A 57,671-nucleotide genomic window follows, 5' to 3' on the forward strand; every position below is an offset into this window, starting at 1 on the left:
GAGGACGAGGAGCGCGGACTCCTCCGCGAGCCGGGCCAGCACCTCACCCGGACGGCCCGTCGACTGGTCGGCGGTCACTTCCAGTCCGGGGTGGCGTTCACGGATCCCGGCCGCCGCCTCGACGGGGATCCGGCCGCCCCGGTGGCCCCGGCTCTCCTCCCCGAGGAAAGCGGCCCTGGCCGCCATCGGAACGGGCTCCCAGACGCTGACCAGTTTCAACGGCAGTCCGCGCAGCGCGGCTTCGCGGGCCGCCCACTCGGCCGCCGCCAGGCTCTCCGGGGAGCCGTCGACGCCGGCGGAGACGGTGCCGGTGCTGCTGGTGCTGGGGCTGGGCATGGATGCACACCTCCTGGTACGGGCGGGGATCGACGATGATCCCCTTCCCAGCATCGACGGCGGCATCCGCAGGTGCGAGGGCCACAGGTCCCGGCGGTCCGGCCCGGAGGTCCCCCGCGAACGGCCGACCGGCCCGGCCCGAAGCCTCCCGGCGGATCGCGACCACTTACCTCCCCGCACCACTCCACACCGCCGAACGGGTGAACACCACCGGCCCGGCCCGAGGCCGCAGACGCCCTTCTCGCGACCTTTCGGCGCGCTGCCGCACGGCGCGGCGACCCGGCCGGGGAAAGGCCCCACAAGGCCCCTTGGAAGGGCCTCTCGACACCCCTCTCCGAACACCCCCGATCACCCTTTGACGCGCCTCTCACCTGCGGTAACGTGAGGCAGGCCGAGCCGGTCGCCCGACCACGGCCACCGCGGCGCACCCCTGCGCGCCGTATGCCGGTATCCGGTGTTCCGGTATCAGGTGTTCCGGTATCCCCGTCAGCCAGACCTCCGTGAGGCTCCGCCATGCCCGAAACCCCCTCCCCCCGCGCCTTGTCCGACCTTCCGTACTCCCGCCATCTCACGCCCCTCGCGGGGGAACTGACCGACGGTGAGCGGCACGACCTGGACTGCGTCCGGCTCGACGGCGGCAGTTACGCCGGCCTCGACGCTCCCGGTCTGCGGCTGACGGAGTCCGCTCTCACCTCGGTCTCCTTCTCCGGCGGACGGCTCCGGCGGGCGCGCTTCAACGACGTCTGGATGCACACCGTCCGGTTCGTCGGCACGGATCTGGCGGAGACGTCCTGGCTGGACACCGAGTTCACGGCGGGTGTCCTGGCCGGTCTTGAGCTGCACGGCGCCGCGCTGCACCGGGTCGTCTTCCATCAGTGCAAGTTCGACTCGGTGAACCTGCGGGCCACGACGCTGCGGGACGTGGTCTTCGTCGACTGCCTGCTCCGGGACGCCGATTTCGCCGGGGCACGGCTCTCCGGTGTCTCCTTCCCCGGTTCCACGCTGGAGGGCGCCCGGTTCGCCGGGGCCGGACTCAAGGACGTGGACCTGCGGTCCGCTGCCCGGCTGGACATCGGCGACGGCGTGGAGTCGCTCCGCGGCGCCACCATCAGCACCCTCCAGCTCTTCGACCTCGCACCGCGGTTCGCCCACGCGCTCGGAGTCGTCGTACGGGACGACTGAGTTCGCGCGGTCAGCGCAGGCCGATCACGAGGGGGCCGCCGTCGGGGTCGCGGAGGGCCGACGGGGGGACGACGGACCACGGGACGGGCAGGATGCGGCCCGGGGCGGCGGGCCGTGCCGACCTGTACTCCGCGAGCGTCCGGCCGTCGCGGCGGAGCGCCAGTCCGGGCGCGCGGTGGTACTGGTCGGTCCACAGCAGCAGCCTGCCGCGCGGCGGTGCGGGGTCGCCGGGCCGCAGCAGGCCCGGGGCGACCCAGCGGAAGGGCGCCTCGGCCAGCAGCCGGACGCCGACGGACGGGCCGGTGAGGTCTTCGGCCGCGAGCCGGGCCGCGATCGGGGCGGCGAGATGGCGGCCGTCGAGGGCGGCGGCGTCCGCGGTGTCGACCGGATGCAGGAGGTTTCCGGCGGCGTACACGCCGGGGCGGCTGGTGCGTAGGGTGGTGTCGACCAGCGGGCCGAGGGTGCCGGGGTCGAGGTCGAGGCCGCCGTCCCGGGCGAGTTCGTGGTCGGGGATCCAGTCTCCGGTGAGAACGACCGTGTCGCAGTCGACGGTGCGGCGGGCGCCGGTGTCGAGGTGTTCGATCTCGACGGCTTCGACACGGGTACGGCCGATGATGCGGACCAGCCGGGTGCGGTGGGCGACGGGGGCGCGGAGCAGGGCGCCCGCAGTGAGGGTGAGGGCGAGGGGTGTCCCGGTCCGCCGGTGGGGGCCGAGCAGCAGGGCGACCCGGCAGCCCGCGCGGTGCAGGGCGAGGGCTGCGGACCGGCTGACGGGGTCGGTTCCGACGACGACCGCGCGGCGGCCCACGGTGCGGCGGGCGTCCAGATGGAGGGCGTTCTGGAGCTGTCCGGTGGTGAGGACTCCGGCGGGCCGGTCGCCGGGGACCAGGCGGGCGGCGCGCGGGCGTTCGCGGGCTCCGGTGGCGAGGACGACGATTCGGGGCTCGACCCGGAACCGGCCCTCGGGGCTGGTGACGTCGAGGGCGGGGCGGGGGAAGGTGCCGTGGTCCGCGGGGCCTGAGGGGTCGGGGGACCAGCCGGTGACCGTGGCACGGGTTCTGACGACCGCTCCGGCCTTCAGAGCGGCATCGGTCAGCCGCCGGGCGTAGGCGGGTCCGGTCAGCAGCCGGTGCAGATCCCGGGTCCCGAAGCCGGTGTGGTGGCTGTGGCGGGGGATGCCGCCCGGTTCGGCCTCCCGTTCGAGGACGAGGACCTCGCCGGGGATCAGGGGGGCGAGCGCGGCGGCGGCCGTCAGTCCGGCGGGGCCGGCGCCCACGACGAGGACATCGGGCGAGAGGAGGGGCGAAGGGATGAGGGGGGTGGTGCGGCGGCGCGGGCCGGTGGTGGGCGGTTGCGGGCTGCTGGTGGGCGGGGGCGGGCTGGTCACGGTCGGGGCGTCACCTCGTGGGGCGGGAAGAGCCACGGCCTCGGGCCGTCTCTTCGCGGGGCGTTCGGGCGGGGGCGGCGGGCGGCGCGGGAGCCGCCGGGGGCTCGCAACGGGCCGTACAGCCGTGTCCGCCCGTATGACCGGCCAGCATCCGTTCCACCGCCGGGCCGCAGAAGAATCCCTGGCAGCGGCCGTTCATCGCGCGGGTACGGCGGCGCAGTCCATCTTGGGTACGGGCCGGCAGCGGGGCGTGGCAGGCGTCCCGGATCTCGCCCGCGGTGACCCGTTCGCAGAAACAGACGATCTCGCCGTACGCCGGGTCGGCGGCGATCCGCTCACCGTCCCGGTAGGGGCGGACTCCGGTTTCGCCGAGGTACGGCACGGTCGGTGGCGGCGGCAGATCGGTGCGTTCCCGGAGGCCGAGTCCGCTCGCGGCGAGCGTGTCGCGGACGTGTTCGGCGATGGCCATGCTCGCGGAGAGCCCGGTCGAGCGGATACCGCCGACGAGGACGTAGCGCCGGTCGGGATCGGCTTCGATCAGATAGTCGGCGCGGCCGGTCACCGAGGCGCGCAGTCCGGCGTAGGCGGCGGTGACCTCCTCGTCGAGGAGGCGCGGCATCAGCTCGGCGCCCTTGTCGAGCAGGAAGGCGAGGCCGTCCTCGGTCGTGCCGGTGGCGGTGCGGTCGGTGAGGTCGTCGGCGGTCGGACCGAGCAGCACGTTCCCGTACACGGTCGGGGCGACGAGGACGCCCTTGCCGACCGCGGTGGGGACGGGAAGCACGATCCGGTCGACGAGCGGGCGGGCGAGCTTGTCGAAGACGAGGAGTTCACCGCGGCGCGGGGTGACGGTGAAGCGGTCGTATCCGAAAAGGGCGTCGATCCGGTCGGCGCCGAGTCCGGCCGCGTTGACGGTCCAGCGGGTACGCACCGGGCCCTGCGGGGTGCGCAGGGTGGTGATGCCGTCCGTGTCCACGGCCTCGGTGACCGGATGGTCGAGGAGGAGCACGGTGCCGCGGGCCAGGGCGTCGGTACCGAGCGCGAGCGTGGTCGTCCAGGTGCAGATGATCGCCTCGTCGGGGACGGTGAGCCCGGCGAGGGCGCCCGCGCCGAGCGCGGGCACCAGGCCGTACACCGTCTGGGGGCCGACGAGTTCCGTCCGGTGGTAGCCGTTGGCGACGGCCTTGGCCCGCAGGGCGGGCAGGGCGGCGGACTCCTCGGCGGTCCGGGCGACCAGAAGGGCCCCGGGGTACTCGACGGGGATCCCGGTCTCGCGGGCGTAGGCCGACAGCAGGGCGTGGCCTCGGGCGACGAGCCGGGACTCCAGGGTGCCGGGGCCGGCGTCGAAGCCCGTGTGCAGGATGCCGGTGTTGGCTTTGCTGGTGCCGTCGCCGAGATCGGAGCGGGCTTCGACCAGTGCCACGGACAGCTGGTGGCCCGCGAGTTCGCGGGCGACGGCGGCGCCGACGACACCGCCGCCGATCACGGCGACGTCGAACACGGGAGGGGGGACGGGGGGCGGGGCGCTCATCGGGGTGCTCCCGTGCGGAGGGACGCTTCGGCCACCGCCGTCCAGGTGGCCCGGAACTCCGCGGCCCGGTCCTCCGGCCACTCGGGCTCGTACACCGCCGACGGCTTCCAGTCACCGACGGCGTCCCGCAGGCTCAGCCCGGGGTCGAGCGCCAGTCTGGCGAGGGCCGCCGCACCGAGCGGGGTGGCGTGCGGGGAGGGGTAGACCTCGACGGGGAGCCGGGCGAGATCGGCCTGGGCCTGCATCAGGGTTCTGCTGCGGGTGAGTCCGCCGTCCGCGCGGAGCCGGGTGAGCGGGCTGCCGAGATCGGCGGCCACCAGATCGGACACGGTGGCGACCTGGGCGGCGACGCCCTGGACGACGGCGAGCACCAGATGCTCCGGACGGGTGGAGAGGGTCATTCCGGTGAAGGTGGCGGTGGCGTCGGAGCGCCACCAGGGGGCTGCGAGACCGGCGAGCGCGGGGACGCACAGGGTGCCGTCGGACTCCGCCGCGGCCATGCTGTCGAGTTCGCCGGCGGAGCGGATGAAACCGAGGTCGTGGAGCCAGCGGATCGCGGACGCCGCCGTGTACACCTGGCCGTCGACGCAGTACGGGGTACGGCCCCGGGCCCGCCAGGCGACCGAGGTGGTGAGGCCGGAGGTGGAACGCACCGCTTCGGTCCCGGTGTTGGCGAGGAGGAACGCTCCGGTGCCGTAGGTGCACTTGGCCTCCCCGGCCGCCAGGCAGCCTTCGGCGAGGAGCGCGGCCTGCTGGTCCACGACGATTCCGGCGACGGGGACCTCACGGCCGAAGGCCCGGGTGGTGCCGACGATCTCGTCGCAGGCGGCTATCCGCGGCAGGGGTTCGTCCGCGAGGCCGAACAGCGCGGTCAGTTCGGGGTCCCAGTCGGCGCGGTCGAGGTCCAGCAGCAGGGAGCGGCTCGCGGTGGCGGCGTCGGTGACGAAGGCCCCGGTGAGATGGTGCAGCAGCCAGCTGTCGACGGTGGTGACCACGCCTTCGGTGGTCAGGTTCCGGCGCAGCCAGGCCATTTTGGGTGCGGAGAAGTAGGGGTCGAGGACCAGCCCGGTGCGGGCGGCGATCAGTTCGGCGTGGTCGGCCAGCCGGGCGCACTCGGATTCGGCGCGCCGGTCCTGCCAGACGACGGCCGGGGTCAGCGGGGCTCCGGTGCCGGGGTCCCAGGCGAGGACGGTCTCGCCCTGGTTGGCGAGGGCCACGACATCGACCGGGCGGCCCGCGGCGGCGACGGCGCGGCGGCCGGTGTCGAGTACGGAGGCCAGCAGGGCGGCCGGATCCTGCTCGACCACTCCCCCGTCGGCGTAGCGGGGCCGCAGCTCCGCCTCGGCGAGGGCGAGCCCGGTGCCGTCGTGGTCCACGACGACGGCTTTGGTGCCGGAGGTGCCCTGGTCGACGGCGAGGACGACGGTCACCGGCGTGCCTCCCCGCGGGGGCGTGCGGGCGGCCCGGCGCAGGCTCGCGACCCGGGTGGCCGGGCTTCCGGGGCGGGCACGTCCGGGGTGGTTCGGCTGGGCACGGGGCGATTCCTTTCACGGTTCCGCACCCGGCCCGCGCTGCGGCGGGCCGGTGCGGGGCGGACGGAGACCACGAGGGCCACGGATACCACAGGGGCCACGGGGTTCACGGGCGGCGCGGCGCGGCCCCTGGGCGGTCCGGCTCCGGTGGCCGCACCGGCCGCCGGTTGCCGCACGCGGCGGGATCAGACCACCAGCACCTCGCAGCCGGTCCCGCCGACGGCCGCGACGAGTGCGGCGGACGCCGAACCGTCGGTGATGACCGCCGTGCAGTCGCCGGGCGCGCAGACCCGGTAGCCGGCGACCCGCCCCCATTTGCTGCCGTCCGCGACGGCGTAGACGCAGGCGCTGTTGGCCAGGATCCGCTCCTTGGTGGCGATCTCCTCGTAGTGGTAGTCCGTGACCCCGGCGGCGGGGTCGACACCGCCGCAGCCGAGGAAGGCGATATCCGGATGGATCCCGGCGAAGAAGCGGACGGTCTCCGGCCCGGAGCAGGCCAGATCGCCGCCGCGGAGCCGGCCGCCGGGCAGCAGCACCCCGGCCCGGGGCAGCGCGGACACCACCCGGGCCACCTGGAGGGAGGGGGTGACGACGGTGCCGCGGAAGTCCCGCGGCAGGGCGTGCGCGATCTGGACGGCGGTGGTGCCGATGTCGATCGCCACGATCGCGCCGTTCTCCACCAGCGCCGCGGCCGCCCGGCCGATCGCCGCCTTGGCCTCCGGATGGGAAGCGGCCCGGTCGGCGAACGACGCCTCCTCGCCGCCGAACTGGCGGACCACCGCCAGGGACGCGGCGCCGCCGCGCACCCGCCGCAGGATGCCTCTGCGTTCCATCCGGCCGAGGTCCCGGCGGACGGTCTCCGCGGACACCTGGAGCTGGTCGGCGAGGGCCTCGGTGCTGATGGTGCCGGCCCGGTCGACGACGGCGGAGATTCGGCGATGGCGCTCCGCGGGAAGCATCACGGCTCCTGACTGTTACCGCCCGTATCTGACCGGGCACGTCGGGAAGTGTGGTTTGCTGCCCGAATCCCGTCAAGGGGGTGAACGGAGTTCGGCTACCGGCGACCGTCGGAACCGGCCAACACGACCGGCCCCGGGAACCGGCGGCGGCGCGCAAGGCTCCTCCACCGGCGGCCCGCAGGCCTCCCGGGTCCGCTGCCCCCCTGCCCCCTGCCCCGCGACCGGTGCGGCGGTGCGGCGGTGCGGCGGTGCGGCCACCGTAGTCGGCGGCTCCATCCGCCGGTCCTCCGGGGTGTCTTGCGCGAGTGTTCCGCGCCCGGAATGGGTGACCGGAATGGGTGACCGGAATGGATGAGCGGTCTCTCATGGAGTATTCCGGCGGATTTCGTTGACAGTGCGCCGGGCGGCTCCTTAGCTTCCCTCAGGGGCGGCCCGTGGGACGAATGGAGCGGGCGGGCGCCCGGCCGTACGGTCCGGGCGGAAGATCGCGGGAGAATCCGGTGCAGGGGAGGCGCGGTCATGCGGAATCAGCCCACCGCCGACATCATCGAACAGATCCGGGACATTCCCTTCTATCGGGATTCGGTGGCCCGCGGCTGGTTTCCCGTTCTCGGGAAAACGGAAGTCGCCCGGGGTTTTCCGGACCGCTGGCTGACTCCCCGGGTGACGGCCGCTCTGGCGTCGGGCGAGGCCGAGTTCGCGCTGTCGGCGGGCGCGGACCCCGGCCGGCTGCCGTTCGTCCGGCCGCCTTCGTTCCCGCTGAAGTCCGCCTACCGGCTGTGGAGTACGCATCCCGAACTCGCGGCGACCTGGCGCGAGGGCTGTCGCCGGGTGTCGCTGACGACCCTTCCCGTGGGCGGGGACCTGCCCTTTTCCGCCCCGCAGCGAACACCACGAACGCCACGAACGCCGCAGACACCACGGACACCACGGACGCATCGGGCGGAGGAGCCGGACCGGCGGACGGTCCGGGTCGGGCTGCGCGTCGACCCGGAGCAGTGGGAGCGCGGCGAGGTCGCGGGCGTACTCGACGAACTCCGTTCGCAGCAGCGTCGGCACCCCCTCGGCCGCTACCACCTCGACGGCCCGGGTGCGCAGTTGGCGCATCTGGTGCGCACCGCGCACCGGCAGGGCCTGTACGAGCGGTTCCCGCGACCGGCGAGCGTGGTCACGGCGTACGCGTACACCCCGGTCAACGTCCGCCGCTATCTGGAGCGGCAGTTGGCCTGTCCGGTGGTCGACCTGTTCGGTGACGCCGAGGTCGGCCATCTGTACTCGGGCGACAGCGGCGGGCACTACCGCCCGTTCCTGGACCGGATGAGCGTCGAGTTCGCCCCGCTGGCGCCGGGCAGCGGGCTGCACGGGCTGATCGTCACCAGTGTCCGCAATCCGTATATGCCACTGATCCGGTACCGGACCGGTGACTGCGTACGGCCGGTCGGGCCGGGGACGGACGCGGCCCGTGCGGTGCGGTTCTGCGGCCGGGCGGCCGAGGTGCTGCCGACCCCTCGGGGGCCGGTATCGCAGGGCGATCTCGACGACTGCCTCGCGGCCGTCTCGCCGCGGATCTTCCTGAGTCAGCTGCGGACGACGGGGCCGCGGGAGACCCGGCTGCTGTACACGACGTTCGACGGGGAACCGCTGGACGGGGCGGAAAGTGCCCGGCTGGCGGACAGCATCGGTGAACTGACGGAATTCCGGTGCGAGATCGCGCACCGTACCCGCATTCCGATCGGCGCATCGGGGAAATACGCCTGGCTGGTACGGGAACGCTGATGCCTCTTCCGGCGCCCGCGGAAGTGCCCGGAGCGGCGGCCCCGCAATGGCCCGGCATCGCGGCCCGGCGGGGTGTTATGGTGATCGCGTACCGCATCTCATGGCGGCCTCCCTCGTATCCGATCAACGGAGGCTCTGCTGTGCCCTCTGCGTCTTTCCCTTCCACGCTTCAGGTGCGCCCCTTCCGCCGCGAGGACCGCGATCAGCTGACCGCACTCGTCAATGCCCATGCGGCCGCGGTGGTGCCCGGCGCCGGCGTCTCGGTGAACACGGTCATCAGCGGTCTGGAACGCTCCCCCGAGGAGTACGTCACCGACCCGTGGGTGGCCGAGCGGACCACCCTCGTCGCCGAGGACCGGCGGCGGATCGTAGCCGCCGCGCAGCTGCTGCGCCACCGCGACGACCCCGACGTCGGTGAGGACTACCGGGACACCGGCCGTATCGAGTGGTTCGTCCATCTGCCGTCGGACGGCGACGAGGCGGCGCGGCTGCTGGTCTCCGCCTGTCTCGCCCAGCTCGGCCGGTGGCACGTCCGGGCCCGGTTCGCCGACGGCCGGCTGCCGGTTCCCGGGGTGTACGGCGTCCCGGACGCCTGGCCGCATGTCCGGTCCGTCCTCGAAGGTGCCGGATTCGTCCACACCGGAGATGTCGAGGTGCTGCTGCTCGCCCCGGTGGCCGCACTGCCCGAGCCGGGCCCGGCGCCGCTGCCGGGGCTGACCCTGCACCGGGCGCTGGGCCCCCTCGGCACCCGGCTCGGCGCCCGCGTCGACGGCATCGAGGTGGCGTACGTCGAACTGGACACCCACCTCGACCGGCCCGAGCGGCATGCCCGCCCCGGCGGACTGGCCGATATCGCGGACCTCGAACTGCCGGACGAGCCCGTTCCGGGCCTGCCGGAGTGGCTGCTGGGCGAAGCCCGGCGCTGGCTGGAGCTGTGCGGGGTCGACAAACTGCTGACCTACGCCGATCCGGACGACGCCGACGAGGCCGAGCACATCGCACTCCTCACCGGGCTCGGCTTCCACGAGCTGGGCCGCACCGCCCGCGGCTGGACCCACCGGGCGGACTGACCCGTCGTCCGCCGGTGGTTCGGGGGCGGGCCCGCCCCCGAACCACCGGCACCAGCCGCCGCGGGCCGCCGCCTACCCGGGTGGCGGCCCTCAGTCACGACTCCCTACGGCGCGTCCGGTCCGGCGGCCAGCGCGGCCGCCGCCGCGAGCAGCTGGTCCAGGGCGCGCCGCGTGCCCGCGTCCGGCTTCGTTCCCGCGACGACGAGGCTCATGCAGAGCCCGTCGAGCCCGTTCATCACAAAGCGGGCCAGCTCCTCCGGCGGCAGCGCGTAGCTGCGGCCGCTGCGGCGCGCCACGTCCCGCAGGGCCCCGGCGGCGATCTCGGCGATCTCCTGGTGGTAGCGGACGACCACCTCGCGCAGTTCGGGGGTGCGCATGGAGAGGGCGACCAGTTCCAGCCAGAGCAGATTGAGATCGGGCCGGTCCACGAGATCGGTCCAGATCGTGTCGGCGGTGGCCCGCAGCGCCTCCTCCAGGCTGTCCGCCCGCCCGGCCGCCTGCTGCACCCCGGCGAGCAGATCGGCCGTGAGGGTCTCCAGTACGGCGCGGTAGAGGTCGGCCTTGGTGCCGAAGGTGTAGTGCACGGTCGCCTGCGCCACGCCCAGCTCGGCCGCGATCCTGCGGGTGCTGCCCGCGGCGACGCCCTCGCGGGCCATGAGTTCGATGGCCGCGGCGATGAGCTGGGGACGGCGTTCGGCGGCGGATACATGAGCCATACCGGCAACTATAGCGACATAGTCAACCACCCCAGTCGAACGACTTTGTCAGTCGACCAAGTCATGCGTATGGTGATGCGGGAAGACCGAGCAGCTCACCGAGGGGCAGGCAGATGAATCCGACCGCACTCCGTCCGGCCGTACCCGGCGCCACCGTGCCCGAGCGGGCCCGGATCCCCCTGGTGGGACATGCGCTCAACGTGCCGACGGATACGTTCATCCAGTACGCGATGCGCGAGGCCCGCGAACTGGGCCCGCTCTACAACCTGCGCTTCTTCAACGAGGACACCTGGGTCGTCTCGGGCTCCGACCTGGTGGCCGAACTCTGCGACGAGACCCGTTTCCGCAAGTCGGTGCTGCAACTGGAGGCCGTCCGCGAGTTCACCGGCGACGGACTGTTCACCGCCTACAACGAGGAGCCGAACTGGCGCCGGGCGCACAACATCCTGCTGCCCGCGTTCGCGTTCGACGCGCTCAAGTCGTACCACCCGGTCATGACGCGGGTGGCCCGGCGGCTGCTGGCCAAGTGGGACGCGGCCGCGGGCAGCCCGGTCGCGGTCGCCGACGATATGACCCGGCTGACCCTGGACACCATCGGGCTCTGCGGCTTCGGCTACGACTTCGGCAGTTTCGACCGGCGCGACGAGCATCCGTTCATCGCCTCGATGGTCCGGGCGCTGGACCACGCCCAGCGGAAGGCCGCCTTCCTCCCGGGCCTCGACTTCCTCTACGCCCGCGCCGAGAAGCGGCAGCGGAAGGACGTCGCGCTGATGAACCGGCTCGCCGACGACATCGTGCGGTCCCGCCGCGCGGCGGCGCGGACGTCCGACGGCACCGCCCCGGCCGGGGACGATCTGCTGGCGCTGATGCTGGACGCCGTGGACCAGGACACCGGCGAGCGCCTGGACGACACCAATATCCGCTACCAGATGCTCACCTTCCTGATCGCCGGACACGAGACGACCAGCGGTGCGCTCTCCTTCGCCCTCTACTACCTGCTGAAGAACCCGGCCGTGCTGGCCGCCGCGCGGGCCGAGACCGATGCCCTGTGGGGCGCGGACCCGGACCCCGACCCCTCGTACGAGGACGTGGGCAGGCTGCGGTACCTCCGGCAGGTGCTCGACGAGAGCCTGCGGCTGTGGCCGACCGCGCCCGGTTTCGCCGTGGAGCCGCTGGAGGACACCGTGATCGGCGGCCGCCACCCGGTGCGGAAGGGGCAGTCGATACTGATCCTCACGCCGATGCTGCACCGCGAACCGGGCTGGGGGGCCAATCCGGAACTGTTCGACCCGGACCGGTTCTCGCCCGAGGCCCTAGAGGCGCGCCCCGGCCATCTCTACAAGCCCTTCGGCAACGGGGAACGGTCCTGTATCGGCCGCCGGTTCGCGCTCCACGAGGCGACCCTGCTGCTCGGGCTGATCGTCCACCGCTACCAGCTGCTGGACCACGCCCACTACGCGCTGCGGGTCAAGGAGACCCTCACCCTCAAGCCCGACGGATTCACCCTGACCCCCGTCCCGCGCGAGCCCGGGGACCGGTCACGGGCGGCGGCGCCCGCGGCCGTCTCCGTACCGCGGCAGCAGACAGCCGGGGGCGGGGCGCTCCCGGAGCTGCGCGCCCCGGGGACCACGCTGACCGTACTGTACGGCTCCAATCTGGGCACCTCCCGGAGCCTGGCCGCCGATATCGCCGACCGGGGCGCCCGCCACGGCTTCACGACCGCCGTCGCCCCGCTCGACGAGGCCGTGGACGCGCTGGACCCGGAGCGGCCCGTGCTGATCGTCACCTCCTCCTACAACGGGCGGCCCACCGACGACGCCGTGCGCTTCCTGGACTGGTTGCAGGGCGGTCCCGAGGGGCTGACGGGACTGCCGTACGCCGTCCTCGGCGCCGGGGACCGCAACTGGTCCGCGACCTATCAGCGCGTGCCGGCCCTCGTCGACGAGCAGCTGCGGGCGGCCGGGGCACGACCGCTGGCCGACCGGGCCGCGGTCGACGTCTCCCTCGATGTGACCGAGGCCGTCGCCGCCTGGCAGGACCGGGTCTTCTCGGTGCTGCTGGAGCGGTACGGGGTCCCCGCGGGCGAGGCCGGGGAGAGCACGCCCGCGGGCCCCCGCCATACGGTCACGGACGCGCCGCCCACCGCGGAACCGGAGATCCCCGCGCACGACGGCATGGTCCCGCTGACCGTCGCCGGCACCGGTGAACTCGCCGATCTCACCCATCCGCTGGGCCGCTCGAAGCGCTTCCTCTCGCTGGACCTGCCGGAGGGCACGGAGTACCGCACGGGCGACCATCTGCTGGTACGGCTCGCCAACCCGGAGGCCGTCGTCGAGCGGACGGCGAAGCTGCTCGGCCTCCACCCGGAGCGGACGGTCGTCCTGAGCGCGGGTGCGGGCACCGGCGGCCGGACCGCGCTGCCCCTGGACCGGCCGATGACGGTACGCACGCTGCTCACCCACTTCGTGGACCTGGACCGGCCCGCGACCGCCCGGCAGGCCGCCGCCCTCGCCGCGCACGCGCCCTGCCCGCCGGAGCGGCAGGCGCTCGCCGCGCACGTCCCCGGCACCGACACCGTCCCCGATCTGCTGGACCGGCACGCCTCGTGCCGCCCCGGCCTGGCCGGACTGCTGGACGTCCTGGAAGCGGCGCCGACCCGCTACTACTCGGTCTCCTCCTCCCCCGCCGTCGCACCCCGCCGGGCCGATCTGATGGTCTCCGCCCATCCGGTGCCGCACCGCGACGGCGAGGGCAGCTTCCTCGGCGCGGGCGCCGCGTACACGGCCGCCCTGGAGCCCGGGGCCGTCCTGTACGGCAGGGTCTCGCCCTGCCGGGAGGCGTTCCGGCTCCCCGCCGATCCGTCCGTGCCGGTGATCGCGATCGCCGCCGGAACCGGTGCCGCGCCCTTCCGCGGAATGATCGCGGACCGGGCCGCGGCCGCCCCCGCGCCGGACCGGGCGCCGATGCTCTGCTATCTCGGCAGCGACCACCCGGACGTCGACTATCTGCACCGCGGCGAGCTGGAGGCCGCCGAGTCGGCGGGGGCGGTGAGCCTGCGCCCGGCGTTCTCGCGGGCCCCCGAACACGGTGTCCGGTACGTCCAGCACCGGCTGCTCCGCGAGTCCGCGGAGGTGTGGTCTCTGCTCGCGGCGGGCGCCCATGTACGGGTCTGCGGCGACGGGCGGGCCATGGCGCCCGCCGTCCGGGAGGCCCTGCGCACCATTCGCGCCGAGCACACGGGCGACGGCCCGGAGGAGGCCGGGGCATGGCTCGACGCGCTGATGGCTGAGGGGCGGTACGTGGAGGACGTCTGGGCGGGATGAGCCGGGACGGCGGATACGGAGGGGCCCGGTCCGTGACTCTGCCGGTCGATGACCGGCCCCTCCGTACGTTCCCGCCGCAGTGTCAGTCGCGTTCGACGTCGACCTCGGTCAGCCGGGCGAAGCGCTCCGGGTCCCGGCGGCGGATCCGGACCGCGACCGCGATCCCGGCGGCCAGCACCACGGGCAGCGGCACCAGCAGGGCCGTATTGACCGCCCCCGTACGGCCGGTGAGCAGGTCGAAGTGGACGACGGCGAGGACCGCGAGCACGGCCAGCCCGGCGAAGGCCACCAGCGGGGCGACGACGACCCGCCAGACCGACATGCCCTGCCGGTCGCGGCGGAAGAAGAACACCACGGCCAGCGCGGCGAGAGCCTGCATCACCATGATCCCGAGGACGCCCGTGGAGTTCGACCAGAGGAAGATCTCGCCGTACGGATCGGCGCCGATCAGCGCCCCGCCGACCACGATCACCAGACCGAACACCGTCTGGACGACGACCGCGGCAGCCGGGGAACCCTGCTGGGGCGACACCCGGGCGAGCCGTCGCGGCAGCAGTCCCTCACGGCCCAGGGCGTAGAGGTAGCGGGCCGCCGCGTTGTGGAAGGCGAGGGTGGCCGCGAAGGCGCTGATCACGATCAGGACGTGCATCGAGTCGGCCAGCCAGCGGCCGACGAACTGCTCGGCGGCGGTGAACGTGAGCTGGGGCCCGTCGGCGGTCCGGGCCATCGAGACCGAGGCGTCGGTGCCGAATCCGCCCATCAGCACCCAGACGCTGAAGGCGTAGAACAGGGCGAGGAAGCCGATGGCGACAAAGGTCGCCCTGGGCACGGTACGCGCCGGGTCCCTCGCCTCCTCGGCGTAGATCGCGGTCGCCTCGAAACCGGTGAACGCCCCGATGACCAGGACGAACATTCCCGCCATTCCCGCGGACGACGCCAGCACCGAGGGGTCGAAGGAGGTGGTGTCGAAGGCCTCGGTGCCCCGGTCGGCGAGGATCCCGACCTCCATCACCAGCAGCACCAGCACCTCCAGGACCAGGGCGACGCCCAGGACCTTGGCGCTGAGCGTCACCCGCAGCCAGCCGAGCACCCCCACACCGAGGACACAGAGCGTGGCCAGCGGCCACCACGGCGCCTCGGCGCCGGTGAGGTCCTCGATGGTCGTCGAGGCGAAGTAGCCGAAACCGGCGGCCACACCGGGCGCAATGAGGTTGTACGAGAGCGTCGCGAGATAGGCGGTGCCGACGCCCAGGGTGCGGCCCAGCCCGCGGGCTACGTACGCGTAGAAGGCCCCCGCGTTGCGGACATGGCGGCTCATCGCCGTGAATCCGGCGGCGAAGAAGACCAGCAGCACGCCGGAGACCAGATAGCCGAGCGGGGTGGCCGGGCCGCCGATGCCGATGGCGAAGGGGGCGACCCCGGCGAGCACGGTGAGCGGAGCCGCCGCGGCGACCACGAAGAAGACCAGGTCGGAGGTGCCGATCCGGCCCTTGGCAAGACCGTCCGTCCCCGGCGGGGGCGGTGTGGCGCCGGCGGCGGGAGCGGCGGCGCCCGGGGACGGTTCGAGAGCGGTGGGCGGTTGGTTCATCGGTGGTTCCTCAACGTGCTGACGGGCCGTCAAGAGCGGCGCTGATACGGCTCCCGGTACGGGTTTCGGGGTGGGTGGGGGGTGGGTGAGGCGATGACGATTCCCTGTCACCGCGCCGGGCCCGCCGGGCAAGAGTGCGGAAAAGAGCAGCTCACACGGCTGGAACCCAGCGCGGCGCTCAAGTTATCTGGTATACCGAATACCAATCAAGAGGTCGCGGAAGCTTTTCCCGAGTCTGCGATGATCATGTGACGAGAACACCGGAAGGGACCGGTCCACCACCGGCCCGGAGGCGAGGGAGCCAGCCATGAGCAGCAGCGGGACCACCGGCCTTCCCGCCCGTGACTCCATCGGCGGGGCCCACCTCTCCCTGGGCGGCCAGGTGTATCTGGAGGTGCGGGAGCGGATCATCGACGGCCGGTGCCCGTCGGGGCACCGGGTCGTGGAGCGGGAGCTGGCGGACGAGCTGGGGGTCTCCCGGATCCCCGTACGCGAAGCCCTCCAGCGGCTGGAGGCGGAGGGGTTCGTCACCGTCCGGGCCCGCCGGGGGGCGTTCGTCGCGCCGCTCGGTCCGGCGGAGGCGGCGGACTTCTTCGATATCCGGGAGCGGCTGGAGGCGCTGGCGGCTTCACTGGCCGCCGCGCGGGCCGATGCCGAGGGACTGCGGACGCTGGAGAAGCTCCTCGAACGCGCCCGGCGCGCTGCGGGCTCCGCCCGCCGTACCCGGGAACTGGTCTCCATCCACGCCGACTTCCACCAGCAGATCGTGGTGATGGCGGGCAATCCGCTGCTGCTGGACCTGATGGCTCCGCTGGACGGCAGGCTCCGCAGGCTGTTCAGCCTGACCACCGAGCCCGCGGACGGCACGGCGATGTGCGGGGAGCACGAGCGGCTCTACGCGGCCATCCGCGACGGTGATCCGGCCGCTGCGGAGCGGATCGCCCGCGCGCACGTCTCGGGGACGCGGGAGGCAGCGCTGCGCCTGCTCGCCGCGACCACGACCACGACCACGGCGGAGACGGCGACCACGGCGGAGACGGCGACGGCGAAGACCGACGCGCCCGCCGACTGACGCCCGGCCTCGACCCTCCGTCCGCCGACACACCATGAACTCCGAAGGAGTACACCGGCCCATGGCCCCGCACACCCCCGTTCTGTTCACCTCCGTCCGCACCCCCGACGGCCGGACCGCCGATCTGCTGACCGCCGGCGGACGGATCGCCGCCTGGGATCCGCCGACGGGCCCGGCGGGCCCGCCAGGGGGGTGCGTCACCGTCGACGCCGGTGGTGCGCTGGCGCTGCCGTCGCCGGTGGACGCGCATATCCACCCCGACAAGACGACCTGGGGCGGCCCCTGGCTGACCCGGGAGCCGGCGCACTCGCTGCGCGATCTGATCGACGGGGACGTACGCTCCCGCTCCCGGATCCCGGGCACGGCAGCGGAGCGCGCGGGTGCCCTGATGGACCACGCCGTCGCCCACGGCACCCGGGCCATGCGCGCCCATGTCGACGTCGCCCCGGTGTACGGGCTGTCCGCGGTGCACGGGGTGCGCGAGGCAGCCGACGCCCGCAAGGACCTCCTCGGCGTGCAGATCGTCGCCTTTCCCCAGCTCGGTCTGATCAGCGCGCCCGGCACCACGGAGCTGCTGGTCCGGGCGCTGTCCGAGGGGGCGGACATCCTCGGCGGCCTCGATCCGCTCGGGGTCGACGGAGATCTGGACGGGCAGCTCGGCTTCCTCTTCGGCACCGCCGTACGGGAGAACGTCCCCCTCGACATCCACCTCCACGACGGCAACCCCGACGGGGTGCGCCAGCTCACGGAGATCGCCCGGCGGACGGTCGACGCGGGCCTGGAGGGACGGGTGACGGTCAGCCACGCGTTCTGCGTCGCGGATCTTGCCGCGGAGGAACTGGCCGCCACGGCCCGGCTGCTCGCCGGGGCCGGGGTCGCCCTCACGACCTGCGCCCTGGGCGCCGATCCGGTCCTGCCGACGGGTCCGCTCACCGGATACGGGGTGCTGGTCGCCGCGGGTTCGGACGGGGTACGCGACGCCTGGTCGCCCTTCGGCGACGGAAATATGGTCAACCGCGCGCATCTGCTCGCGTACCGTACCGACGCCCGTACCGACGCCGAACTCACCGCCTGCTACGACGTGGTGGCCCAGGGCGGTGCCGCGCTCCTCGGTCTGGAACCGTCCCGGCTCGCGGTCGGGGATCCGGCCGACTTCGTCCTGGTGGCTGCCGGTTCGGTGCCCGAGGCCGTGGTGGACCGGCCGGTGCCCCGGCTGGTGGTCCGCGGCGGCCGGGTGATCGCCCGGGACGGCGAGCTGGTGAGCTGATTCCGGCGGCGGACGCGCCCGGTCAGCCGGCGGCCGTGAAGTGGGTGGTGAACCAGCGGGCGGCCGCGTCGGTGACCTGCTCCAGGGCGCCCGGCTCCTCGAAGAGGTGTCCGGCGCCGTCGACGACCAGCAGTTCGCTTGCGGTACGGAGCCGGGCGCGGGCCCGGCGGTTCGCCTCCAGCACCCACGGATCCGCGCTGCCCACGACGAACAGGGTGGGAGCCGTCACGGCGTGGAGCCGGTCCGCGGCGAGATCGGGGCGGCCGCCGCGGGAGACGACGGCGGCACAGCGGTTGCCCGGTTCGGCCGCGGCCCACAGCGCGGCCGCCGCCCCGGTGCTGGCACCGAAGTAACCGAAGGGCAGCCCGGTACCCCCGGGATGCCCGGGGGTACCGGTGAGCCGGCGGGTGGCGTCGGTGAGCCGCCCGGCCAGCAGGGGGGTGTCGAAGACATTGCCCCGGTCGACGGCTTCCGCCTCGGTGAGGAGATCGAACAGCAGGGTGCCGATTCCGGCCGCGTTCAGCCCGGCGGCCACGCGGCGGTTGCGGGGGCTGTGCCGACTGCTGCCGCTGCCATGGGCGAAGAGGACGATGCCCGTCGCGCCGGGCGGCACCGTGAGAACACCGGCCGGCTCTCCCGCTCCGGACGGGATCACCACCTCGGTGCCCGCACCGTCCGCCGCCTCCGCTGCCTCGGCCCGGATCCGGTGTGCGGCGCGGGCCAGGCAGTCGACGACTTCGGCGTCCTCGGTCTGGGCGAAGTCGGTGTAGAACTGACCGACCGCGCTGAAGCCCGGCGGGGTGAGCGGACAGACCAGTTCGTCCGCCTCGTCCCCGAGCAACTCCGTCCAGTGCGCGGGCGCGACGGGGACGGCGAGCACCAGCCGGGCCGCACCCCTGGCCCGGACGATCCGGCAAGCGGCCCGGGCCGTGGATCCGGTGGCCACCCCGTCGTCGACCACGACGACCGTGCGCCCGGTGAGCGGCTCGGGGGCCCGTTCGCCGCGGTAGAGCCGGGCCCGCCGCTCCAGTACGGAGCGTTCGTACGCCTCGACCGCCGCCAGTTCGTCGTCGCTGACCCCGCCGCTGCGGACCACCTGGTCGTTGACGACCCGGACGCCGTCCTCCCCCACGGCCCCCATGCCCAGCTCCGGCTGGAAGGGGACGCCGAGCTTCCGTACGAGGCAGACGTCCAGCGGTGCCCGGAGCGCCTCGGCGACCTCGGCGGCGACGGGGACACCGCCGCGGGGCAGCCCGAGGACCACCGGCGGGCGTCCGGCGAACCGGCCCAGTCGCTGCGCGAGGCGCCGCCCGGCGTCCCGGCGGTTCGTGTAGTGGTCGGGGGAGCGGCCAGGGGGGCGGTCGGGGTAGTCGTCGGGGTACGTACGGTGATCGGTCATGGTCCCGCTCCTTCGTACCGTCGGGGACCAGCGGCGGAGGCGGCCGGAGCGGCTCGCGCCGCGGGCCCGGAGACCGCTCTGTGATCAGTGTGACTCGCGAGACGGGGCCGGTGCCAGGCGTGCTGCGCACAGCGCAGAAGAGCGGGCGGGCAGCGGACGCGGTCCGGCCGAACCGGGGGAGCCGGTACGGACAGGCGGGTAGGAGGTCCGGGTCCGACCGGCAGGCCGGCGGCGCCCACCGCCTGACCGGCGGACCCTTCCCCCGATCCGCGGCACACCGCACCGGCCGGCGGTGGACCGCATCCGCACAGAGAAGTGTGCCCCCGGTCCGGCACATCCGCCGGACCGGGGGCACACGGCGCCCCGGCTCAGACCAGTTCGGGTTCCGGTGCCCGTTCGGCCTTCTGCTCCACCGGCTCGGCGGCCGGCACCGCCCACCGCCGCGTGGTGCGAACGTAGGCATGGATCACGGAGACCATCGCCAGGATGAGCAGCGGTCCGGACAGCCACGGGTAGTCGGCCATCGGCATCGACAGGAACCGGTAGGAGACCAGGAACGCGACGAAGACCGCCGCACCGTATCCGACGAACAGGGTCGCCGACCGGTCCCAGCCGCGGTCGAAGCCGCGCAGTCCGGCCTCGATGGTGAGGGTGAACACCACTCCGGCGACGAGGTCGAGGCCGTAGTGGTAGCCGAATCCCAGCGTCGCGGCGAGCGTGAAGATCAGCCAGAACGTACCGGCGTACCGCAGCAGGCGCGGGCTGTTCCGGGTATGGATGTAGATCACCGTGGCCCAGGCGGTGTGCAGGCTGGGCATGCAGTTGCGCGGGGTGATCTCGTCGAACGGCATCCACTGCGGGGTGGTGATCGACGGCTGCGCGTCCGGCCAGACACTGGCCAGGGCCCAGGATCCGCCGTCCGCCCCGAAGGCGTAGACCGGGCCGACCACCGGAAAGATCATGTAGATACCGGGGCCGAGCAGGCCGACGACCAGGAAGGTGCGCACCAGATGGTGGGTCGGGAAACGGCGCTCGGTGGCCACGTTGCGGAGCTGGTACAGGGCGGCGACGACCGCGGCGACCGCGAGCTGGACGTAGACCCAGTCGAGGAAGCCCGCGCCGACGGATCCGGTGGCCTCGACCATCCGGCCGACCACCCAGGACGGGCTGCCCAGGGCCTGGTCGGCGACGACCAGATACTGGTCGAGCACCTCGGGGCGGGTCTTGAAGGTGATCAGCAGCCAGGCGTCACCGGTCTTCCTCCCGGCCACCAGCAGCAGGCCCAGGCCGACGCCCTTCAGCAGCAGGATCCGCTCCGGTCCGGTACGGCGCAGGAGCGCGAAGGCAGCGACGCCCAGGATCACCCACAGCGCGCCATTGCCGGACCCCTGGTCGGCACCGAGCGGCCACCGCACCAGAGCGAAGACGATGTCGATGCCGACCGCGATTGCGAACGCGATGAACCGCTGCCGCCAGGTGAGGACCACCATCATCAGCGCCATGCTGGCGTAGAGCAGCGGTCCCGAGGCGGGGGCGAAGACCGCCTCGCGCGCCTGGGTGGTGATCGGTCCCGGCGCGCCGAAGTTCCGCGCGGCGATCTCCAGTGCGACGAGGAAGCCGAGGGCCACCACCGCCACCGCGGTCCACAGCACCGCCCGTGGCCTGCGCCACGGGCGGGACCCGTTTCCGTCTTCTGCTCGTGAAGACGCCTGAGAGGTTATTCGTATCAAGTCTCTAGCCGATTTGTTCGATTTTGACGGAACAGGTCACCTTTCGCTCCGAATAGGCATGCTTTCCGATGGCGAACGGGTGAACAGGGCGACCTTTGTAAGGTCGATCATGTTATCGAAGTACTGGAGTGCGTTCCGCTGGTCAAGAGTGGTTCTCGACACCATCGGTTCCGGCGCGGGCGGCCCGGCGGCGGAAAGCCGGGGCCGGGCCCTCCCGGCGGGGCGGGCGCGCACGCCGGAACCCGCATCCGGGAGCCGCCCGCCGAGGGGCGGGCGAGGTCACCGGGGACGGGGCCGTGGGCAGACGTACGGTACGGGCATCCGGGACGCCCGGACAGAGGTGCGGACCTCACCGCCCTCCGGAATGTCCGGATCCCTGCGTCCACCCGGGATGGACACAGGGATCCGGTACGGCGGGCGCGGGGCGCCCGTCGAGTACGCCGCCAAGGGGTCCGCTACCAGTAGTGCCGACGGCCGCCCACCTCGTGCCCGAGGGCGCCGAGCACCCAGAGCACGATGCCGATGGCGATGAGCACGATGCCGATGGTCCAGAGGACGTGCAGCCCGATGATCAGGCCGATGATCAGCAGAATGAGCCCCAGAATGATCATGGTCGCTCCTTGTGGTGTCCCCCTCAAGACAACGATAGACCCGAACGGGTGAGGGGGCCGCACACCGCGGGGAGAGGGCTCCGGCGGGCCGCCGGACACGCGAACCCCCCGGGGGCCCGGCACCGGCGGGACCCGGGCCGGAACGGGACGGGCCGGGAGCCCCGGGAGCGGCTGTACCGGCCCCTGACCGGATCGGTCCGCACCCGGACCCGATGGGGCCTGTCCCCGCCGCGGCGGGAACGGCCAGGCTGAACGGCATGACCCGTGCACTGATCGTCATCGATGTCCAGGAATCCTTCCGCGCCCGACCGCTGTGGAGGACCATCTCCGATCCGAAAATCGCGGACCGGGTGAACCGGCTGGTGCGGCTCGCCCGGACGGCCGGAGACCTGGTCGTATGGGTGCTGCACTCGGAGCCCGGCAGCGGCGACGTCTTCGACCCGGCGAGCGGTCACGTCCGGCTGATGGCCGAACTGGAGCGCCGGGACGAGGAGCCCCTGATCCACAAGACCTCGCACAACGCCTTCACCACCACCAACCTCCAGCAGCTCCTCACCGGGCACGGCGTCCGGGAGATCACCGTCTGCGGTATCCGCACCGAACAGTGCGTGGAGACCACCGCCCGGGTCGCGAGCGACCTCGGCTACCGGGTCGTCTTCGCCGTCGACGCCACCGCCACCAACCCCGTCGCCCACCGGGACGCCCCCGCGGACCTCGGCGTCGACGAGCTGCTCGCCGACCCCCGCACCCTGAGCGCCGACGAGGTCATCCGGCGGACCGAGTACGCACTCGCCGGACGCTTCGCGACCATCGCCACCGTCGCGGAACTGGAAGAGGCGGCCCTCCAAGGGGCACGATGACCGGATCGTGAGCCATATCGTCTTCCTTCTGGTGCCCGGACTCCATCTGCTGGACCTGGCGGGCCCCGCCCAGGTCTTCTCCACGGCCGCCGAGTCCGGGCACCCCTACGAACTGAGCTACATCGCCGAACAGCCGACGGTGCCCACCGCCCAGGGCCTGCCGCTGACGGCCCGGCTCGACCCGCCCGAACTCGGCCCCGGCGATCTGATCGTGGTGCCCGGCTGGCGGTGCCGCACCCTGGCCGCGAGCCCCGCCGTCGGCCCGGACACCCTGCGGCTGCTGCGGGACCACCATGCCCGGGGCGGCACCGTGGCCGGTGTCTGCGCCGGGGCCGACCTGCTGGGCCGGGCCGGGCTGCTCGACGGCCGGCGCTGCACCACCCACCACGAGGTGCAGGACGAACTCGCCCGCCGCTACCCGAAGGCGACCGTCGTCCGCGACACCCTCTTCACCACCGACGACCGCGTGGTCACCTCGGCGGGCGTGGCGAGCGGCATCGATCTCGCCCTCCATCTCCTCGCCGGGCGGCACGGCCCCACCGCCGCCGCCCACGTGGCCCAGGACATGGTCGTCTATGCCCGGCGCAACGGCGGCGAGCCCCAGGCCAGCGCCATGCTCCGCTATCGGTCCCACCTCGACGACACCGTGCACCGCGCCCAGGACCTCCTCGACGCCCGCTTCGACCGGCCCCTGCCGCTGCCCGCCCTGGCGACGGCGGTCGGCGTCAGCGAACGCACCCTCACCCGCCTCTTCACCCGCGCCACCGGCGGTCTCACCCCGCTCCGCTACCAGCAGACCCTCCGGCTGGAACGCGCCGAATACCTGATCGGCCACGGCGCGACGGTCGACGCCGCGGCCCGTGCCGTCGGCTTCGAGGATCCGCGCATGCTGCGCCGGCTGCGGGCACGCGAGGCGAGATGAGCAGGGAAGCGGGTACGGAGGGGGAGCACGGCCCGTCCTCCCCCTGCCGGGGCCCATCCCGTACGTGATACTCCTGCCGCATGGCCGAATTCCACGACTTCAACTTCAAACTCGTCGTCATCGACGAACTCATGTACCGGCGGAGGATCCTCACCCCCGCCTTCGACCTCGATGAGCGGATGCTGGCGCGGGGCATCGACATCCCCTCGGTGTACGTACAGGAGAACGAACTCGACGAGGACGTCCTCGACGAGTCACGTGCCTACTTCGAGGCGCTGGAAATCGGCGAAGAGCTGCTCGCCGGTGTCGATTCGCTCTGCTTCGACGCCGGTCTGGAGATCTACCGGCACTGCGCACCGGCCTGGGACGGCGAGGACGGACTCTTCGACGTCCGCTCGCTGGACGACCTCGCCCTGCTGCCCGGTCTGCGGCGGATCGCGGCCGTGGACGACGGCACCCTGGCCGCGCCCGGCAAATGGGAGATACTCGCGGCCCGCGGAATCAGCGGAAGGTGAGGGAAGGGCCATGACAGCGACACCGGATCAGGGCGGGGAGCTGCGGTGCGCCCACTGCGGGCGGGGCCTCGTCTGTGGACAGCCGACGGCGGGCGGACAGCCGTGCCCCGGGCAGTTCCACAGCGGCAGCGGAGAGATCCTCTGCTTTCCGGAGCAGGGCGCGGACGGGCCGCGGGCCCGGCCCGTGCACGACTGCACCTGCCGGGCCCCCGGACTCGCACCGGCCGTAACGGAGCCGGCGCCCCCACGCCCTCCCGGGGCGGACGGCACCACCGCGGCAGCGGTACGGGCCGGGCGGCCGATGACCCGCAAGGAGTATCTGGCCGCGATCGGCAAGGCCGTTCTCGGCCCGGTCGGCGCGCGGGGACCGGAACCGGACGTCGTGGTACTCCCGAACGGTGCCGGAGTCTGCGTCGTCCAGCCCGTCCGCGGTGGCGGCAAGGTGTATGTGGCGCACGACGAAACCGTCTTGTTCGCCCCTTCCTCCATGGACTTCGCCACCGGGCTCGCCGCCTTCCTCGACGGGGCCCGCACGACGCGGGAGTCCTGAACCGTGCGGGAGTCCTGAACCACGCCGAAGTCCGCGCGGGTCATTTCTTCCTGACGAAGACCGGCACCTCCGGGGAAGCGACACCCATGGGCGCCAGGAAGCCCGCTTCCAGGGTGCAGCCGAGGGCGGCGCAGAGAAAAGTGACGGTGTTGAAGACCTTGTGGGCCTGAACGAGGTCGAAACTGCCGTCGGACGTCGGGGCGAGACCGGCCCCTTCCGTCGGCCGGGCGATCACCCCGGAGGTTCCCACCAGACAGTCGGCCCAGGGCGCCGCCGTTTCATAGATCTCGTACCGCTCCGGTGAACACTCCTTCAGTGTCTTCTCCGGACAGCGTCCGGATCCGGGGCCGATCTCCAGCACCGTATCGGGCTTCGCGGCATAGACCCCGAGCGTGCGCAGCCGGTCAATGGTGGACCGGGTAGCACCGGGCGTCCCGTTCATGACGGCGTCGATATGGTCGCCGACCGACAGACCGGCCGCCTTCGCGGCCCTCGTCGTCGCCCCGAACGGAATGAAGTCGTCTAAGGGCTGTCCCGTAATCCCCGGCGGGCGCGCGACGCCAGCTACGGCACCTCGCTGCGTTGTCGGAATACCCGAATACGTCCAGTATGCGGGTACCCCTCCGCCTTGCGATGCACCGCATCTGACGCCGCGCGCTGATCCACCAGGGATTACGGGACAGCCCTTACGCCACCGCGGTTGTCGGTGCTGCGGACGATGTCGAATCCGGTACGTCCTCAAAGCCGCTTGACCCCGGCTTCACAACCGATGTTCCCCTGGTTACTGCATTCATGTGCCGGACCCCCCAGGTCGTGTAAAGCCTCGTTTTCAGCATAGGATCGCGGACGCAGCCGCGCAGCGGGACGGTGAATTCGCTCCGCGGTTCTGAACGGACCGGCGAGCCGCGGCCGAAGAATCGGGCCGCTCCCCCGCCGGGCCCCTTCGGGATACGACGAGAGGTGGGGCTCGTTGACAGGGAATCGGTACCGGCAGCAGCCGCGGACCGGGCCGGATACCGGGCCCGGACGGCGTCGGTCGGAGCCGGACGGCAGGAGCGGACCCGGCGACGGCAAACGGCCGGCCGGCGGCCCGGCGCCCGCGGTGCTGCCGCCGCCGCTGCGCGCGGTGCTCGGTCCGGTCGCCGCTCTCGGCGCGCTGCTGGTCGCCGTGCTCGGGCTCCTGTACGCCGGCCGCGACCGGCCCGGCGCGGTCGAGGAGCAGATCGTTTCGGCGGTCGGCGGTGTGCAGCCGCCGTGGCGGTACGCCGCTCTGGCCACGGACTTCCTGGCGGAGCCGGCCGGAGCCGCGGTCCTGGTCGCGGCCGCCGTGACGGGCTGTCTGCTGCTCCGGAATCTGCGCGCGGCGGTGGTCTTCGTCGTCGGCACGGGCCTGACCGTGGCCGCGACGAAACTGCTCAAACCTCTGGTGGGACGCACCATCAACGGCGAGTTCCTGTCCTATCCGAGCGGGCACACCGCCTTTCTCACGGCGTTCGCCGTCATGGTGGCGCTCCTTGCGGCGGGCCGGCTGGGCCTCGGCAGGACGGCCGGGACGCTGCTGGTGCTCGCCGCTGCGCTGGCCGCCGGTGCCGCCATGGGCTGGGCGCAGGTCGCTCTGAACGCGCACTATCCGACCGACACCCTCGGCGGGTGGGGCACCGCGCTGGCGGTGATACCGGCGACGGCATGGCTGGTGGACCGGTGGGCCGGCACCGGGCGCGGTGCCCCGGCCGCCGGAACCACCGGCGGCCGGGGCGGGGAGGATCCGCGGGAGCGCCGCTGACGACCCGTTATGACCGGCGGCGGAAGACGGGCTTCACCGCCCGGCCGCCCAGCCAGGGTGCGGGGTCGGCGGCGTCCAGGGCCTTGCGGTAGACCGCGCATGCCTGGGCCACCGCGTCGACGGTACGGTCGATATCGGCGTCGGTGAGCGCGCTGCTCACCACGAACGAGGGGGCGAGCACCCCGCCCGCGAGCAGCCGGCGCAGAAACAGGGTGCGGTACTCCTGCGACGGCTGACGGTTCTCGTCGAGGGTGGCGAAGACCAGATTGCTGGCCCGGCCCCGTACGACGATGTGGTCGCCGACGCCCATGCCCGCCGCGGCGGCGCGGACACCGGTCGCGAGCCGTTCGCCGAGGGCGTGCAGCCGTGCGGTGATGCCCTCCTCGGTGTAGGTGGTGAGGACGGCAGTCGCGGCGGCCAGCGAATGGGTCTCCGCGCCGTGTGTGGTGGACAGCAGGAACACCCGGTCGGCGGAGTGGCGCAGCCCGCCCAGTTCCATCAGGTCGCGCCGGCCGGCGAGCGCGGAGACGGCGAACCCGTTGCCCAGGGCCTTGCCGAAGGTGGAGAGGTCGGGGACGACGCCGTACAGGCCCTGGGCTCCGGCTTCGGACCAGCGGAGACCGGTGATCATCTCGTCGAAGACCAGGAGGCAGCCGTGCCGGTCGGCCAGTGCGCGGAGGCCGGTGAGGTATCCGGGCGGGGGTTCGGTGTGGGTGGCGGGTTCGAGGATCAGACAGGCCACCTCGCCCGGGTGGCGGCTGAGCAGTTCCTCGGTGGCGGCCAGGTCGCCGTAGGGGAACGCCAGGGTCAGGTCGGTGATCGCCGCGGGGATACCGGCGGACATCGGGGTGGTGCCGATGAACCAGTCGTCGGTGGAGTAGAAGGGATGGTCGCCGCAGATGGCGACCCGTGGGCGTCCGGTGGCGGCGCGGGCGAGCCGTACGGCGGCGGTGGTGACGTCGGAGCCGTTCTTCGCGAACTTCACCATGTCGGCGGTGGGCACGGTGGCCAGGAACCGCTCCGCGGCCTCGACCTCCAGGACGGACGGCCGGACGAAGTTGCTGCCACGGCCGATTTCCCGCCGTACGGCTTCGACCACGCGGGGGTGTGCGTGGCCGAGGCTGACCGACCGCAGGCCGGAGCCGTATTCGAGGTAGCGGTTGCCGTCGACGTCCCAGACGTGGGCGCCGTGGCCGTGGCTGATGACCGGGGCCAGGTTCTCGGGGTACTGGTCGTCGCCCTTGGCGTAGGTGTGGGCGCCCCCGGGGATCAGTGCGTGCAGCCGCTCGTTCGCCTGCCGCGACCGGGGCAGCCGGAGTTCTTCGGTGTCCACGCCGCCTCAGCTCTCTCGGTGCTTCAGGACTTCGGCGAGGCTCGGTGCCTCCCGGTCCCGCCGGGACACGGATACGGCGGGCAGCGGCCACGGGATGGCCAGCTGCGGGTCGTCGAAGGCGATCGTCACGTCTTCGGCCGGATCGTGCGGACGGTCGATGCGGTACGAGACGTCGGCGGTCTCGGTCAGGGCCTGGAAGCCGTGGGCGCAGCCCGCCGGGATGTACAGGGTGGTCTGCGTTTCGCCGGACAGTTCGAAGAAGGCGCGTTCGAGGTAGGTCGGGGAGTCCGCCCTCAGGTCGACGACGGCGTCGAAGACCTTCCCGTAGGAGCAGCGCACCAGCTTGGCCTCACCGGCGCCGGAGCGCAGATGCAGGCCGCGCAGCACTCCCCGGACCGAACGGGACACGCTGTCCTGGACGAAGTCGTCCGGGTCGAGGCCCACCGAGCGGGCCACGGCGGCGTCGAAGGTGCGGCAGAAGAAGCCGCGTTCGTCGGCGTACGGCACCGGCTCGAAGAGGTAGGCGCCGTCGATCGCCGGGATTCCGGTCGCTTTCATGGGGTCTCCCGCGGGGCGTGTGCGTTTTGGTGGCCGTGGACCGGGAACAGGACCGCGGTCAGGGTGGTGAACTGCTGCTCCAGGCGGCGGGCGGCGGCCAGGTTCTGTTCGGTGAGGATCCGCCGTACCGCCGCCGCTTCCCGTTCCAGCATCCGGAACTGTTCGAGCAGCCGGTCGGCGTCGAGCTCGCGGGCGGGATGGCAGTAGGCGCCGAGGCCCATCCCGGCCATCAGGGCGTCGCTTTTTGCGGCGTAGCCGACGGCGAGCGTCGGGGTGCCGGCTTTCAGGGCGCAGATCAGATTGTGGTAGCGGGTCGCGACGACGGTGTCGGCGGCCGCCGTCTCCTTCATCAGGTCGGTGAGCGAGGCCGCGTCGGCGGCGGTGACCAGTGGTGAGTCCACGGCGTCGAGGACGGCGGCGACCACCGGGGCGTCGACGGCGTCGCCGGTGAGCAGCCGGACCGGTCTGCCGTCCTCGGCCAGGGCCCGGACGAAGCGGATCGTCCCGTCGAGGTAGCGCCGGTGGATCTCGTCGGCGCGGGCCCGGTCGTCGTTGCCGCCGTGGAAGGCCATGACGCCGACGCAGACGGGACCCGGCGGGCCGGACGGGCCGGGGGCCGCGGTCCGGGGTGCGGGCAGGGCGAACGCGAGGTCCGGGTAGACCTCGTCGTGCGTGGTGTCGACGCCCATGGCCCGTATCGCGTCGCGGGATCCGGTGTCCCGGTAGGAGCGGTACGCGGCCAGCCGGGCCGACCAGCGGACCAGGGTCCGGGTGGGCCGGCTGCCGATCGGGGCGGCGCCGACGCCGACCAGCGCGGTGCGGGTGCCGGTGAGACGTCCGGCCGCGCAGAGGAGGAACAGGGAGTACGGGAAGCCCCAGGGCCGCAGCGGCAGGGTGGCCTCCAGGACGCCCATACCGGGCACGATCACCACATCGTGGCGGCGGACCCAGGCGGCGGTGCGGAAGGCGTCGACGAGTTTCCCCAGGGCTTTGGCGGCGACCGAGCCGGCGCGCGAGGCGGTCCGGTACTCGCCGCGGTACCAGTGGAGTCGCGTCGCGGGGATTCCGTACCGTGCGGTGACGGTCTCGGGTCCGCCGCACAGGGCGTCGACAACCGCCTCGGGGTGCCGGGTCCGGAGATAGCCGAGGACGGCCTCCAGCGAACCGTCGTTGCCGAGGTTTCCGGAGCCGAGCAGACCGAACACGCCGACGCGCACCGGGGTTCCGGGTCCGGGCTTCATGTCCGCCTGCCTTCGCGTCCGGCGACGAGGGCGTCGACGGAGACGGTGAGCCGGTCCGGGTCGACCGGGGCCCGGTCCTCCACCCGTTCGCCCGCGCCGGGCCGGGCCCGGCTGGCGGCCCAGGACGCCAGATGGCGGTAGCAGGCGCGCCGGTCGGCCGGGCTGAGGGGTGCCCGGCGGATCGCGGCGACGAATCCCCAGACGTACTCGGCGAGCAGCCGGGGCGTGGGGTGCAGCGGCCCGGCGCGGCGCGGGTCCAGGTTGATGCACCGGGCACGTTTGCCCGGGTTGGCGCGCTCGGCGCGGGTGGGGTGGTCGCGGCGGAAGTACAGCAGCTCGGGCACCTGGTGGAAGGGCCCGTTGAGGCCGATCTCGGCGACGAAGGTGCGGTCCGCGTGGTGGTAGCTGTCGTGCGGTGCCACCCGGCGCAGCACATCGGCCCGCATGACGCCGTAGAAGTCGTCGCCGCCGGGTTCGAAGAGCATGCTGCGGAAGCGCTCCGGCGCGTGCGGGGACGCGGTGGCGAGCCCGTACTCGTACGGCACCTTCACCCGGCCCTCGCCGTCGATGACCGCCTGGTCGGCGTGGGCGAGGATGATGTCCGGCCGTTCGTCGAGGGCGTCGACGCAGCGCCGCAGCAGGTCCCGGGCGTAGAGGTCGTCGTGCGAGGCCCATTTGAACAGTTCGCTGCGGCATTCGGTGAAGACGTAGTTGTGGTTGGGGGCGGCGCCGATGTTCCGGGGGAGCCGGAGGTAGCGGATGCGCGAGTCCTGCGCGGCGTAGCGGCGGCAGATATCGCGGGTGCCGTCGGTCGAGGCATTGTCGGAGACGACGAGTTCGAAGTCCTCGTAGGTCTGGCCGAGGAGGGCGTCGAAGGCCTCCGCGAGGTATTCCTCGCCGTTGTAGACGGGCAGGCCGATGCTCAGCCGGGGTGAGCGGGGCAGGGCGGTCATGACGTCCTCACTTCATTGCTTCACTGATGGTGTTCCGGTGGTGCTCGCGCAGGGCGGGCCCCAGTTGCAGCCACCACACGGCGGAGCTGCCGACCGTCGCCGCTGCGACGCCCCAGGCCGAGCCGGATGTGCCGGCCAGGGCCGCTCCGCCGAGTCCGCCGCCGACATAGGCGGCGGAGGCGAAGAGCTGGCAGCGGAGGCTGCGCCGGGCGGCGGCGAGAGCGCGCAGCCCGACCATGGCGCCGACGCCGAGTCCGGCTCCGGCGACGCCGAGGGTGGCGGGCACGACGAGTTCCGATGCGGAGTTCCAGACGTCGCCGAGGACGAGCCGGCCGGCCCGGTCCGGCACCAGGAGCAGGGCGGCGCCCCAGAGCAGGGCGGCGACGGCCTGTCCCGCGCCGAGCAGGAGGCAGAAGGCGCGCAGCCGGTGCGGGGCCCGGCGCAGGACCCGTGCCGCCTCGGCGACGGTGACCATCGACAGGCCCATCAGCACGGCGAGGAAGGGGCCGAGGAGCAGTTCGGCGCCCCGGATCACGCCCACCGCGCCGACGCCGACGATCGCGCCGAGGCCGTAGGCCCGGAGCTGGGCGGCGCCGCTGACTCCGACGTTCTCGACGAGGTAGCGGTAGCCGAGGTCGCGCTGTTCGCGCAGCCAGTGGCGGGCTCCGGCCGGCCGGGGCCGGATTCCGGACTGGATGCAGCCGTATCCGGCGGCCACCGCGGCGGCCGCGCCCCAGGCGAGCACATAGGCGGCGACGCTGCCCGCCCGGGCGGCGGCGAACATGGCCGGGACGAGGGCGACAGCGCCCAGCAGGTCGTTGACGAAGGCCTTGCGGCCGGTGCCCGCGGCGAAGAACGAGAACCGCCAGGCGTCCTGGAGCAGCAGCGCGGGCAGAACGATGCCGAGGGCGGCGAACGCGGTTCCGACGCGGCCGCCGACCGCCGATCCGACGGCCAGGAAGACCGTGCCGACGGCGGCGCCGACACCGAGGGCGGTGCCGGTCGCCCGAGCGGCCGCGGGGCGCCAGGTGGCGGCCGGGACCCCGCTGAAGCGGACCACCAGCGGGTCGGTGGCCAGCCCTCGGGAGACGCTGAGCACGACGCCGTAGGTGACCCAGGCCAGGCTGAACACGCCGAAGGCGGCGAGCCCGAGGGAGCGTGCCACGTAGACGCCCAGCGCGAAGTTGGTCATGCTGCAGACGGCCTGGTCGGCCAGTCCCCAGGAGAGCCGGCCCGCGACGGCCCGCCCGGTGGGTGCCGTCCGGGCGGTCGTCTTCTCCTTCCCGGTGGTCATCGGCTTCACGCCTTGATCAGTCCGGCGCCGTGGAGGGCGCCGGCCGCGACGGCGACGGTGTCGAACGGCAGTCCGGACCGGTCGGCGATGTCCAGCAGGCCGTGTTCGCCGTCGGAGAGGCTGAGCACCCAGAGCATGGCGAGCTGGGCTTCCTTGGTATCGCTGCGGCCTCCCAGCGCGTCGTACAGCCCGCGCCGGCCGAGCTGTGGTTCGCCGTAGGGGCTGAGGTTGGTGTACCGCCGGTTCCCGTCCAGTACGGCGAAGGCCTCGCGGCAGACGGCGAGGGTGTCGGCCATCGCCGCCGGGGAGACGAAGTCCGGATTGTCGGCCGAGGTGTGGTATTCGGGGTAGCCCGCGTAGGGGGTGCGGCTGAGGGAGCCCACGCCGAGATCGAATCCGGGTGAGCAGAACTGCCGTTCGTCGTAGCCGTACGGGGTGAACTCGTTGATGCGGTGGGGGCGTTCGGATGCGGTGAGGACGTACCGCATCACCCGGTCGATCTCCGCGTCGCCGCGTCTGCTCTGTTTGTACGTCAGCCGGCCCCGGTCTCCGGCGCAGGCCAGCACCAGCCCGTGCCTGACCCGTCCCCCGGGCCCCGGCCCCTCCCCCGGCCCCCCGGGAGCGGCGGCCGGTCCGCCGACCCGCTCCGCGTTCCGGGCCAGCCAGGTGATCGCGCCGATGGTGCCGGGCGCGAAGAGGAACCGGTAGGTGTAGTACGGGGTCCGCTCCGCCAGCGCCCGGGCCAGGAACACCGCCACCGCGATACCGGCCAGGTTGTCGTTCGCCAGCGAGGGGTGGCAGACATGGCAGGAGACGAGCACCTCGTCCGCGATCTGCCCGGGGACGAGGTGTTCGGCGTAGGTGAGGTGGCCGTCCGTCAGTGTGGAGTCGATACGGACCTCGTAGTCGCCGTCCGGCAGCGCGTCCAGGGTCTCCTGGGCCAGGCAGAACCCCCACTCCGGCCGGTAGTAGCTGGTGCGGTACGGCACCCAGGAGGGGTGGTCCGGCAGGGTGTGCAGATGTCCGCGCAGCTCGGCCAGGGGCATGGTCGCCGCTACGGGCACGCTGTAGCCGAGGACGTGCAGGGAGGACGCGGCGAAGTCGACGACGCGGCGGCCGGTGGCGTCGGCGATGTACGCGTCGCGGATGTTCCACTCCTGCGGCACGGTCCAGTCGAGTACCTGCGTCCCGGTCGGCACCTCGTGGACCCGGAGCGGAAGGTACTCGCCGACGATGTCGAGGGTGGCGCGCACCCCGTCGCCGGTGATGCTCCGGCAGAGCGGGTAGAGCCGCTCCACCAGTGCGTGCATCTGCTCACCGGCCGTGGCCGCGGTCACCGGCGCCACCGCAGGGTGTCGTCGACGGCACCGGCGTCGGAGGCGGCACGCAGCACCGCGAGCCGGGTGAAGCGCCGTTCGAAGTCCTCCCGGGTCAGTCCGTGTTCCCGGTAGGCGTCGGCGAGTTCGACGGCGCCCCGTTTCACGGACCACTCGCAGTCGAAGCCGGGCACGGCGGTGCGGAACCGGGAGAAGTCCACCCGGTACGAGCGGGGATCGGCACCGTTCTCCCCGGTGATCACGACCCGTGAGCCCACGACCGCTTCGGCGACCTGTGCGGCGATCTCGGCGACCGTGACGTTGTTCGTCTCGCTGCCGATGTTGAACGCCCGGTCGTGGACCGCCTCCCGGGGCGCGGTCAGCGCGGCGGTGAAGGCGCGGGCGATATCGGCGGCGTGCACCAGCGGCCGCCAGGGGGTGCCGTCGGAGAGGACGAGCACCTCGCCGGAGAGGAGGGCGTGGCCGACCAGGTTGTTGAGGACGATGTCGGCGCGGAGCCGGGGCGAGTAGCCGAAGGCGGTGGCGTTGCGCAGGTACACCGGGCTGAAGTCGCCGTCGGCCAGGGCGTGCAGATCGTCCTCCACCCGTACCTTGGACTCGGCGTACGGTGTCACCGGGCGCAGCGGGGCGTCCTCGGTCACCAGGGCGTCGCCGCCGGAGGCTCCGTAGACCGAGCAGGTCGACGCGTACAGGAAGCGGCGGACTCCGGCGTCGCGGGCCAGCCGGGCCAGCTTCACGGACGCGTGGTGGTTGATGTCGTAGGTGAGGTCGGGTGCCAGGGCTCCCAGCGGGTCGTTGGAGAGTGCGGCCAGATGGATCACGGCGTCCGCTCCGGCGATGTGTTCGGCCGTGAGGTCGCGCAGGTCCACCCGGTGGCCCGGCGGGTCGGCGGGCGGCGGGCCCAGTACGCAGTCGGCGAACAGTCCGGCGTCCAGTCCGGTGACCTCGTGGCCGGCCGCCGCGAGGGCCGGGGCCATCACGGTGCCCAGGTAGCCCTGGTGTCCGGTCAGCAGTACGCGCAAGGTTCATTCCCCCAGGTCGAGAGTGAGTTTGGTGACGGCGAACGCTTCGGCGTAGCGCGCGTGGCATTCGATGCCGCGGATCCGCGCCAGGCCGAGGAAGGCCTCCCGGTCGTACCAGGGCCGGTGGCGTTGGGAGGGGTAGTGCTCCTGGAGGAGCCGTACCTTCCGTTCGGCGGTTTCGGGTGTCAGCGGCTGGTAGGCCGACGGGCGGCCGAGGTCGCCGTCCCATTTGACGATTTCGTAGCCGAGGACGAGGTGGTCGCGGAAGGCGGTGGTCATCAGCTTCGCCAGACCGCGGTGGTCCTGGTGGGCGTCGTCGGTGCGCGGGGCCAGGACGAGGTCGGGCTCGGTCCGCTCGCGCAGCTCCTCGACGGCGGCCTTGGCCTCGTCCCAGTGGGCGGGGAACCGGCCGTCGGGCAGTTTGAGTACGGTCGGCCGCAGGTCGGCGCCGGGGCAGAAGGCGGCGAGCGCGGCCCGTTCCTCCTGCTCCCGCTCGCTGCCGCCGCCGGAGAGCACCAGTGCGTCGACGCGGATGCCGGGCCGGGCGAGGCAGATCGTCAGCAGGGTGCCGCCGGCGCCGATGGCGATGTCGTCGCAGTGCGCGCCCACCGCGACGATCCGGTCGAGGCGTTCGCCCCTGAGCCGGTTCATGCGGTCCCCACCCCGGCGGTGCCCCGGTGGCCGGCCGGGTCGGCGCCGCCGTGTTCCCAGACGGCCCAGGGGCGGTCGCCGCGGGCGTAGGCGGCGTCCAGCACGGCCCGTTCCTTGACGGTGTCGGTCGGTTTCCAGAAGCCCCGGTGCTGGTGGGCCACGAGCCGTCCGTGTTTGGCGAGGCGGGCGCAGCCGTCGGCGACCAGGTCCCCGCCCTCCGGGATGTGGTCGAAGATCTCCTGGCGGAGGACGAAGTAGCCGCCGTTCTCCCAGAGCGGGAGTTCGCTGACCGGGGTGATGCCGCCGACCAGCCCGTCCTCGCCCAGGTCCACGCAGTGGAAGGAGGACTGGGGTGGTACGACCATCATCGACGCTCCGGCGTCGCGCCGGGCGAACCGGTCGATCATCTCCGGCAGCGGGGCGTCGGAGAGGACGTCGGCGTAGTTGGCGAGGAACATCTCGTCGCCGTCGAGGTGGTGGCGGACCCGGCGCAGCCGCTCACCGATCGGCGATTCGATACCGGTCTGGACGAAGGTGATCCGCCAGGACGCGATATCGGTGGAGAGCAGTTCGGTCCGCCCGTTGCTGAGGACGAAGTCGTTGGACGTGGTCTCCTCGTAGTTGAGGAAGAAGTCCTTGATGTGGTGGGCCCCGTAGCCGAGGCAGAGGATGAAGTCCGTATGCCCGAAGTGGGCGTAGTAGCGCATGACGTGCCAGATCAGGGGGCGCGGGCCGACCATCGCCATCGGCTTGGGCACATCGTCGGACGTTCCGTTGCGCATCCGCAGCCCGTAGCCGCCGCAGAACAGTACGACCTTCATGACGCGACCTCGACTATGGAGAGTTCCGGGACGGGGAAGACCAGACGGCCGCCCCACTCGTGCACGTAGGACAGCTGCTCGACCAGTTCGTCCCGCAGGTTCCAGGGGAGGACGAGCACATAGTCCGGCCGGTCGGCGGCGATCTGTTCGGGCGGCAGGATCGGGATGCGGGTGCCGGGGGTGAACCTGCCGTGTTTGTAGGGGTTGCGGTCGACGGTGTACGGGAGCAGATCGGGCCGGATGCCGCAGTGGTTGAGGAGGGTGTTGCCCTTGCCGGGGGCGCCGTAGCCGACGACCGTCTCGCCGCGTTCGGCCGCGTCGACGAGGAACCGCAGGAGGTCTCGGCGGACCTTGGCGACGCGGGCGGAGAACTCGGTGTATCCGGAGAGTTCCTGGAGTCCGGCGGCCTTCTCGCGGGCCAGGACGTCGGCGACCGCCGGGGTGGGTTCACCGGCCGCTTCGGCGGGCCGGGCCCACAGCCGGATGGAGCCGCCGTGGGTGGGGAGGAGTTCGACGTCGACCAGGGCGAGTCCGCCGCTCGCCAGCGCCCGGACGGCGGAAGCGACCGTGTAGTACTGGAAATGCTCGTGGTAGATGGTGTCGTACTGGTTCTGCTCGATGAGGGTCAGCAGATGCTGGACCTCGATGGAGACCCAGCCGTCGTCGGCGACCAGGGAGCGCAGGCCCCGGGTGAAGCCGACGACGTCGGGAATGTGCGCGTACACGTTGTTGGCGACGACGAGGTCCGCCGGGCCGTGCTCGGCGCGGACGGCGGTGCCGGTGTCCGGGGTCAGGAACGCGGTGAGCGTGGGCACACCGGCGTCTCGCGCGGCGGCGCCGACGTTCACCGACGGTTCGATGCCGAGGCAGCGGATCCCGCGGTCCACCAGGTGCTTCAGCAGATAGCCGTCGTTGCTGGCGACCTCGGTCACCAAGGAGTCGGGGCCGAGTCCCAGCCGCTGTACGGCACCGTCGACGAAGGTGCGGGCGTGTTCCACCCAGGAGGTCGAGTAGGAGGAGAAGTACGCGTACTGCGTGAACGTCTCCTCCGGGGTGATCAGCGGCGGGATCTGTGCCAGCCAGCAGTCGGTGCAGACCCGCAGGTGCAGCGGGTACGCGGGCTCCGGCTGGTCCAGTTGGTCCGCGGCGAGGAAGCTCTCGCACGGCGGGGTCGCCCCCAGATCGACGACGCTGGCCGTCGCCGTCGAACCGCAGAGTCGGCATCGTGTCATCTACTGCCCCCATCTCCGGCTCGCGCGGGTGCCCCCGCGCGGGCCTGTCGTTCCGTTCTCCGGCGGTGGGCCTTCCCCGCCGCCGGACCGGCCCGCGATCGCGGACCGGTACTCGTGCTCCAGGCGTTTCAGCCCGACGTCCGGGCCGAAGTCCCGCTCGTAGCGGCGTCTGGCCGCCCTGCCCAGCTCCCGGTTGCGGGCCGGATCGGCCGTGATCCGGCGCAGGCGGGACGCGAGCGACGCCCGGTCGCCCGGTTGGTGCAGCAGCCCGGTCACGCCGTCGTCGACGAGTTCGGCGAAGGCGCCGTGACCGGCGGCGACGGCCGGGACCTCGGCCGCCATCGCCTCGGCGACGACCAGTCCGAAGGTCTCCAGGGACATCGAGGGGGCCACCACGGCGACCGACCGGGCGACGGCCTCGCGGCACTGCGCCGGGCCGTACAGGCCGGCGTACCGGACGTCGTCGCGTCCTGCCGCCCAGGCCGTCACCTCCTGTTCCAGAGGTCCCGCTCCGGCCAGGACGAGCGGTACCCCCACCCCGCCGTCGGCGGCGAGGGCGTCCCACGCGGCCATCAGCAGCCGGACGCCCTTGGTGTCCGCGAGCCGGCCGAGGAAGAGCAGCTGCTCGCCGGGGCCCGCCCTGCGGACGCCGGGATCGGGCACGAAGTTGTGCTTCACCACCAGCCGCTCGGGGGGCATACCGGACCGGACCAGGACATCGCGCTGGGCCGCGGAGATGCAGAAGAACCGCTCCACACCGGACCACCAGCGCCTCCGGTTGACCGAGAGGCCGAGGGCGAGCGGCACCGTCGCCGCCCGGGAGTTCCGGTAGCAGCCGTGCCGGACCGCGGGCAGCGCCAGCGGCGAGCCGACGCACTCGGTGCACAGCCGGCCGTCCCGGTGCAGGGTGCCCGGCGGGCAGACCTGGTTGTAGTTGTGCAGCGTGGCGACGGCGGGAACACCGGCATCGGCGCAGGCGGCGAGCACCGCGGGCGACAGCAGCGGGAAGACGTTGTGGATGTGCACCACATCGGGCCGGTCGGTACGGAGCCGGGCCGCCAGCTCCCTGCGTACCGCCGGATTCCACGGCACCAGCAGCGGCACCGCCGCCTTCCCCGGCAGGGAGCGGGCGGCGATGTCGTCGCTGCGCCGCTCGAACAGCTCGACCCGGTGGCCGGCCGCGCGCAGCAGCCCCACCTCCCGGTCGACGACCTGGTTCTCACCGCTCGGCTGGGCCGAGGAGTAGCGGTTGTGCACCACGAGGATGTGCATGGTCAGTTCACCTCCGGGCCCGTCGGGGGATTCGGTGTCGTCGGCGGGGTACTTCGGCCGCCGCGAGGGGCGCGGCCCCGGCGGGTGCCGCGAGCAGCGACGCGGCCAGGGCCAGATGGAGCAGATACGCCGAGGCGTCGCCGAGTCCGGCCTCGGTGTACGAGGAGATCGCCACATAGCTGATGAGGAAGATCGCGCAGGCCCTCGGCAGCGACGGCGGCCGGAGCAGCGCGACACCGCCGAGCGAGAGGATGATCGCCCCCACCAGGGTGAGCCCCATCAGCCCCTGTTCGTGGTAGGCGGCCAGCCAGCTGTTGTCGATCGGGAGCCCGCCGAACGACTTGTCGCTCAGGCCCGTGCCGAAGAGCTTCTGGGTGGTCGTCCGGGGTGCCGCCAGCAGGGCGTCCCAGACGTTGGCCCGGCCGGTGAGGCTGGTGAAGTTCTCCTGGCTCTGGCCGCGCAGGAACCACGCGCGCAGGGCGGAGGCGAACCCCACCGCGGCCACCGTGGCGCACAGCACCGTCCAGGTGAAGAAGCGGCGGGCGGCGGCGCTGGTCAGAACGAGGGAACCGACGGCCAGCGTCAGTCCGATGAGCATGCCCACCGTGGCGGTGCGGGTATGGGTGAGCGCGAGCAGGACCAGCGACGGCACGATGACGAGTGCCGCACCGGCCCGGTCGGTTCTGCGGCCCAGGACCAGCAGCACGGTGAGCCCGGTGATGACCGCGGTGTACTGCCCGATCTGCGGCGGGGTGAGCGGCCACAGGGCGCCGACCAGCCGTCCGCCGTACAGCTCGGGTCTGGCAGCACCTGGTGAGACGATCAGACCGGCGACGACCGTGCCGAGCACCGCGAAGTAGATGCGGATGTGGTAGCGGACGAACGTCAGACCGCCGTCCCACCAGCGGGTGAGCAGCCACAGCGTGCCCGCGAAGAGCGCCAGCCGGGTGCAGCGGAAGAGCGCGCCGAACCCGGACTCCAGTTGCAGGCTGGAGATCAGGCTCGGCACCAGCAGCAGGGTGAGCAGGAACACGAAGGCGCTGGGCCGGATGCGGAGCCGGAGGTTGAGGGCGAGCGCCAGCGTGAACGCGGCGCCCAGTGCGCCCATGGTGACCATCTGGATGAGGGTGCGGGGCAGCGGGAGGATGGTCTTCGCCCCGGAGGAGCCGAGGGTGTTGAGGATCAGCAGCCCCCAGACGATGCCGACCGCCTTCGGGGTGCCGGCCGGGCGCGGTGCGGGGCCGGGCCGGATGCCCGCCGGGTCCGCTCCGCCCGGCGGCCCGCCGTGCCGCAGGTCGTCCACCTCAACCACCGGCCCGCGCCGTGCCGGGTGCGGTCCGGTCGGTGTGGCCGTACAGCCGGGGAGCCCGGGTCCGTAACCCTGCCGTGCGGTCGCCGGGTACGGCGGAGCCGTGGCCGCCCCGGCACCCGGCGGCGGCCCGCCGGCGGGCACGGCGGACCCCCGCCACCGATAACGTCCCCCTCATCCCCGCGCGCCTCCCCGGCCGCCGAACCCGAGTACGGTGGTGAACTCCCCCGGCGCCCCGTCACCGCCGGCGAAGCCGCTGCCGATCAGCGTGGTGGCGGGCTCCTTGCGCCCGAAGCCGGCGGAGTACCAGCCGAGCGGCGGCCCGGTCTCGCCGCGGTGCGCCCGCCAGGACAGCTCCCCCGGCAGGTCGAGCACCGCGGACCGGTCCTCGCCGTCCCGGGTCCAGGTGAGGACCGCCCGGTTCCCCGCCAGTTCCGCGGTGATCGCAGGACCGAGGTGGAACGCCAGACGGGCGGCCCGGCGCGGGCCGCGTACCTCGTCGACCACGCGCAGCACCCGGCTCCCGGGGTCCAGCTCCACCCGGCGGCGGTGCACGGAGTCCTGGTAGCCGTCGTGTTCGGCACACCAGCGGGCCGTGTCCGCCGTCTCCACGGCCAGCACGCGGCTGCGGGCGTGCCGGGTCCACAGGAAGGGGCCGCCGGATACGGACTGGTCACCGCCGTCCAGCTCCAGGGTGTTGTGGCCGAGGGTCGACCGGAAGTACCGCCGCCATTCGGGCTGCCCGTGGTAGCAGTACGTCCCCGGGTCCGCGAGGACGTCCACCCCGTCGTGCCGGACCTCCACGGACAGGGCGTCGGCGTGGGCATGCGCCGCGATGGAGAGGAAACCGTGCGGGCCGCCGTCGCAGCGGCACCAGATCTCCCCCGTCTCCCCCGGGCCGCGCAGGATCGTCAGGCCCGCGTCCGCGAAGTGGTCCGGGCGGCTCTCCGGGCGGGTGACGGCCGGGGCCGTGGTCCGGACGAGCGCGGCCAGCAGCGGGGTGCGGACATCGGTGCCGGTGATCTCGGGCCACCAGTCGAGCCGGCCGAACACGGCCTCCCCGGTGGCCAGCAGCGAGGCCCAGCGGTCGGTGCCCGCGCCGTCCACGACCAGACCGTGGCCGTCGTCCGCGTCGCCCTGGCGCGGCGGCCGCAGCCTGCCGTCCACGACGGCCGCGAGCGCGTCGGTCATCCGCAGCAGCACCAGCCGGACGGCGCCGGGGACCGGCACACCGGCGGCGTCCGCCTCGGCCACCGCGGCCAGGCCGAGTTCCAGGACGAGTCCGTGGTACTCGGTGGCCAGCTCGCGGTTGAGGCCGGAGTCGAAGGTGTTGCTCCGCAGGTGCCGTTCCAGCGACCGCAGCGCACCGTCCCGCCAGCGCGCCGATTCGGGGAACCAGCCGAACGCGCAGGCCGCGGCGGCCTGCCCGGCCGCCTCCGCGACGATGTGGTTGTTCGCCGACGACCCCCGGCTGGGGAAGGCGGCCAGCCAGCGCTGGTGGTGCCAGATCTGGTGGAGGGCGACCGGATTGCCCTCGAAGAGCGGGGCCGCGCCGGGCCAGCCGTCCAGGAGCCGCCGGATCCACACCCAGGAGAGCAGCCGGATCCCCAGCTCGATACCGCTGATCCAGTGCACCCCGCGCAGCGGCGGGTTGGTCGCCCACCACGACCGCAGCTGTCCGGCCACCCGCTCGGCGTACCGCTCGTTGCCGGTGACCGCGTAGGCGGCGGCGAGCACCGTGAGGTACTGGTGCCGCGACGGCTCCCAGATCTGCTTGATGTCGCCGACGGCGTCCTCGTCCCGGTACGGCACATCGAAGGCGTAGCCGTCGGGGGCCCGCCGTCCGGTCTTCGGATCGTGCCACCAGTCCGGGTCGGCCAGATCGCCTCGGTCCACGCCGAAGAACTCGGCGTGCCCGGCCAGCAGCCGGTCCGCCTCGGCGACCAGGCGTTTCGCGGCATCCGGAGGTACGGCGGCGATCGTCCCGGCGGGCAGGACCGAGGTGAACCGGGCGCCCGCCGGGTGCGGGGAAGCGGGTGGCGCCGAACGCCACCGCCTTCTGCGTACCGCGTCGCCCACCCGCCCGCCGACCTCCGCCGGCCCCATCCGGGAGAGCCGCCGCAGGTACCAGCCCGCGCTCATGGTCATCGGGCCCCCGCCAGCGTCACCGGTGCGCCCCCGGAGAGGCTGACCTGTACGGCGAGGGTGGCCGCCGTGGTCGCGACCAGCGACTCCAGCGGTATCGGCATCGGTCCGCCGGTCCGTACAGCTGCCAGGAAGGCGTCCAGTTCGGCGCGCTGGCCCTTGTCCCGGGCCTTGGGCAGACGGGAGCTGACCCACCGCTTGCGGCCGTACACCGAGGCGCGGACGAAATCGTCGAGCCGCAGCGCCCGGCCGTCGGCGACCAGGTCCAGCGTCTCCTTGGGGAAGCCCGCGGGGCCGCTGGTGACATAGCTGATGGTGGCGGTGGAGCCGCCCGGGTAGCGGAGCACGACCTGGAGGTCCTCGTTGGGCGCGGCGACCGCGTACACCGAGACCGGGTCGGCGGCGAGCAGCCGGCTCGCCGTGTCGATGAAGTGCCCGCCCTCGCCGGCGAACCGCGATCCCTCGGAATCCTGCCGGAGGTACCAGCTGCCCTGTTCCAGCCGGCCCGCGTTGACCAGGTAGCGGAGGTTCGCCGGGCCGGTGCGGGGGCCGAACTGCTTCCCCGCCTCCTGGAGCAGAGGGGCGAAGCGGCGGTTGAAGCCCACCTGGAGCCGGTCGTTGCCGGACTCCTCCACCGCGGCGAGGACACCGGCCAGTTCGTCCTCGGTGAGCGCGAGCGGCTTCTCCACGAAGACCGTCTTGCCCGCCAGCAGCGCCCTGCGGGTCAGTTCGGCGTGCGAGCTGTGCCGGGTGACCACGAACACCGCGTCGACGGCGGGATCGCCGAGTACGGCGTCGAGGTCGGTGGTCGCCTCGCGGAAGCCGAACTTGCGCTGCGCGTTGGCCGCGGACAGCGCCGTCGTGGTGACGACCTTGGCGAGGTCGACGCCGTCACGCCGGGCCAGATGCGGCAGCAGCATCGACGTCGCGTAGTTTCCCGCGCCGATGAACGCCAGGCGTACGGGTGCCCCGGCGGACCGGGCCGGTGCCGGGCGTCCCCCGCCGCGGCGTACCGCCGGCACGGTCAGCTCCGGGGCGCCCGTTCCGGATGGCGGCCCGGTCCGCTGCTCCCCTTCCGTCCCGGACGCCTGCCCTGCCGGCTCCCCGGGCCCTTGTCCAGCGCCTTGTCCGGACTCGGGTCCGGCCTCGGGTCCGGCCTTCTGCTCCGGGTAGCGGAACAGCACGGCCACGGCCTTCAGCTCGCCGTCCTTCAGGCTCCGGTACGTTCCGACGGCGTCGTCGAAGTCCGCGATCCGGGAGACCAGGGGCTCCATATCGACCCGGCCGCGGGCGGCGAGGTCCAGGAAGCAGGCCAGATTGCGGCGCTCCGTCCAGCGGACATAGCCGATCGGATAGTCCCGCCCCTCCAGCTCGTACTCGGGGTCGTACCGCCCGGGGCCGTAGGAGCGGGAGAACCGGACGTCCAGCTCCTTCATGTAGTACGCGTTCCATGGCAGGTCCAGACGGCACTTGCCGATGTCGACGACCCGGCCCCGGTCCCGGCTCAGCCGGACGGCCAGCTCCACGGGCTCGTTGCTGCTGCCCCCGGCGGCCAGATACACCTGGTCCGCACCATGCCCGCCGGTGAGTTCGGCGACGGCGCCCGCCACGGCCGCCGACGCGGGATCGCCGCAGGCCACGGCGCCCAGACGGACCGCCAGCTGACAGCGCACCGGATCGGGGTCGACCCCGACAACCCGGACTCCCGATGCGGTCAGCAGCTGTGCCACCAGCTGCCCGATCAGCCCGAGGCCGATGACCAGCGCCACCTCGCCGAGCTGCGGTTCGCCGCGGCGGACGCCCTGGAGCGCGATCGACCCGACGGTGCCGAAGGCCGCGTGCCGCGGTTCGAGACCGTCCGGCACCGGCGTGTAGAGGTTCTTCGGCACCCAGTTCAGCTCGGCGTGCAGGGCGTGCTCGTTACCGGCGCACGCCACCAGATCTCCGACCGCCACATCGCCGATGCCCGTGCCGACCTGCTCGACCACCCCGCACAGCGAATAGCCCAGCGGAGTCCAGGAGTCCAGCTTGCCCATCACCTTGCGGTAGGTGGCGCCGACCCCGTTGGTGGCGACGCTCTGCACGACCTTCGCCACCTGGTCCGGCCGGGAACGGGCCTTGCCCAGCATCGACATACCGGCCTCGGACACCTTCATCAGCTCGGTGCCGGTGGAGATCAGCGAGTAGGCGCTCCGTACCAGCACCCCACCCGGCTTGCACCCCGGAACCGGCACGTCGAGCAGTGCCAGCTCACCGCTCTTGTAGTTCTGCACAACCTGTTTCACCGCAGCTCCTCTTGATTTCTACGCCGTCAGGCCGCTTGGTTCCGGCCGGAGCCAGAGGCAGCGCCGCGATACCAGTACTCAAGGGTCAGTACGTGCCAGAGATGTTTGGAGTAGTCCCGCTGCCCGGCGGCGTCCTCGGCGACGAGCCGCGCCAGCGCGTCCCGGCGCAGGAATCCGGAGCGGACGAGTACGCCGTCGTTCACCACCTCGCGGACCAGCGGGGCCAGATCCCGGCTCATCCAGGCCCGCAGCGGGGCGCTGAACAGGCCCTTGGGCCGGTACACGATCTCCCGGGGCAGTACCGACGCGGCCGCCTCCTTGAGGGCCGCCTTGCCCTGCCGTCCGGCGATCTTGCGATGGCCGGGCAGGGCGAACGCCGCCTTGACCACTTCGACGTCGACGTACGGCACCCGCACCTCGGTGGAGGCGGCCATGCTCGACCGGTCCGTGTAGGCGAGGTTCAGCCCCGGCAGGAACATCCGGGCGTCGGTGAGGCACATCCGGTTGACGAAATCGTCGAGGTCGTTGTCGTGGTAGACGTCCGCATGCTCGGTCAGCACGTCGTCGACCGTCCCGGCCAGATCCGGATCGACCAGGTCCAGCAGCTCGGCCCGGTCGTACATGGTGTAACTGCGCCGGAACGCGGTCTCCTCGGGGAGTTCGGCGAAGGAGAGGAACCGCTTGGCGAAGCGCACCGACCGGTAACCCCGGCGGGACGTGGCGACCGGCAGCCGGTCGACGGCCCGGAACATCCCCCGCCGCAGAGGCCGCGGGATGCGCTGGTAGCGCAGGGCCAGCAGATTGGCCAGGTGCTTGCGGTACCCGGCGAACAGTTCGTCGGCGCCCATGCCCGAGAGCATCACCTTCACCCCGGCGTCACGGGCGGCCGAGCAGATCAGGAAGGTGTTGATCGCCGCCGGGTCCCCGATCGGCTCGTCCAGGTGGTACGTCATCTGCGGCAGCAGGTCGAGCACCCGCGGGGCGATCTCGATCTCGTGGAGGTCGACGCCGAACCGCTCGGCCACCTGCCGGGCGTAGCGGAGGTCGTCCGGCATCGCCTCGAATTTGGCGTCCTCGGCGCGGAAGCCGATGGTGTAGGCCGAGATCCCGGGCCGGTGGCGGGCGGCCAGCGCGGTCAGATAGCTGGAGTCCAGACCGCCGGAGAGGAAGGCCGCCACCGGTACGTCGGAGAGCAGATGCCGCCGGCCGGACTCCTCGACAACAGCGGCCAGATCGGGCAGTTCGCCGCTGCGGGCCTGCTCGCGGGCCTCGGCGGCGACGTCCCGGAGGTTCCAGAACCGGCCGCGTTCCACCCGGCCGTCGGCCCGGGCCCGCAGCCAGCTCCCGGGGGGCAGCTTCTCCGCCTCGCGGTAGGCGCAGCGCGAGTCCGGCACCCAGTAGTAGAGCAGCGACGCCACCAGCGCGGCGTGGTCGACCTCCAGGGTGCCGCCGGTCACGGCGGCGAGCGCCTTGAGTTCGGAGGCGAACACCAGGCCCGGACCGCGCCGGAGCAGGAACAGGGGTTTGATGCCGAGCTGGTCGCGGGCGACGACCAGATCGCCGGTCCGCTCGTCGAAGACGGCGAACGCGAACATGCCGCGCAGCCGGGGCAGGCAGCCGGTGCCCCAGCGGCGCCAGGCCTCCAGCAGCACTTCGGTGTCGGAGGTGCCGCGGAAGCGCACCCCGGCGGCCGTCAGCTCGGTGCGGAGTTCGGGCGCGTTGTACAGCTCGCCGTTGTACGTCAGGGCGAGACCGTCCGAGACCATCGGCTGGGCGCCGGTCTCCGACAGGTCGACGACGGCCAGCCGGCGGTGCCCCAGATGGACTTCGGCGTCACCGACGGGGTGGCTGTACCGGCCCGCCCCGTCCGGTCCGCGGTGGGCGAGGACATCGGTGAGCCGGTCGGTCACGGCCTTCCCGTCCGGCCATCGGTAGGTGCCTGCGATACCACACATGTTCTAGCGCGCCTCCTGGTCGCTGTCCGGGACCACGGCGGCCGTCATGGACGGCCGTTCCGTCCGCAGCGGGGCGGTCCCGTTCTGCCGGGCCGTACGGTCCGTCCGCAGCCGGCCCGCCGGGTTCTGCCGGGCCGGCCGCTCGTCGTGGCCGCGCAGCGCGGTGCGCAGCCCGTCCCACAGCGTGCCGTCGGTCCGGTCCCGCGGATCGGGGTCGACGAGCACCACACCGATCACCGGGATGCGCTGGTCGGCGAGTTGCCGTGCCACGGTGTGCAGCCATGCCGCGCTGCCGTGTCCGGCCCGTACGACGAGCACGGTCCGGCCGCCGAGGTAGCGGAGATCGGTCCATGCCGTACCGGGCGCGACCGAGCCGACGCCGATCCGGCGCGCCTGGCCGGGCACGGAGTCGGCCTCGGCGCCGCGGACCACGGTGGGGCCGTCCGGCTGGAGGCGGCTCTTGGCCAGCTCCCGGCCGGGCAGACCGTCGACGACGGCCACCGGCCCCTCCGCCGCCAGCGCGGCGGCGACGTTCAGGGCGATGACGCTCGTGGTCCGCGGACAGCCCAGTTCCAGCAGGGACACCGGTTCCGTGGCGCTGCGCACGGCGCGGGCCAGGGTCGCGGTGAGCCGTTCATGTGCCGCGCGGGTCCTGCGGCGCTGCCACGGCAGGGCGGGCCGGCGGGGTACGCCGCGCAGCTCCGCGACGACGGAGGCGCCCAGGTTCGCCGAGATCTCCCGGCGCAGTACGGGACGGTCCGCCACGACCGTGCCGACCGCGGCCAGGCCGAGGCCGAGGGCCAGCCCGAGGACGAGTCCGATCGCGCCCTTGGTGGCGGCGGCCCGGGGCAGCGACTGCTCCACCTCGCGGGGGCCGTCCACGATCTGGGTGCCCGCGATGACGCGGGGTGTGCCGGTGCGGGCTTCGGCGGCGCGCTGGTCGAAGTCCGCGATCCGCGAGTTCAGTTCGGCCCGGCGGGCGAAGAGCGTCTCGACGTCGGCCGAGGCCTTCGGGTCGGTGCGGGCGGGCAGGGCCCCGATCGACTTGTTGACCTGGGCGAGTTCGGCCCGCATCCGGTCGCGCTGGTCGAGCAGCGCCTTGGCCTCGGCGTTCGCGCCCTCCCGCATCCGCCGGATGTGGTCCGCCACGAAGGCTTCGGCCAGCGCCCGGGCGCGGGCCACCGCCTCGGCTCCGCTACGGGCCGACACTTCGATCCGGAGCAGGTTGTTGGTCAGGCCGGTGCCCCGGTAGTCCTTCATGAAGTCCTCCGGCTTCTCGGCGGACTTCAGGGACCGGAGGGCTTCTCCGGCGATCCGGGTGGTGCCCAGCAGGGCGACGTCGGTGCGGATGAGCGTGCCGGTGTCGTTCGGCTGGTCCTCCTGGTGGGCGACCAGCACGGTGGTCACCGCGGTCGGCGGCGGCGGGAGGACGACCGCTATCGCGGTACCGGAGACGAGCCCCAGCAGAGCCACCGCCGACCAGAGGCGGCGGCGCCTGTTGACCGCCACCACCAGCGCCTGGAGGTCGAGGAGCGGGGCGGTTTCCGAAGGTTCCGGAGTGGTGCTCGTCGTCACACCGGCTCTCCCGTCGCATGGCCGCGGGCCGCGAGCGCCGGAGCGGCATCGTCCGGGCTGCGGTCGGCGGCCCGCGCGGGACCGGCCGCTACCGGGCCCGCGACGACGATGCCGACGATCTCGTGCCCGCCGTCCGCGCACGCCCCGGCGAGACCCGCCAGCTCGCCCGCGGTCCAGGTGCCCGCGCTCAGCACGACCAGGGCGCCGGACTCGGTGCCGCTGTCCGGAACCATCGGCCGGTCCACCGGGACCTCCACCACCCGCAGCTGCGGGTTGCCCCGGTCCGCGGCGTCCGCCGACGGATCGCTCCCGGCCTCGGTGACGAGCTGAGCGGCGGCCAGCCGGGCGATCCCGTCGCCTTCCGGTACGACGACGAGCAGCCGCCGGGGGGCGGGGTGCCGGTCCCTGAGGCGGGCGCAGATCCGCCGGTGGCGGATGCGTCTGCTGGTTTCGTCGCCCGAGGTCTGCGGGGTCGGTACGTCCCAGCGGGTGTCCGTGCCCAGCAGCCGCCGGATCCGGGCCCGGGGACCGCGGGGCCGTTGTGCGGAGTGGTCGGCGGGCACGTCGACGGTGCCCAGGAGCGGCGAGCCGAGCGCCGCCGCGATCTCCGGTTCGGTGCGCAGCCTGCGGTTCATCCGGGCGGCGGTGAGATGGGCGACGACCGTGAGGAGGACGGACAGCAGGGCCCCGGCGGCGATGAGCTGGACTCTCGTCGGCGGTGCCTCGCCGGTCGGCCGGGGCGCCGGGCCCATGACGACAAGGCCCCCCTTGTCGGTCGCCGACTCGGCCCGCTCCAGCTTCTCCATGGCCTCCTCCAGCGCCGTGCTCAGTTTCTGCAGCACGGTGCGGGCCTGCACACTCTCCACTGACTGCCCCGTATCGGCCTCTTTGGCCAGGTCGGTGATGCGGCGGTTGGTGTCGACCACCCTCTGCCGCAGTGCCGCGGGCGCCGTTGCCGCGTCGGTCTCGGTGCCGCCGCCCGTGATCCGCGCGGCGAAGGCGACGAACTGCTGGGCCAGCCGGTCGGCGAGCTGCTGGGCCCCCTCCGGGGTGCCGTCCGTACCCGAGATCTTGATGATGTTTCCGTCGGTGGTCTTGGCGCTCACCTGGTCCCGGAGTGCGGCGCCGCTCCCGCCCGGCCGGCCGAGCGCGGCGGCCGTGCGGTCGAGCACCGACGAACTGGTCGCTATCTCCACCTGGGTGAGGAGTTCGCGCTCCTCCCACGCCCCCGGCAGCAGTACGGACGCCGAGGCGGTGTACCGCGGCGGGAACACCAGCGACAGGCCGTAGCCGGCGAGCGCCCCCACCACGGCGAGGACGGCGATGAGCCGGCGGCGCCGGCGGAAGATCCGCCCCACCGTGGCCAGGCGTATCGTGTCGTCGCTCAACGGCGCGGCCACTTCCTTTCTCCTCTGCCCTCTGCTGTCCCTGCCACCGTCCGGGTACTGCCCGCCGACACCGGGGTCCGGCCGCGGCAGGCGGCGGTGTAGGCGGCGAGCAGCGACGCTTGGGAATTCCGCCAGGAGAGCGGTCCGCCGACCCGCTCCTGGCCGATCCGGCCCATCCGGGCCCGTCGCTCCGGATCGTCCAGCAGCTCCGCGATCAGCCCGGCGAACGCGGCCTCGTCGTTGGCCGGCGCGTAGACGGCGGCGTCACCGGCGGAGACCCGTGCCTCCCGGAGTTCGAAGGAGACGATCGGCCGGCCCATCGCCATGTACTCCAGGACCTTGTTCATGGTCGACACGTCGTTGAGCGGATTGAGCGGGTCCGGGGAGAGGCACACGTCCGCGGTGGAGAGGTAGCGGACCAGGTCGGCGTCCGGAATGCGCCCGGTGAACTGCACCTGCTCGGAGAGGCCGAGCCGCCGGGAGAGTTCCACCATCGCGTCGAAGGCGTCGCCGGAGCCGACGAAGACCGCGTGCCAGTCGCTCCGGCCCTGTTCGTCGCGGAGCTTCGCCAGGGCGCGCAGGGCGTAGTCGACCCCGTCCTGGGGGCCCATGACCCCGAGGTAGCAGAGCAGATGGGGCTTGCCGCGCTTCAGCTCCGGCTCGGCCGGTACCGGCTGGAACCGTTCGGTCGCGGGGGCGCTGCGCACCACGAAGACGTCCTCGGGGCGCCGTCCGCCACGGCGGATCGCGACGTCCCGGTAGCTCTCGTTGGTGGTGAGCACGATGTCCGCGGCCCGGTAGGTCATCCGTTCCAGCGCGCATACGGCGCGGTAGAGCAGGTCTTCGCCGCGGTCGAAGCGGGAGAGGTACAGCTCGGGTACCAGATCGTGCTGGTCGAAGACGAACCGCGCGCCGCGCCGCTTCAGCCGGAGGGCCGGCAGGAACAGCAGGTCGGGCGGGTTGCAGGCGTGGACCACATCGACCGGGCCGACCTTGCGGGCCAGCCGGGCCGTGTGCCAGAGCGCCGCTCCGTACTCCCGGAGGTAGCCGGCGGGCCCGCCGGTGGCCGCCCGTAACGGGTAGCGGTGGATCCGTACGCCGTCGATCTCGGCCGCCGGCTCCGTGTCCCGCTTGGTGCCCTGGGGGCAGATGACGTGCACCTCCCACCCCGCGTCGCGCAGCGTCGTGCACTCCTGCCACACCCGCCGGTCGAACGGCACGGACAGGTTCTCCACCAGGATCAGTGCGCGCCGGCCGGGCCGGTCGCTTCCGGCCGTGTCGTCCAACGATGTGTCACCAAGCAAGGCCTGTGTACCCCGGTTCGGTCCGGCGCGCGTGGGCGTCGGGAAGGTGGATGAGGTCGATGAGCGCCGGGCCGTCGCCGTGGGGCAGCTTCGCCAGTACGGCCGGGTCCCTGGTCCCGACCAGGCATACCTCGGCATGGTCGAGTACCTCGTCGACGGAGTCGGCGAGGAGTTGCGCGAGATGCGGCAGCCGGGTCTCGATGTACTCGCGGTTGGCGCCGAGCAGCCGGGAGAGGCTCACGTTGGCATCGTGGATCCGCAGGTCGTAGCCCTTGCCGAAGAGTCTCTCGGCGAGTTCGACGAGCGGACTCTCGCGGAGGTCGTCGGTGCCGGGTTTGAAGGAGAGGCCGAAGAGGCCCACCCGGCGTTTGCCGGTGCGTTCGACCAGTTCCACCGCCCGCTCCAGATGGGCGGAGTTGGACGGCAGTACGTTGGCGAGGATCGGGACCGCGATATCGGCGCGCTGTGCCGCGTGGACCAGGCTGCGTAAGTCCTTGGGCAGGCAGGAGCCGCCGAAGGCGAAGCCGGGCCGCAGATAGGCGGGGCTGATGTTCAGTTTGCGGTCGGCCAGGAACACGTCCATGACCTGGTGCGAGTCCACCCCGAGGGCGTGGCATACCGCGCCCAGTTCGTTCGCGAAACCGATCTTGAGACCGTGGAAGGCGTTGTCCGCGTACTTGATGGCCTCGGCCGTGGGGATCGGCACCCGGAACACCTCGCCGGGCAGGCCCTCGTAGAGTGCGGCCACCGCGTCGCCGCTCGCCGGGTCCAGTTCCCCGATGACGGTCTTGGGCGGATCGAAGAAGTCCCGCACGCTGGTGCCCTCGCGGAGGAACTCCGGGTTGACCGCGACTCCGAAGTCCACCCCGGCAGTGCCGCCGGCGCTCTTCTCCAGGATCGGGACCAGGAGGTTTCCGCAGGTGCCCGGAAGCATGGTGCTGCGGAAGACGACGGTCTGCCAACCGCCCCGTTCGGCCAGCGCGGCGCCGATCTCCTCGGTGACCCGCTCCAGATAGGCGGTGCACAGGCTGCCGTTGGGCTCCGACGGCGTCCCCACGCAGACGAGTGATACGTCGCTGCCCGCGATCGCCTCGCGGACATCGCCGGTGGCCCGTAATGCCCCGGTTCTCACGGTCTCGGCGACGAGTTCACCGATCCGCTCCTCGACCACCGGCGCCTTGCCGTCGTTCACCAGGTCGACCTTGACCTGGTTGACGTCCACCCCGATGACCTCGTGCCCGAGCCCGGCCAGGCACGCGGCCGACACACAGCCCACGTAGCCGAGCCCGAAAACGCTGATCCTCATGCCCCGTCCCTCCCGAGCGGACCCTTCCGGTCCGCGGTCCGCGCGCCCGCCGTACGGCGCGCCCTGCCCCCGCACATCAGTAGGCCCCCTGCCCGTAGACCACCGCACGCAGCGTCTTCCACAAGATCACCGTGTCCAGGGCGAGGGACCAGTCCTCCACGTACCGCAGGTCGAGCCGGACGGCCTCCTCCCACGGCAGGTCGCTGCGTCCGCTGATCTGCCACAGCCCGGTGAGTCCGGGCTTGACCAGCAGCCGCCGCCGGATGTCCGGGCCGTATGCGGCGGACTCCTCGGGCAGCGGGGGCCTCGGGCCGACGAGCGACATGGACCCGGTGAGGACGTTGAACAGTTGCGGCAACTCGTCGATCGAGTAGCGGCGCAGCACTGCTCCGACCCGGGTCACCCGGGGGTCCCGGCGGAGCTTGAACAGCAGGCCGGCGCCCTCGTTGCGGTGGACGAGACCGGCCCGTGCCCGGTCGGCCCCGGCGACCATGGTGCGGAATTTGAGGATGGTGAACTCGCGGCCGTCCTTGCCGACCCTGCGCTGCCGGTAGAACGCTCCGCCCCGGCTGTCCAGCAGGACGAGCAGTCCGACCAGCAGCATCAGCGGGGCGAACAGCAGCAGCAGGATCGCCGCGCCCATGCGGTCGACGACCGCTTTGACCACCCGGCGGCCGCCGGTGAAGGCCGGCATGCTGACCCGTAACAGCGGGATCCCGAGCACCGCGTCGACGTGCAGCCGCGGACCGGCTACCTCCATCAGTACGGGGGCGACGACCATCTCGGCGTCGCTGCCTTCGAGGTTCCAGGCCAGGCGCTGGAGCCGGTCCGGTGACCAGTGCGGGTCCGGGGTGACCGCGACGACCCGGTAGCCGTCGCGGCGGACGTGGTCGGCGACGTCCGTCAGCCGTCCGACGACCGGCACCCCGTCCAGCCGGTCACCGTCGAGCCCGAGCCCGTCGGTCGTGCAGACCGCGTCCACCCGCCAGCCGAGGTGGGGGGACTTGCGGGCCCGGGTGATCAGATCGCGCAGGGTGGCCGGGCTCCCGGCGGCGAGCACCGGTCTCAGGCACCGCCCTTCCTTCCGCTGCCGGTGCAGCCGGAGGCGGAGCAGATAGCGCACGGTCATGGTGGTGAGTGCGATCGCGGGGATCGCGACGAATATCCAGAGTTTGATGTTGCGCGAGGTGAAGGCGATCCCGCCGAGCGCGAGGACGACCGCCGCCGTGAACAGCGAGCGTCCGAGCCGGCGGAACTCCTCGGCGCCCTGACCGAGTACGGCGGGAGCCCACGCCCGGCCCATCGCCAGCGCTCCCAGCACCAGCAGTTCGGTGCCGAAGGCGAGAATGACCCACTTCTCGTGCCAGTTGGCGGCGTCCCGGGCCCCGAAGAAGTTCCCTATGGCCGCCACCACGAAGGCGGTGGACACGGTATCGCCGGCGATCACGGTACGGCGGTACCGCTCCTCCCAGTCGATCGCGGGCTCGCCGATCGCCCCGTTCGCCAGACGCTCGCGCGCCGACGGAAACGGATTGACTAATCCCCCCTGCTCCACAGAACCCCCCAGGTCCCAGCGGTTCGACGTGTGCCTCTGCTTCGCCCCCGGGAGGCCCCCGCCTCCCGCGCCGCGCCGTTCCTTCCCCCGGGAGGCCCACGCCCCCCGCGCATGACATTCCGGCTCTCCCAGCGCTGCTTGAGCAGCCCACCCCGGCGGCAGCGGACTCGTCCGTCCTGCCGTTGGGGCCTCTCTCGGAGACCCTCGTCGTCGAGGCGGGCGGAACCCGTCGGGACCCCGGGTGCTCCCCGCACCCACGGCCTCTCCAGGACTCCGGAATGGATCACCCCCACCTCCGGCGCGGGGGCCGCGATTGCGGTGGTCCGCAGCGCCGGAGCTAAAGATCATTACTGTTCGCCTGGTGCCCGAACAGCTGAAGCACGGTCAATCTAGACCATCGGGGCCGGTATGGAGAGGGGATGTGTGCAATTTGTGCTCAGCCTTTGAAACCGGATCCACCGAACGGCCATCAAAAGCAGCCGTCTCCAGTCCATCCGCACCCCTTGTGACCTGCGACGACAAAACTCCCCCCGATGATCGGCACCGGCCATCCGGAGGCTCGCGGGCAGGCACAGACCGACCATAAATTGCCCTGGGTAAAGCCTTCTTCCGAGAACACTCCGGTAAACCGCTTCAACGCGCGCCCCACAAATATCTCAGACCTCATACGTAACACCCGACGCTTCAAAAAGACGCCGGAGAACATGGATTCCCGGCCAGGGCCACGACGCTTTTCCGCCCTGCGTACGGAATGCGCTACAGGACCACTCCGCAATGACCGAAACCTGACTGTCGACAGGGCATATGACGCATGGATGCATTGTTCCCCCGGCCCTGTCACGGTTCCATGCTGGTGATCCTGCGGTGGGGAACCGGAGGACGGACTTTCGTGGGGGGAACAATGAGCGGAAACGCGAACCGGAGAACTCCGAGGCCCATGCGGGCCGCCCTGAGTGCGGCGTTCGCGGTCTGCGCGGTCACGGCGGTGCTGCCCGGCGCAGCCCGGGCCGAGCCCACCGGCCCGGCGGACTTCCGCGCCACCGCTGTGGAGAGGGTCAGTGTCGCGGTCGACGGCACCCAGGGCGACGGCGACTCCACCGGCGCCTCGATCACGCCCGACGGCTCGCGGATCGCCTTTCTGTCGTCGGCCGGGACACTGACACCGGCTCCCGGCCCGCCCCCGGGTGGAAACCGGGTGTACGTCCGCGACCAGCGGACGGCGCGCCTCATGCAGCTCGGGAACGACGGGCCGCTCGCGCCCCCGGTGATCAGCAGTGACGGCGGCTATGTCGCCTATCCGGTGCCGGTGATGCGCGACGAGCTGGTCCGCCAGTACCAGCTGAGCACGGGGCGGGCGATCGCGAAGGACTGCTCGGCCTACAACTGCCGGGTGTCCCTGGGCACCGAGGGACGCTATCTGGCCTACGGCATGCTCTTCAGGCCGCCCGAGCCCAACCAGCGCATCGAGGTGTTCGACTGGGACACCGGAACCGCCCGGACCATCGACATCATCCACAACACGCGGCCGTCCTCGCCGTCCCTCAGCGACGACGGCCGCTACCTCGCCTACCAGGACGGCGGGGAACAGGACGTCTTCCTGTGGGACCGGACCGACGGCACCCCCTCCGGCCCCATCGAGGGCCCGGGCAGGGCCGCGACCCTCGTCCAGCTCAGCGACGACGGCAGCAAGGTCGTCTACCGCTCGGGTTCCGACACCTATGTCCACGACACGGCCACCGGAACGGCCCTGCCGGTGCCGGACGTACGCGGGGTGGCCATCGATCCCACCGGCACCTATCTGCTGTACGCCCCGCACGGCACGAACGGCCCCGCGCTCACGCTGCGCGACCTGCGGACGGGCACCGACGAGATCGTCTCGAACCAGCCCGCGTCGGCCGGGACCGACGCGGTCAGCGCAGGCGGACGCGATGTGGTCTTCCAGTCCACGGCCGCCGATCTGGTGCCCGGCGACACCAACGGCAAGTCGGACGTCTTCCTCCGCACCTTCCGCTGACCGGGATACGCCGTGCCCCCTCCGGTGGACCGGAGGGGGCACGGCAGGGGTCGGGTCCGATACCGGGCGGAGATCCGGTCGGAGATCCGGGCGGAGAGCATGCCGCGGGAGTGCCGGCGCAGGGCCCTTGGCCGACGGCCGGGACAGCCTTTACTTCCGCACGCGGAAGCGGAGCATCGTGACGGCTCCCGACCGGGTGCTGCCGAGGGGTTCCAGGTCGATCCGCCCGAGGCCCGGGGGCGAGAAGCGGACACCGTCGCCGAGGAGTACCGGCAGGACGTACACCAGAATCTCGTCGACGAGTCCGCGCCGCAGGCACTGGGCGGCCACGTCGGCGCCGAGGATTTCCAGGTTCCGGCCGCCCGCGGCAGCGCGTGCCGTGGCGACGGCTTCTCCGATATCGCAGCTGAGGAAGGTGACGGCCGGGTCGGGTTCGCCGGGGGGCTCGTGGGTGAGGACGAACTGCGGTCCTCCGTCGTAGGCGGTGCCCTCGGCGGCCATGCCCTTGGCGGCGTCGTAGGTGCCCCGGCCGACGAGCATGGCACCGGTGGCCGCCATGACCTCGGGGAACGTATCCGGGGTCAGATGCTCGGCGATCCAGCCCATCGCGTGGCCGGGGCCGGCGATGAAGCCGTCCAGCGACATCGCCCTGTTCACCACCGTTCCGCCGGTGCGGACCCTCATATCGTTCATGCGCCCTCTCCCTGCACTCCGGAGACCCGGGGCCGCATCATAAGTCGGTCCCGGTGCCGGAGCCCGCAAGGCGGGCGGGGTCCGCCGGACCCCGCCGCCGGGGCTCCGTGCGCGGGCACGGTCGGCGGCGGCGGGGCGGCTTCGTTCTCCGGGATCAGCAGGAGAGGTTGGGGCCGGTCGGCACACCCAGGATCTGGGTGAAGTTCTTGTAGCGGTTGACGCGGCTCTGCACCTGGGCGGGGTGGCCGCCGTCGCATTCGAGCGCGCCGTTGATGGCGCGGATGGTCTGGGCGAATCCGGCGCCGCCGACCATGGCGTCATGGGCGGTGACCGGACCGGGGCCGTCCTGGGTGTTCCAGTACCAGAGCGCCGTCTTCATGGCGACGGCCGGGTCGGTCTCGACCAGATCGGGGTTGTTGAGCAGGTCGATGCCCAGCCAGTCGCCGACGGTCTTGTAGTTGAAGTTCCAGCTCAGCATGATCGGCCCGCGGCCGTAGTACTTGGCCTGGCCCGCGGGGCAGCCGTAGGGCTGGGCCCGGTCGCAGTAGATCGGGTAGTTCCGCTCGTCGATCTCCTTGATGTAGAACAGCCCGCCGGTCTCGTGGCTGATGTTGGCGAGGAAGGCCGCGGCCTCCTGCTTGCGCATCGTGTCGGTGCCGGTGTGGGCGAACGCCGGGAACGCCTTCATGGCGTCGGTGAGGCCCTTGTACGTGTAGAAGGAGTTCCGGCGCGGGAACATCTGGTTGAACTGCGCCTCACTCACCACAAAGCTGTTCGGGTCGGGGTTGCCGCCCGTACCGCAGGTGTAGGGGTCCCAGTAGTACGTGCTGGCGACGGGGTCGTACCCGGGGTTGGCCCGCTCCGCGACATAGATGTTGCCGTCGGTGTACTTGACGATGTCGCCCACGCGGTAGTTCTGGCCGGCGGCCCAGGCCGGGGCGATGGCGCACTCGTCCGCCGCGGCGGAGGACGGGGCGGCGACAGCGGTCGGCACCAGGGCGGTCGCCAGCAGCGAGCCCGCCGCGAGCACGGCGGCCGTCAGGGATCTCATTCGGGTTTTGAGCACGGTCCAGTGACCTTTCGTGCATCCGTGGACATGCCTGGCAGCCCCGATGGAACACCGGGGCGACCAGACACGCCGTGTGGGGGGTGGTCACGCATACCCAAGCCCGTCGGACACGGCCCGGTCAAGGTATAGACCAATGCGAGTTTTGAAACAACTGGCTTTATTCCAGAACCAGTTCACCGTGGTCACGGCCCCGGCAGCGCCCTCATCCGTGCCACGACGGGCCGTCCGCCGCCCGGACTCCGCGGGAATTCACTCACGGAAGCATCGCTTCCGGGACGCGGCGACGGAACGCCGAGGGGGCCGCCGGACAGGTGGTACGGGCCCGGCGCGCGGCGGCCGGGAGGCCGGGCCGAGCGGGAGCGGGGGAAGAGGCGCGGCGGAGCGGCCGCCTGTCCGCCGTGCGGTCCGGCGACCTCGTCACCGTACGAGCAGGAACGCCCCCCGAGGCCCGCCCGGCCGGGCCGGCTACGCCTCGCCCTGTGCCACGGCCGAGGCCCCCGCCAGCAGCAGGGTCACCAGCCGCGTGAGCCGGGGGACGAACTCGGAGGCCAGATGAGCGAGGAGGGGATCCTCCTCGTAGAGACGCGCGAGGTTCTCCGGGGGGTTCGAGGTCTGCCACTGCTGCGCCGCCATCGCGGCCGTCCCGGCGATCACATCGACCGCCTGCCCCCGGTCCAGCCACGGCAGGGCGGTGGTCAGGGTCCGGGCGATGCGGTCCACGGCGTCGAGGGTCGTCACCTTGAAGTCACGGACCTGCTGCCGGGTCACCCCGCGTTCCAGGCTGAGCTGTGCGTGCCCCAGCAGATCGCAGAAGAGGGGGCGGTCGGCGAGCGTGGCGGCGAGGGCGGTCGCGACGGTACGGGGCTCCTCGGGTCCCCGCAGTGTCTCGCCGACCGCGTCGGCCCAGTCCTGCCAGCCGTCCGCGGTCAGCAGAAGGAAGACGGCTTCCCGTGAAGCGAAGTACCTCAGGACCGCGGACTTGTGGACACCTGCCCCGGCGGCGATATCGGTGAGGGTGACCGGACGCACCCCGTCGCGCCGGCCCAGCGCGGCCGCGGCGTGCAGGATGTCCTGTCGGCGCTGCTCCTTGTGCTCCGGTCTGCGGGCGCGCTGGAACGGCGGAGTGGTCATGCAGGCACCTTAACGCGACGGGCCGGGGGGCCGGGCGGGGCGGCGGGTGGCCGGAACCGGTACCCGGGCGCAGCGCCCGCGGACCCGGTGGCCGGCGTGGGGAGCAGGTGCCGGAGTGCTTT

46 protein-coding genes (1 of these 46 cut by a window edge) are annotated in these 57,671 nt (G+C 72.7%); 12 read left to right on the forward strand and 34 right to left on the reverse strand.

Annotation, left to right across the window (positions count from 1 at the left end):
• A protein-coding gene (locus ACIQ9E_RS25625) for a universal stress protein (RefSeq protein ID WP_403710786.1) crosses the window boundary here: on the reverse strand, positions 1-336 show its 5' end (the start). The gene continues 564 nt to the left of window position 1, outside the view; the window shows 336 of its 900 coding nt (coding positions 1-336); it begins with the start codon at positions 334-336; its stop codon lies off the left edge, out of view.
• A 513-nt stretch (positions 337-849) separates the two neighbouring features.
• On the opposite strand from ACIQ9E_RS25625, the gene ACIQ9E_RS25630 reads away from it, so the two are divergent.
• Positions 850-1,518, forward strand: a complete 669-nt coding sequence (locus ACIQ9E_RS25630; RefSeq protein WP_403710788.1) for a pentapeptide repeat-containing protein — start codon at positions 850-852, stop codon at positions 1,516-1,518.
• Between the two features lie 10 nt (positions 1,519-1,528).
• Here ACIQ9E_RS25630 and ACIQ9E_RS25635 read toward each other — a convergent pair whose 3' ends face one another.
• From ACIQ9E_RS25635 to ACIQ9E_RS25650, 4 genes are all read right to left on the reverse strand, one after another.
• Positions 1,529-2,905: an NAD(P)/FAD-dependent oxidoreductase gene (locus ACIQ9E_RS25635; protein WP_403710790.1), complete on the reverse strand. Its 1,377-nt coding sequence runs from the start codon at positions 2,903-2,905 to the stop codon at positions 1,529-1,531.
• A 10-nt stretch (positions 2,906-2,915) separates the two neighbouring features.
• On the reverse strand, positions 2,916-4,433 hold the full coding sequence (locus ACIQ9E_RS25640) for an NAD(P)/FAD-dependent oxidoreductase (RefSeq protein WP_403710792.1): 1,518 nt from the start codon (positions 4,431-4,433) through the stop codon (positions 2,916-2,918).
• Positions 4,430-5,863 (reverse strand): FGGY family carbohydrate kinase, encoded by a 1,434-nt coding sequence (locus ACIQ9E_RS25645; protein WP_403710794.1) that lies wholly within the window; start codon positions 5,861-5,863, stop codon positions 4,430-4,432. The genes ACIQ9E_RS25640 and ACIQ9E_RS25645 overlap by 4 nt, the downstream gene beginning before the upstream one ends.
• A gap of 287 nt (positions 5,864-6,150) precedes the next feature.
• Positions 6,151-6,924, reverse strand: a complete 774-nt coding sequence (locus ACIQ9E_RS25650; protein WP_403710796.1) for a DeoR/GlpR family DNA-binding transcription regulator — start codon at positions 6,922-6,924, stop codon at positions 6,151-6,153.
• A gap of 519 nt (positions 6,925-7,443) precedes the next feature.
• On the opposite strand from ACIQ9E_RS25650, the gene ACIQ9E_RS25655 reads away from it, so the two are divergent.
• Together ACIQ9E_RS25655 and ACIQ9E_RS25660 are read left to right on the forward strand one after the other, a co-directional pair.
• The gene (locus tag ACIQ9E_RS25655) at positions 7,444-8,700 is read left to right on the forward strand and encodes a hypothetical protein (RefSeq protein WP_403710798.1); all 1,257 of its coding nucleotides are present in this window, start codon (positions 7,444-7,446) and stop codon (positions 8,698-8,700) included.
• Positions 8,701-8,873: 173 nt separating this feature from the next.
• A complete protein-coding gene (locus ACIQ9E_RS25660) occupies positions 8,874-9,770 on the forward strand; it encodes an N-acetyltransferase (RefSeq protein WP_403710919.1) in 897 nt (298 codons plus the stop codon).
• A gap of 104 nt (positions 9,771-9,874) precedes the next feature.
• Here ACIQ9E_RS25660 and ACIQ9E_RS25665 read toward each other — a convergent pair whose 3' ends face one another.
• Complete coding sequence (locus ACIQ9E_RS25665; RefSeq protein WP_403710800.1) at positions 9,875-10,486, reverse strand: TetR/AcrR family transcriptional regulator; 612 nt, start codon at positions 10,484-10,486, stop codon at positions 9,875-9,877.
• 113 nt (positions 10,487-10,599) lie between these two features.
• Between ACIQ9E_RS25665 and ACIQ9E_RS25670 the strand changes: the two genes are divergently transcribed.
• A complete protein-coding gene (locus ACIQ9E_RS25670) occupies positions 10,600-13,809 on the forward strand; it encodes a cytochrome P450 (protein WP_403710802.1) in 3,210 nt (1,069 codons plus the stop codon).
• 82 nt (positions 13,810-13,891) lie between these two features.
• Here ACIQ9E_RS25670 and ACIQ9E_RS25675 read toward each other — a convergent pair whose 3' ends face one another.
• Positions 13,892-15,397 (reverse strand): APC family permease, encoded by a 1,506-nt coding sequence (locus ACIQ9E_RS25675; RefSeq protein WP_403710804.1) that lies wholly within the window; start codon positions 15,395-15,397, stop codon positions 13,892-13,894.
• A 307-nt stretch (positions 15,398-15,704) separates the two neighbouring features.
• Here ACIQ9E_RS25675 and ACIQ9E_RS25680 point away from each other — a divergent pair, with 307 nt between their 5' ends.
• Positions 15,705-16,469 carry a GntR family transcriptional regulator gene (locus tag ACIQ9E_RS25680; RefSeq protein ID WP_403710806.1) on the forward strand — a complete coding sequence of 255 codons (765 nt, stop codon included), beginning with the start codon at positions 15,705-15,707 and terminating at the stop codon, positions 16,467-16,469.
• 61 nt (positions 16,470-16,530) lie between these two features.
• On the forward strand, positions 16,531-17,736 hold the full coding sequence (locus ACIQ9E_RS25685; protein WP_403710808.1) for an amidohydrolase: 1,206 nt from the start codon (positions 16,531-16,533) through the stop codon (positions 17,734-17,736).
• 22 nt (positions 17,737-17,758) lie between these two features.
• On the opposite strand, the gene ACIQ9E_RS25690 is transcribed toward ACIQ9E_RS25685, so the two are convergent.
• From ACIQ9E_RS25690 to ACIQ9E_RS25700, 3 genes are all read right to left on the reverse strand, one after another.
• Positions 17,759-19,135 (reverse strand): phosphoribosyltransferase family protein, encoded by a 1,377-nt coding sequence (locus tag ACIQ9E_RS25690; protein WP_403710810.1) that lies wholly within the window; start codon positions 19,133-19,135, stop codon positions 17,759-17,761.
• A gap of 368 nt (positions 19,136-19,503) precedes the next feature.
• The gene (locus tag ACIQ9E_RS25695) at positions 19,504-20,787 is read right to left on the reverse strand and encodes a phosphatase PAP2 family protein (RefSeq protein ID WP_403710812.1); all 1,284 of its coding nucleotides are present in this window, start codon (positions 20,785-20,787) and stop codon (positions 19,504-19,506) included.
• Positions 20,788-21,320: 533 nt separating this feature from the next.
• On the reverse strand, positions 21,321-21,476 hold the full coding sequence (locus tag ACIQ9E_RS25700) for a DUF6131 family protein (RefSeq protein WP_403710814.1): 156 nt from the start codon (positions 21,474-21,476) through the stop codon (positions 21,321-21,323).
• A 257-nt stretch (positions 21,477-21,733) separates the two neighbouring features.
• On the opposite strand from ACIQ9E_RS25700, the gene ACIQ9E_RS25705 reads away from it, so the two are divergent.
• The 4 genes from ACIQ9E_RS25705 (at position 21,734) to ACIQ9E_RS25720 (ending at position 24,323) form a co-directional block, all read left to right on the forward strand.
• Entirely contained in the window at positions 21,734-22,336 is a 603-nt protein-coding gene (locus tag ACIQ9E_RS25705; protein WP_403710816.1) for a cysteine hydrolase family protein, read from the forward strand.
• A 7-nt stretch (positions 22,337-22,343) separates the two neighbouring features.
• Positions 22,344-23,258: a GlxA family transcriptional regulator gene (locus ACIQ9E_RS25710; protein ID WP_403710818.1), complete on the forward strand. Its 915-nt coding sequence runs from the start codon at positions 22,344-22,346 to the stop codon at positions 23,256-23,258.
• 80 nt (positions 23,259-23,338) lie between these two features.
• On the forward strand, positions 23,339-23,773 hold the full coding sequence (locus ACIQ9E_RS25715) for a DUF6892 domain-containing protein (protein ID WP_403710820.1): 435 nt from the start codon (positions 23,339-23,341) through the stop codon (positions 23,771-23,773).
• Positions 23,774-23,783: 10 nt separating this feature from the next.
• Entirely contained in the window at positions 23,784-24,323 is a 540-nt protein-coding gene (locus ACIQ9E_RS25720) for a hypothetical protein (RefSeq protein ID WP_403710822.1), read from the forward strand.
• 40 nt (positions 24,324-24,363) lie between these two features.
• Here the strand turns inward: ACIQ9E_RS25720 and ACIQ9E_RS25725 are convergent, their stop codons facing one another.
• Positions 24,364-24,765 carry a hypothetical protein gene (locus ACIQ9E_RS25725; protein ID WP_403710824.1) on the reverse strand — a complete coding sequence of 134 codons (402 nt, stop codon included), beginning with the start codon at positions 24,763-24,765 and terminating at the stop codon, positions 24,364-24,366.
• A 660-nt stretch (positions 24,766-25,425) separates the two neighbouring features.
• On the opposite strand from ACIQ9E_RS25725, the gene ACIQ9E_RS25730 reads away from it, so the two are divergent.
• Positions 25,426-26,106 (forward strand): phosphatase PAP2 family protein, encoded by a 681-nt coding sequence (locus ACIQ9E_RS25730; RefSeq protein ID WP_403710921.1) that lies wholly within the window; start codon positions 25,426-25,428, stop codon positions 26,104-26,106.
• Positions 26,107-26,113: 7 nt separating this feature from the next.
• On the opposite strand, the gene ACIQ9E_RS25735 is transcribed toward ACIQ9E_RS25730, so the two are convergent.
• From ACIQ9E_RS25735 to ACIQ9E_RS25830, 20 genes are all read right to left on the reverse strand, one after another.
• A complete protein-coding gene (locus tag ACIQ9E_RS25735; RefSeq protein ID WP_403710826.1) occupies positions 26,114-27,439 on the reverse strand; it encodes a glutamate-1-semialdehyde 2,1-aminomutase in 1,326 nt (441 codons plus the stop codon).
• Between the two features lie 6 nt (positions 27,440-27,445).
• Positions 27,446-27,997: a dTDP-4-dehydrorhamnose 3,5-epimerase family protein gene (locus ACIQ9E_RS25740; RefSeq protein WP_403710828.1), complete on the reverse strand. Its 552-nt coding sequence runs from the start codon at positions 27,995-27,997 to the stop codon at positions 27,446-27,448.
• The gene (locus ACIQ9E_RS25745; protein ID WP_403710830.1) at positions 27,994-29,238 is read right to left on the reverse strand and encodes a polysaccharide pyruvyl transferase family protein; all 1,245 of its coding nucleotides are present in this window, start codon (positions 29,236-29,238) and stop codon (positions 27,994-27,996) included. The genes ACIQ9E_RS25740 and ACIQ9E_RS25745 overlap by 4 nt, the downstream gene beginning before the upstream one ends.
• Entirely contained in the window at positions 29,235-30,182 is a 948-nt protein-coding gene (locus ACIQ9E_RS25750; protein WP_403710923.1) for a glycosyltransferase family 2 protein, read from the reverse strand. The genes ACIQ9E_RS25745 and ACIQ9E_RS25750 overlap by 4 nt, the downstream gene beginning before the upstream one ends.
• A gap of 16 nt (positions 30,183-30,198) precedes the next feature.
• A complete protein-coding gene (locus ACIQ9E_RS25755; RefSeq protein ID WP_403710832.1) occupies positions 30,199-31,485 on the reverse strand; it encodes a hypothetical protein in 1,287 nt (428 codons plus the stop codon).
• A 5-nt stretch (positions 31,486-31,490) separates the two neighbouring features.
• Positions 31,491-32,831, reverse strand: a complete 1,341-nt coding sequence (locus ACIQ9E_RS25760) for a DUF4910 domain-containing protein (protein ID WP_403710834.1) — start codon at positions 32,829-32,831, stop codon at positions 31,491-31,493.
• Positions 32,819-33,844 (reverse strand): NAD-dependent epimerase/dehydratase family protein, encoded by a 1,026-nt coding sequence (locus ACIQ9E_RS25765; protein ID WP_403710836.1) that lies wholly within the window; start codon positions 33,842-33,844, stop codon positions 32,819-32,821. Before ACIQ9E_RS25765 ends, ACIQ9E_RS25760 begins: the two co-directional genes overlap by 13 nt.
• A 3-nt stretch (positions 33,845-33,847) precedes the next feature.
• Positions 33,848-34,495, reverse strand: a complete 648-nt coding sequence (locus ACIQ9E_RS25770) for a PIG-L deacetylase family protein (protein ID WP_403710837.1) — start codon at positions 34,493-34,495, stop codon at positions 33,848-33,850.
• Entirely contained in the window at positions 34,492-35,316 is an 825-nt protein-coding gene (locus ACIQ9E_RS25775; RefSeq protein WP_403710839.1) for a glucose-1-phosphate cytidylyltransferase, read from the reverse strand. The genes ACIQ9E_RS25770 and ACIQ9E_RS25775 overlap by 4 nt, the downstream gene beginning before the upstream one ends.
• Positions 35,313-36,548, reverse strand: coding sequence for a methyltransferase domain-containing protein (locus tag ACIQ9E_RS25780; protein WP_403710841.1), 1,236 nt, complete (start codon positions 36,546-36,548; stop codon positions 35,313-35,315). Before ACIQ9E_RS25780 ends, ACIQ9E_RS25775 begins: the two co-directional genes overlap by 4 nt.
• Entirely contained in the window at positions 36,549-37,820 is a 1,272-nt protein-coding gene (locus ACIQ9E_RS25785; RefSeq protein WP_403710844.1) for a glycosyltransferase family 4 protein, read from the reverse strand.
• Positions 37,821-37,827: 7 nt separating this feature from the next.
• Positions 37,828-39,132, reverse strand: a complete 1,305-nt coding sequence (locus ACIQ9E_RS25790; protein WP_403710846.1) for an O-antigen ligase domain-containing protein — start codon at positions 39,130-39,132, stop codon at positions 37,828-37,830.
• A gap of 171 nt (positions 39,133-39,303) precedes the next feature.
• Entirely contained in the window at positions 39,304-41,277 is a 1,974-nt protein-coding gene (locus ACIQ9E_RS25795; protein ID WP_403710848.1) for an alginate lyase family protein, read from the reverse strand.
• On the reverse strand, positions 41,274-43,559 hold the full coding sequence (locus ACIQ9E_RS25800) for a bi-domain-containing oxidoreductase (RefSeq protein ID WP_403710850.1): 2,286 nt from the start codon (positions 43,557-43,559) through the stop codon (positions 41,274-41,276). The genes ACIQ9E_RS25795 and ACIQ9E_RS25800 overlap by 4 nt, the downstream gene beginning before the upstream one ends.
• A 26-nt stretch (positions 43,560-43,585) precedes the next feature.
• Positions 43,586-45,514, reverse strand: a complete 1,929-nt coding sequence (gene asnB / locus ACIQ9E_RS25805; protein ID WP_403710852.1) for an asparagine synthase (glutamine-hydrolyzing) — start codon at positions 45,512-45,514, stop codon at positions 43,586-43,588.
• Positions 45,515-45,517: 3 nt separating this feature from the next.
• Positions 45,518-47,089, reverse strand: coding sequence for a Wzz/FepE/Etk N-terminal domain-containing protein (locus ACIQ9E_RS25810; RefSeq protein ID WP_403710854.1), 1,572 nt, complete (start codon positions 47,087-47,089; stop codon positions 45,518-45,520).
• On the reverse strand, positions 47,086-48,477 hold the full coding sequence (locus tag ACIQ9E_RS25815) for a Wzz/FepE/Etk N-terminal domain-containing protein (protein WP_403710856.1): 1,392 nt from the start codon (positions 48,475-48,477) through the stop codon (positions 47,086-47,088). Before ACIQ9E_RS25815 ends, ACIQ9E_RS25810 begins: the two co-directional genes overlap by 4 nt.
• Positions 48,474-49,781 (reverse strand): glycosyltransferase family 4 protein, encoded by a 1,308-nt coding sequence (locus ACIQ9E_RS25820; protein ID WP_403710858.1) that lies wholly within the window; start codon positions 49,779-49,781, stop codon positions 48,474-48,476. The genes ACIQ9E_RS25815 and ACIQ9E_RS25820 overlap by 4 nt, the downstream gene beginning before the upstream one ends.
• The gene (locus ACIQ9E_RS25825) at positions 49,771-51,087 is read right to left on the reverse strand and encodes a nucleotide sugar dehydrogenase (RefSeq protein WP_403710860.1); all 1,317 of its coding nucleotides are present in this window, start codon (positions 51,085-51,087) and stop codon (positions 49,771-49,773) included. Before ACIQ9E_RS25825 ends, ACIQ9E_RS25820 begins: the two co-directional genes overlap by 11 nt.
• Positions 51,088-51,163: 76 nt before the next feature.
• Positions 51,164-52,642, reverse strand: a complete 1,479-nt coding sequence (locus ACIQ9E_RS25830; RefSeq protein WP_403710862.1) for a sugar transferase — start codon at positions 52,640-52,642, stop codon at positions 51,164-51,166.
• A gap of 937 nt (positions 52,643-53,579) precedes the next feature.
• On the opposite strand from ACIQ9E_RS25830, the gene ACIQ9E_RS25835 reads away from it, so the two are divergent.
• A complete protein-coding gene (locus ACIQ9E_RS25835; RefSeq protein WP_403710864.1) occupies positions 53,580-54,656 on the forward strand; it encodes a WD40 repeat domain-containing protein in 1,077 nt (358 codons plus the stop codon).
• A gap of 150 nt (positions 54,657-54,806) precedes the next feature.
• On the opposite strand, the gene ACIQ9E_RS25840 is transcribed toward ACIQ9E_RS25835, so the two are convergent.
• The 3 genes from ACIQ9E_RS25840 to ACIQ9E_RS25850 form a co-directional block, all read right to left on the reverse strand.
• On the reverse strand, positions 54,807-55,349 hold the full coding sequence (locus ACIQ9E_RS25840; protein WP_403710866.1) for a dihydrofolate reductase family protein: 543 nt from the start codon (positions 55,347-55,349) through the stop codon (positions 54,807-54,809).
• A gap of 154 nt (positions 55,350-55,503) precedes the next feature.
• A complete protein-coding gene (locus tag ACIQ9E_RS25845) occupies positions 55,504-56,415 on the reverse strand; it encodes a glycoside hydrolase family 19 protein (RefSeq protein ID WP_403710868.1) in 912 nt (303 codons plus the stop codon).
• Between the two features lie 468 nt (positions 56,416-56,883).
• Positions 56,884-57,549 carry a TetR family transcriptional regulator gene (locus ACIQ9E_RS25850; RefSeq protein ID WP_403710870.1) on the reverse strand — a complete coding sequence of 222 codons (666 nt, stop codon included), beginning with the start codon at positions 57,547-57,549 and terminating at the stop codon, positions 56,884-56,886.
• Between the last annotated feature and the right edge of the window lie 122 nt (positions 57,550-57,671).

Origin of the sequence: Streptomyces sp. NPDC094448, assembly GCF_044763775.1 — a bacterium.
Taxonomy (GTDB): Bacteria; Actinomycetota; Actinomycetes; order Streptomycetales; family Streptomycetaceae; genus Streptomyces.

Excerpts from the sequence above, each read along its gene's own strand:
- ACIQ9E_RS25685 (WP_403710808.1), top strand. The coding sequence starts at position 16,531 with ATGGCCCCGCACACCCCCGTTCTGTTCACCTCCGTCCGCACCCCCGAC.
- ACIQ9E_RS25785 (WP_403710844.1), bottom strand. The coding sequence starts at position 37,820 with ATGCACATCCTCGTGGTGCACAACCGCTACTCCTCGGCCCAGCCGAGC.
- ACIQ9E_RS25690 (WP_403710810.1), bottom strand. The coding sequence starts at position 19,135 with ATGACCGATCACCGTACGTACCCCGACGACTACCCCGACCGCCCCCCT.
- ACIQ9E_RS25680 (WP_403710806.1), top strand. The coding sequence starts at position 15,705 with ATGAGCAGCAGCGGGACCACCGGCCTTCCCGCCCGTGACTCCATCGGC.
- ACIQ9E_RS25640 (WP_403710792.1), bottom strand. The coding sequence starts at position 4,433 with ATGAGCGCCCCGCCCCCCGTCCCCCCTCCCGTGTTCGACGTCGCCGTG.
- ACIQ9E_RS25675 (WP_403710804.1), bottom strand. The coding sequence starts at position 15,397 with ATGAACCAACCGCCCACCGCTCTCGAACCGTCCCCGGGCGCCGCCGCT.
- ACIQ9E_RS25745 (WP_403710830.1), bottom strand. The coding sequence starts at position 29,238 with ATGAAGCCCGGACCCGGAACCCCGGTGCGCGTCGGCGTGTTCGGTCTG.
- ACIQ9E_RS25720 (WP_403710822.1), top strand. The coding sequence starts at position 23,784 with ATGACAGCGACACCGGATCAGGGCGGGGAGCTGCGGTGCGCCCACTGC.
- ACIQ9E_RS25725 (WP_403710824.1), bottom strand. The coding sequence starts at position 24,765 with ATGAACGGGACGCCCGGTGCTACCCGGTCCACCATTGACCGGCTGCGC.
- ACIQ9E_RS25780 (WP_403710841.1), bottom strand. The coding sequence starts at position 36,548 with ATGACACGATGCCGACTCTGCGGTTCGACGGCGACGGCCAGCGTCGTC.
- ACIQ9E_RS25775 (WP_403710839.1), bottom strand. The coding sequence starts at position 35,316 with ATGAAGGTCGTACTGTTCTGCGGCGGCTACGGGCTGCGGATGCGCAAC.
- asnB (WP_403710852.1), bottom strand. The coding sequence starts at position 45,514 with ATGTGTGGTATCGCAGGCACCTACCGATGGCCGGACGGGAAGGCCGTG.
- ACIQ9E_RS25850 (WP_403710870.1), bottom strand. The coding sequence starts at position 57,549 with ATGACCACTCCGCCGTTCCAGCGCGCCCGCAGACCGGAGCACAAGGAG.
- ACIQ9E_RS25655 (WP_403710798.1), top strand. The coding sequence starts at position 7,444 with ATGCGGAATCAGCCCACCGCCGACATCATCGAACAGATCCGGGACATT.
- ACIQ9E_RS25650 (WP_403710796.1), bottom strand. The coding sequence starts at position 6,924 with ATGCTTCCCGCGGAGCGCCATCGCCGAATCTCCGCCGTCGTCGACCGG.
- ACIQ9E_RS25630 (WP_403710788.1), top strand. The coding sequence starts at position 850 with ATGCCCGAAACCCCCTCCCCCCGCGCCTTGTCCGACCTTCCGTACTCC.
- ACIQ9E_RS25755 (WP_403710832.1), bottom strand. The coding sequence starts at position 31,485 with ATGACCACCGGGAAGGAGAAGACGACCGCCCGGACGGCACCCACCGGG.
- ACIQ9E_RS25715 (WP_403710820.1), top strand. The coding sequence starts at position 23,339 with ATGGCCGAATTCCACGACTTCAACTTCAAACTCGTCGTCATCGACGAA.
- ACIQ9E_RS25825 (WP_403710860.1), bottom strand. The coding sequence starts at position 51,087 with ATGAGGATCAGCGTTTTCGGGCTCGGCTACGTGGGCTGTGTGTCGGCC.
- ACIQ9E_RS25840 (WP_403710866.1), bottom strand. The coding sequence starts at position 55,349 with ATGAACGATATGAGGGTCCGCACCGGCGGAACGGTGGTGAACAGGGCG.
- ACIQ9E_RS25835 (WP_403710864.1), top strand. The coding sequence starts at position 53,580 with ATGCGGGCCGCCCTGAGTGCGGCGTTCGCGGTCTGCGCGGTCACGGCG.
- ACIQ9E_RS25795 (WP_403710848.1), bottom strand. The coding sequence starts at position 41,277 with ATGACCATGAGCGCGGGCTGGTACCTGCGGCGGCTCTCCCGGATGGGG.
- ACIQ9E_RS25705 (WP_403710816.1), top strand. The coding sequence starts at position 21,734 with ATGACCCGTGCACTGATCGTCATCGATGTCCAGGAATCCTTCCGCGCC.
- ACIQ9E_RS25700 (WP_403710814.1), bottom strand. The coding sequence starts at position 21,476 with ATGATCATTCTGGGGCTCATTCTGCTGATCATCGGCCTGATCATCGGG.
- ACIQ9E_RS25665 (WP_403710800.1), bottom strand. The coding sequence starts at position 10,486 with ATGGCTCATGTATCCGCCGCCGAACGCCGTCCCCAGCTCATCGCCGCG.
- ACIQ9E_RS25740 (WP_403710828.1), bottom strand. The coding sequence starts at position 27,997 with ATGAAAGCGACCGGAATCCCGGCGATCGACGGCGCCTACCTCTTCGAG.
- ACIQ9E_RS25770 (WP_403710837.1), bottom strand. The coding sequence starts at position 34,495 with ATGAACCGGCTCAGGGGCGAACGCCTCGACCGGATCGTCGCGGTGGGC.
- ACIQ9E_RS25670 (WP_403710802.1), top strand. The coding sequence starts at position 10,600 with ATGAATCCGACCGCACTCCGTCCGGCCGTACCCGGCGCCACCGTGCCC.